This is a genomic window from Paraburkholderia heleia NBRC 101817 (assembly GCF_000739775.1).
GTDB classification, from domain to species: Bacteria; Pseudomonadota; Gammaproteobacteria; order Burkholderiales; family Burkholderiaceae; genus Paraburkholderia; species Paraburkholderia heleia.
Genome location: NZ_BBJH01000056.1, coordinates 1 through 54,102 on the forward strand (window position 1 = coordinate 1; position 54,102 = coordinate 54,102).

A 54,102-nucleotide genomic window follows, 5' to 3' on the forward strand; every position below is an offset into this window, starting at 1 on the left:
TCACGAAGTCGGGCTGAACACGGCTCGCCTGCCCCATATAGCAATCGCCATAGTGCTTCCGGCCGATGCCTTCCGGCTTCCCCCGCAACGGCGATACCGCATCGCGCACGGCCCCATCCGGCGCGCTCCTGCTGCCCAATCCGATGGCGCGCACGGAACCGACTAGAATATGGGGTTCTCTGCACCCCAACTCACAGATTTATGCGCTCGCGAATCGCCAAACGCCTTCCTCCTGACGCCGACAAGCTCGTCGGCCTCTCGCTCGCCCTGTTCGCCTCGGGCAGCCGCACCGAAGACCGCTTCTGGGAGGCGAAGCTCGACACGCTGCTAGCGAAGGTCGTGCGCAACGGCAATCAGACTACGCTCGACGCCGCGCTCGATCATCTGCAGCAGAATCATCCGGACGCCTACGGCGCGCTCGCCGACATGGCGGAGACGCACAGCGAGTCGTTCATCGTCGAGCACGAGGGCGCGCAATACGAGGCGCTGCTCGTCGCCGCGCCAGTGCTGGCCTGGACGCGCTATGTCATCCCTTCGGGCCCGCTGAAGACCGACGGGGCCGACGCCCTGCGCACCCATCTTCAGGCCCATGTGCTGGCGAACGGCACGCGTGTGGCGATGGCCCCCTATCTCTATAGCATCGACCAGTTGCCGCGCCACCATGTTGAAACCTGGCGCCTCGCACAACAGCTTACGCAGGCGGCGCTGAGCGGCGCGCAGGCGAAAATCAGCGCGGGCGAACTGCCGGAAACGTCGCCGATCCTGGCCGATCCGCGTTTCCTGCTCGCCGTCGTCGCAGCGCCCGTTGGCGCCCCGCTCTTCCGCTGGCAGGAAGAGGAGCATGGCTCGCGCATCGAGCGCGGTCAGTGCCTGGAGCAATGGGCCACCCAGGGCGGCGCCAACCTTGCCGTCGTCATGCCGGGCTGCGAGTTCGAATGCCTGCTGCCGGACGCCTACTACTCCGCGTGCCGCGATGCCGACGAGCGCGTGCGCCCGCACACGATCCGCACCGCCGTGCGCTATCTGCTCGACACGATCGGCGCGGGCGCTCAGGACTTGCGCGCCGTCGTCGCTGGCTTCGGCGAGCGCCGTATCGACGAATATCGCATCGGCTTCACGAAGCGCGGCAGCAATGACGTGCTGTATGGCGTGGTCTGGCCGCTCTATGGCCGCGAGAACGGCGACGCCGACATCGACGAAGAACCAACCGAAGAGAGTGTCAGCAGCGGCCCGCTCGAAGAGATCGTTGCGCTGCTGAAAGAATCGGGCATCACCGACATCCGTCGTCACGCTGGCCGCTTCGAGCCGGAATATTGCGATGACTGCGGCGTGCCGCTCTATGCGGATCCGCTCGGCGAGATCGTTCACGCCGAAATGCCAGAAGATGCTGAGCCCGTACAGCCACACTTCCACTAGGACAACGCCCAAATTCCTACCCGGTCCCGCCTGTGTGCGGGACTTTTTTTTGCCCTATGTCTTATGCCCTTTGGACAGGCCGCCAGCGCTCAACCTTTTTGTCATCATGGTGCCGTTGGTCTGGTTCAACGCCGCTCAGAAGCGGCGCGCGTTTCACAACATTTCGAGAGGCCGTCAACGAGAGGAGGGCATATCCATGCGGTTCGTTGTACTCAATCCGGACGCCGAAAGGCGCGAAGGGCTCAAGGCGCTGTTAAGACAAATCGAGCGCCGCGCACGCTTCAACGATGCGCCGGACTGGCGCAGCGCTGAGCGCGCCTTGCAGCGTTTCACCCCCAACCTCATTGTGATCGACTGGCACGACGGCATCCACGCCGGCGAACTGCGCCACTTCGTCATGCGGCACCGCAGCCTGCCTGTCGCCGTACTGGTTGACAGCGCCGAGACACCCACTTCCGTACGCGCGCTCCTCAACGAAGGCGCCCGCGGCATCATCCGTCGCACCACGGACTCCATCCTGATCGTAAAGTTTCTGGAACTCATCATGCTCGGCGGCGATCATCTGCCGGCCGACGTGCTCGGTCCGTGCACGCCGTGGCCCCTGCCGCCCCGGCGCGACGCCAAGGCCGCCGCACAGGCTCGCAAGGCGCGTCCCAAGGTCAACCTGTCGCCACGACAGGAGCAGATCCTGCGCTGCGTCCATATGGGCAATACAAACAAGATGATCGCGAGAGCGCTTGGCATCAGCGAGGGCACGGTGAAAGTCCATCTGACAAGCATCTTTCAGCAACTCGGCGCACCCAATCGCGCGGCGGCCGTCGCGATCTACAACGGATTGCTCGCGAACCAGCTGCAGGTGCTGCGCGCGCAATGCGAGCGGGCGGCGAAGCCGAGGCACGGCGAGCACGGCCCGGTGCCATTACGCGCGCGCGACGGTATGGCGCATCGCTATCCGTTGCTGTCAGGCGACAGTGCGGCTCCGGTGTCCCTCGCCGCGGAGCCGGTAACGCCTTATGGCGACGCCGCCGCGGCGCAGCAGATACGCCCCGTCGAAGTCGGCGAGGCCAGCGAGAGCGCGGACGAGGAAGCCCAGGTGCTCGCCCGCGCACACGGCTTGCCTTCCAACGAGTAATATGAAGCACATGGGGTTCCTATTTACGCCGCTTCCGCTCTGGGTTGCAGTCGGTGCCTGGGTTGTCACCGTGGGGCTGCTCGCGCTCGCGCTATGGAAGAATCCCTTCAGGCGTCTGCAGGACGCGACGCTCCAGCACGTGTGGCTTGCGATCGTCGTCGCGATCTCCGTGCTGTGGGCAAGCAACGCGTGGCTCGAAGACGGCACCGTGCTGCACCTGCTCGGCGCCACGCTCGTGGTCACGCTATTCGACTGGGGGCTCGCGCTCGTCGCCATGGGCGTCGTCGTCGGGCTCGCTGCGCTTGTCTTCGACGCCCCCTGGGAAGGCGTCGCCCTCACCTTCCTCATATTCGGCGCCTTCCCTGTCGCGATTTCGGCGCTGTTGCAGCGCGCCTGCACCGCGTGGCTGCCGCGCAACCTCTTCATGTTCATCGTCGGCCAGGGTTTCGTGTCGCCGGCCATCGCGGTTTCGGCGGCGGCCTATCTCGCGCTCGGCGCTCATGTCGCCCTCAACGGCGGATCGGCGATCACCGTGCCCGCAGGTTATGCATTCAGCGTATTTCTGCTAGCTTCGGGCGAAGCCTGGTTCACAGGCATGGCAACGGCGCTGATCGCCGTCTACCGGCCGGCCTGGGTCACCACCTACGACGTGCGTCGCTATCGCCTGGGCGGCCCGCGAACCTGAGCGCTGCCCCATACACCGCCAGCAACGTGACGACGGGCGCGACGACACGTCGCGAGCGGCCTTCGGCGCACACGCAGCAGCGCTTGCGCCGATTCCAGCGCTCAGGCAGAAGAAAATAATTGTTTCCGGATTGAACTCGACCCGGCTGTGCAGCATCTTACGGTGCCTGACGTCTCACCCCTCATCCCTAGCAAGCAGATGGACTGCAACCATGCATCCCGCCGGCTGTTGTTCGTAGCCGGTCAACTGGCGGCGTGCGCCGCGAGCCTCATGCTCATCGCCGCGCCAGCCGCGCAGGCAGATCAACTCGATCAACACAACAATCTCGTCAATCAGTTCGTCACGCAGATGCACGCGGACCCGCTGGTCGCGGACTGCGCGGCGCATGGCGACTTCGTCGCAAGCACGTCTGCGGCGCTCGATCACGTCGAGTTCCCGCCCAGTTCGTTCGACAGCGCGCACGCGAGCGTGACGCCCTGGAACGACTCGTTCGACGAAGGCAAGCAGCGCGTGAAGGTCGATACGATCGTGACAGTCGACGGCATCGGCATTCCCAAAGAGAGCGGCAACTCGCCCTACGATCTGAAGTTTCGCTGCGGCTATGTCGGGCAGCAGATGCTCGCGTTCAGCTGGAACGACCCGGTCCCGCCGGCGCACGCACGCAGCGAGCGCGGCACGGCGTCGGGCAGCGCCCATGCAAAGGGCAAGCATTCGACCAGGAAGGCCACGGGCAAGGGCTCGAAGAAAGCGCCCGCGAGCAAGTCGAGCCACAAGTCGTCGACGAGCAGCACGAAGTCGTCCAGCAAATCGACGACGAAATCCACTGCGAAGAAAACGACTTCAAAAAAGAAAACAACGGCCAACTAAACCCGGCGGTATTCCCGATGTGAAAAAGGGGCAAACGGCTTGGCCGTTCCCCCCTTTTTCATGTCCGCATGGCGAAGGCGCGTGTTACGCAAACGCCTCCACGTGATGCAGGATGGCCTGCAGCATCGCAGCCCCGAGCGCGGCGCTACGCTCGCCGTTCCAGCCGACGCGTTCGTCCGGCAGATTGGCGTTGTCCTTGAACGGCATCTCGAGCGTGAGCGACAGGCAGCCATACCGATGGCCGATGTACTTTGATGCGAGCTTGAGCGCGTCTTCGCGGTAGCGGCTCGCCTCGTAGCCGTGCTGATCCTGGAAGTCGGGGCTCGCCACCTTGAACGCCTCGATGAACGCCTTCTGCTCCGCGCGTTGCTGATCGGTGAAGCCCGGCAGCATTTCCGAGCCGGCCACGAACACATAGGGCAGCGTCTCGTCGCCGTGGATGTCGAAGAAGAGATCGACGCCCGTGGCTTCGATCGCATCGCGCACGACCAGCACTTCGGGGCTGCGCTGCGCGTCGGGCCCCATCCACTCGCGGTTCAGGTTCGCGCCCACGGCGTTGGTGCGCAAATTTCCGTGCACGCTGCCGTCCGGATTCATGTTCGGCACGATATGGAACACGGCGCGCTCGTACAGCTTGCGCGCGACCGGATCGCCCGCCCAGTCGCCCCACCCGGCGAGCCGCTTGACCAGCCCCTCGACGAACCACTCGGCCATGCTCTCGCCCGGATGCTGGCGCGCGATGATCCAGACCGTCTTCCTGGGCTTGCCGTCAGGCGCAGTGTCGCCCGGCATACCGAGCGAGAGCAGCGACATGGGCCGGCCTTCCACGCTTTGCCCGAGTTCCGTGAGCGTGGCATGCGGCAGTTGCTGAAGCGCGCCAAGGAACTCAGCGTGACGCTCTTCGCTATACGGCTCGAAGTACGCGTAGTAGATGCTGTCGAAGTCGGGCGTGTGGTCGATGACGAGTTCCTTCCCGTCATAGGAGGTCGGCACGCGGAACCAGTTCACGCGATCGTAGCTCGCCGCGGCCTGGTAGTCGCGCCAGCCCTCGGGAAACGCGCAGGCCGACGCGTTCTCGAACGTCATCACGCAACGCTCGCCGCGCACGCCCGAGACGCGGAAGTAGAACCATTGCGCAAATTCGGACTGGTTGTCCGCTCGCACGCGCAGACGGATGTCGTCGGCGCGCTCGCACGACAGAACCTCGATCGCGCCCGCATCGAACTGGCTGGAGATGGCAATCGTCATGGTGTTTTCCTTCCCGCTGGCTTGTTCACTTATTCGGCGATGCGCCGACGAAATACATAGGTCGAATCGTTCGATGCATCCGCATCGAACGCGTAGCCTTCCACGTCGAACGCCTTGAGCACTTCGGGCTCGGCAACGCGGTTCTCGACGGCGTAACGCGCCATCAAGCCGCGCGCGCGCTTCGCGTGGAAGCTGATGATCTTGTAGCGCCCGCCCTTCCAGTCTTCGAATACCGGCGTGATCACAGGCGCGGCGAGCTTCTTCGGCTTCACGGCCTTGAAGTACTCGTTCGACGCGCAGTTCACCACCACGCGCGCGCCCTTCGCCGCTTTTGCGTGGTTGTGCTCGATCTGCGCATTGATCGCGTGCGTGATGCGCTCGCCCCAAAACGCGTAGAGATCCTTGCCGCGCGCGTTTTCGAAACGCGTGCCCATTTCGAGGCGATAAGGCTGCAGCAGGTCGAGCGGACGCAGCAGGCCATATAGCCCGGAGAGCACACGCACATGCTGTTGCGCAAAGTCGAGATCCGCCGACGAGAGCGACTTGGCGTCGAAGCCTTCGTAGACATCGCCGTTGAACGCGAGCACAGCCTGCTTCGCGTTGGCCTCGCTGAACTGCTTCGACCAGTTGGCATAGCGCTGGAAATTCAGACGCGCGAGCGGGTCGGAAATGCTCATGAGCGAACCGATCTGCTGCGGCGAGAGGCGGCGCAGGCCCGCGATCAGCTCGGCTGCGTCGTCGACGAAATCGGGGATGGTGTGGGTTTCGATGTGCGCCGGCGTGTCATAGTCGAGCGATTTGGCCGGCGACAGAACGATTATCATAGAGGCTTGCAGGCACGATGTGCCGATGTTCAAAGGCGAAAGCCCGATTGTAGCGAATTCACGAATGACCGGCCTCACGCCCCCGACCGCAGCTTCCCTCTCGCCCGCCGCCGCTCGCGCGCTCCCCGTCGTTCTCGACTCGAACGTCTGGCTCGATATCCTCGTGTTCGACGACCCGCACACGCGCCCCATTCGCGAGGCGCTCGAGCGCGGCACGATCCAGGCGCTGATCGACGCACGCTGCCAGGCCGAGTTGGCTTACGTGCTCGACTATCCTCAGTTCGCTGGCCGCGGCGTTGCGAAAGCCCATGCGCTCGCCGCGCACGTCGGGCTCGTCGAACTGATCGAGCTACCCGAGCTTGCCCCCGACGCGCGGCCCCTGCCCCAATGCCGCGACCGCGATGACCAGAAGTTTCTGGAACTGGCGCGCGCGAGCGGTGCACAGTGGCTCGTCTCGAAGGACCGCGCTGTGCTCAGGCTCGCGAAGCGCGTGGCGCGCGACTTCGGCTTTCGCATCGCAACGCCCGATGCCTTCGTCGCCGAATGTGTGCAAAACGCTGCTCAAGCAACGCAGGCCTGATGTCCTTGCGTCACGGCGCTCGCGCCCGGCCCGGCAACCGCACCCGCGCCGATTTGCCTACAATCAACCTTTGCCGTCCCAACGTCCGACTTCCGCCCGCGACATGAATGCACCGCATCCCACGCAGAATTCGCAAGACACCCTGCTCACGCCCTCTTTTCCTTCGCGTCTGCCGAACGTGGGCACGACGATCTTCACCGTGATGAGCGCGCTCGCCGCCGAAAAGGGTGCGGTCAACCTGGGCCAGGGCTTTCCCGACTTCGATTGCGACCCGCGCGTCGTCGACGCCGTCGCACAAGCCATGCGAGAGGGCCACAACCAGTACCCGCCGATGGCGGGCATCGCCGCGCTGCGCGAGGCGATCGCAGACAAGATCGAGCACGTGTACGGCCGCCGCTACGACGCCAATAGCGAGATCACGGTGACGGCCGGGGCCACGCAGGCGCTCCTCACGGCGATTCTCGCGACCGTGCACGCGGGCGACGAAGTGATCGTGGTCGAGCCGACCTACGACAGCTATTTACCGTCGATCGAACTGGCGGGCGGCAAGCCCGTGTTCGTGACGCTCGAAGCGCCCGACTACGCGATCCCGTTCGACCGCCTCGCCGCGGCCATCACGCCGAAAACGCGCCTCATCCTCATCAACACGCCGCACAACCCCACGGGTACGGTGTGGCGCGCCGAGGACATGCAGAAACTCGAGGAGATCGTGCGCGGCACCAACGTGCTGATCCTCTCCGACGAGGTCTACGAGCACATGGTCTACGACGGCCAGCCGCACGAGAGCGTGGCGCGCTATCCAGAACTCGCCGCGCGCAGCTTCATCGTGTCGAGCTTCGGCAAGACCTATCACGTGACGGGCTGGAAGGTGGGCTATGTCGCCGCGCCCGCGCCGCTCACGGCAGAATTCCGCAAGGTGCACCAGTTCAACGTGTTCACCGTGAACACGCCGATGCAGTTCGGCCTCGCGCACTATCTGCGCGATCCGAAGCCTTATCTGGAACTGCCCGCGTTCTACCAGAACAAGCGCGACTTCTTCCGCGCAGGACTCGCCAACACGCGCTTCAAGCTGCTGCCGTGCGAAGGCACCTACTTCCAGTGCGTGGACTATTCGGCGATCAGCGATCTGCCCGAAGCGGAATTCTCGAAGTGGCTCACAACCGAGATCGGCGTAGCCGCCATTCCGGTGTCGGCGTTCTATCACGAGGCGCACGAATCGGGCGTCGTCCGCTTTTGCTTTGCCAAGCAGGAAAGCACGCTCGCGACCGCGCTCGAGCGGCTCGCGCGGCTCTGACGTCGTGCGCGCGCGATGAATCCGCGAACGGCAGCGCGTTCCCGATCATCGCGCGCCAGGCTGTGCAAAACGCCGCAGCGCTTACGCGTTCGCCTCGATATACGCCTTGCGGTCGGCGTTGACGCGCTGGGCTGTCGGGCGTTCACCGATCAGCTTGATATACGACTTCCAGTCGATGCCCGCTTCAGCGAGAAAATCGCTGCCGTAGACCGCCTGCGTCGCGCGGCCCACGAGCGGCAGGCTCACGAACGCCGCCGCATCGGCCACGCCGAACTGCGCGCCCGCTACATAAGGCGCGAACTTCGCGATCCGCCTGAAGGCCGCCACGTAGCGGCGCAGCCGCTTTTCCATGGTCGCCTTGACCTCGTCGGTCGCCTTGCCGCCGAAGAACGCTTCGCCGTAAAGCTCGCGCGCGTTCAACTCCAGATGCGTTTCGATGAAGACGATGAGCTCGCGCTCCTTCGCTGCCTGCCACGGATCCGCCGCGAAAATGCGCTTCTCCGGAAAGCGCGCCGCCAGATACTCGACGATCACTTCCGATTCGCACAATGCGCCCTGCTCCGTTTCGATGAACGGCACCTTGCCGCCCGGCGACTGCGCGAGCACCGCCTCTTCGAGCGGCAGCCTGTTCGGCACCTCCTCGAACGCGATGCCGTGCTCGAGCAGCAGAAGCTTGACCTTGTTGTAGTAATTCGAAAGCGCGAAACCGTGCAGCTTGATCATCCTCGTTGCCTCCTTGAGAGCGGCAGCTCCCTTATCGGAACCGCCGAACCATTTTCATGAAATTGTACGACCGTGCTATTCTAGGCCAATCATGGAACCAAGCTTCCAATGAGTTCACATCATTTCAATATTGAGACAATCGGCGTGGTCGGCGTGAGTGCAATGGACCGCGGTATCGCCCGGATGGCGGCGCAGGCTGGCCTCGCGGCGCACCTCTTCGACACGAATCCGCACGCGCTCGCCGCCGCGCGCGACTATCTCGCCGACACCTTCCCGAAACTCGCGGCAAAAGGCAAGCTCGGCGAGCCTGCCGCCATCGCCGCGCTCGAACGCGTGAGCGGCGCGCGCACGATCCTCACGATCGTGCGCAATATCCGCACTGTGCCCGGCGACGCGCGCTATCGCCCGTCGTCGTGGCTCGCGCGCCGTGTGCAGCCCGGCCTTTCACCGACGCAAACAGACACCGCAGACATCAACGCATCGAACGAGGCACCGCAATGAGCGCCGAACTCCGCAGCACCCGCCCGCAAGGCCACGAATCGACACTCGTCCTCACGCTGTCGAACCCCGGCGCACGCAACGCGCTGCATCCCGACATGTACGCCGCCGCCATCGAAGCCTTCGACGCCGCCGAGCGCGACCCTTCGTTGCGCGCGATCGTCCTCACGGGCGCCGACCATTTCTTCTGCGCAGGCGGCAACCTCAACCGCCTGCTCGAAAACCGCGCGAAGGACCCATCGGTACAGGCCGCCAGCATCGATATGCTCGCCGCCTGGGTCACCGCGATGCGCCAGTCGAGCAAGCCGATCATCGCCGCCGTGGAAGGCGCGGCCGCCGGCGCGGGCTTCTCGCTCGCGCTCGCCGCCGACCTGCTCGTCGCCGCCGACGATGCGAAGTTCGTCATGGCCTATTCGCGCGTGGGTCTGACGCCCGACGGCGGCGGCTCGTGGTTCCTCGCGCGCGCGCTGCCGCGCTCGCTCGCGTTCGAGTTGATGGTGGAAGGCAAGCCGATCGGCGCGGCGCGGCTCGCGGAACTGGGCGTCGTGAACCGGCTCGCGAAGCCGCAGACGGCACTCGATACGGCGCTTGCCTGGGTCGACGAACTCGCGAAGATCTCGCCGAATTCGGTCGCACGCATCAAGGGTTTGACGAACGTCGCGGACACCCAACCGCTCGAAGCCCAGCTCACTGCGGAACGCGACAGTTTCGTCGCGTCGCTGCATCACCGCGACGGCCTCGAAGGCATTACCGCGTTCCTCGAAAAACGCGCCCCTGTCTACAAGTAACGCGGCTGAGACGCGGCGGCCCGCAGGAGAATCAGGAGAAGGGAGACGAATATGGCGCAAGCCACCCCGGATGGAGACACTAAAAACCGCGCGCAAACGCGCCCCGACTACTCGGCGTTCGAAGGCACGCGTCCGGTTGCCGAGCGCCAGCGCTTCGACACCGAGGCGCTGAGTGCCTGGCTCACCGTTCACGTGAAAGGCTTCAAAGGTCCCCTCACGCTCGAGCAGTTCGCCGGCGGCCAGTCGAACCCGACGTTCAAGCTCGTCACGCCCGGCCGCGCCTATGTGATGCGTGCGAAGCCGGGGCCCAAGGCGAAGCTGCTGCCGTCCGCGCACGCGATCGAGCGCGAATACCGCGTGATGGACGCGCTCGCCGCAACCGACGTCCCGGTCGCGAAAATGCTCGCGCTCTGCGACGACGAAGCGGTGATCGGCCGCGCGTTCTACGTGATGGAGTTCGTCGAGGGGCGTGTGCTCTGGGACCAGTCGCTGCCCGGCATGACGCGCGAGCAACGCGGCGCGACATACGACGAGATGAACCGTGTGATCGCCGCGCTCCACAACGTGAAGCCCGACGCCGTGGGCCTCGCCGGCTACGGCAAGCCAGGCAATTATTTCGCACGCCAGATCGATCGCTGGAGCCGCCAGTATCAGGCTTCGGAAACGGAGCGCATCGACGCCATGCATCGCCTGATCGAATGGCTGCCGCAACACATGCCCGACGATGCGGGCTCGCGCGTATCGGTCGTGCATGGCGACTACCGCCTCGACAACCTGATTTTTCACCCGAGCGAGCCGCGCGTGCTGGCCGTGCTCGACTGGGAGCTCTCCACGCTCGGCGACCCGCTCGCCGACTTCTCGTATCACTGCATGGCCTGGCACGTCGATCCCGCGCAGTTTCGCGGCATTGCCGGGCTCGACTGGCAGACGCTCGGCATTCCCGACGAGGCGCAGTACATCGCGCGCTATTGCGAGCGCACCGGCCTCGAGATTCGCGGCGACTGGAACTTCTATCTCGCGTACAACATGTTCCGGATCGCTGCGATCCTGCAGGGCATCATGAAACGCGTGGTGGACGGTACAGCCGCGAGCGCGCAGGCCACCGACGCAGGCCGCCGCGCGAAGCCCATGGCGGAGCTCGCCTGGCGCTACGCGCAGAAGGTGCGCTGAAACGCGTTTGGGAACGACTTACTTTTCACTGTCACTGCATCGCATTGCGAGGTCACCGATGAATTTCGATTACTCCCCGAAAGTACAGGCGCTGCGCGAGAAGCTGCTCGCATTCTTCGACGAACACATTTACCCGAACGAAGCTGTCTTTCACGAGGAAGTCGAGCGCAATCGTGCGAATGGCAACGCGTGGGTCCCCACGGAGATCGTCGAGCAGTTGAAGGAGAAGGCGCGCGCGGCCGGGCTGTGGAACCTGTTCCTGCCCGCCTCCGAACGCGGCGCGGGCCTCACGAATCTCGAATACGCGCCGCTGTGCGAAATCATGGGCCGCGTGCACTGGGCGCCTGAAGTGTTCAACTGCAGCGCGCCCGACACCGGCAACATGGAAACCATCGAGCGCTACGGCAGCGAGGCGCACAAGCAGCAATGGCTCGCGCCGCTGCTGGCAGGCCAGATCCGCTCCGCCTTCCTGATGACCGAGCCCGATGTGGCCTCGTCGGACGCGACGAACATCCAGACGCGCATCGAGCGCGACGGCGACGACTACGTGATCAACGGCACGAAATGGTGGTCGTCGGGCGCGGGCGACCCGCGCTGCGCGATCTACATCCTGATGGGCAAGACCGACCCCGATGCGCCGCGCCATGCTCAGCAGTCGATGATCCTCGTGCCCCCGGATACGGCCGGCATCACCGTGCGCCGCCCGCTCACCGTGTTCGGCTACGACGACGCGCCGCACGGCCATATGGAGATCACGCTCGAAAATGTGCGCGTGCCCGCTTCGAACATTTTGCTTGGCGAAGGCCGCGGGTTCGAGCTCGCGCAAGGGCGGCTCGGGCCGGGGCGCATCCATCACTGCATGCGTCTGATTGGCCTCGCGGAACGCGCGCTCGAATGCATGGCGAAGCGCGCCCTCTCGCGGGTGGCGTTCGGCAAGGCGCTCGCCCAGCAAACCGTCACGCAGGAGCGCATTGCCGAAGCGCGCTGCATGATCGAACAGGCCCGCCTGCTCACGCTCAAGACCGCGTACATGATGGACACGGTCGGCAACAAGGGCGCGCGCGGCGAAATCGCCATGATCAAGGTGGTGGCGCCGAACATGGCCTGCCAGGTGATCGACTGGGCCATGCAGGTGCACGGCGCGGCGGGCGTGAGCGGCGACTTCCCGCTGGCGTACTCGTACGCTTCGGCACGCACGCTGCGCTTCGCGGACGGCCCCGACGAGGTGCACCGCAACGCCATCGCCAAGCTCGAACTCGCGCGTTATCTGGACGCGGACGCGGCCTCGCGCGTGGAGATGCCGGTCACGCGCTCGTAGGTCCGCGTAAGTCCACAAGCGGAGCAGGGGCGCTCTTGCGCCCTCTGCGAGCGGCGCCGATCTATGCTAATTTGCGCCAGATCGGGCGTCGCGGAAGATTATCCAGACTTTCGCGGCGCTTTCTTTCAGGGTGCCAAGGAGCCACGATGATCGACGTCTACAGCTGGGCCACGCCGAACGGTCACAAAGTCCATATCATGCTCGAGGAAACCGGCCTCGAATACCGGGTGCATCCGGTCGATATCGGTGCGGGCGACCAGTTCAAGCCCGAATTCCTCGCCATCAGCCCGAACAACAAGATTCCCGCCATTACCGATTCCGAAGGCCCGCGCCGCGCCGACGGCCGGCCGTTCTCGCTGTTCGAATCGGGCGCGATCCTGATCTATCTCGCCGCGAAAACCGGCCGCTTCATGCCTGAGGACCTCGCGGCGCGCTACGACGTGCTGCAATGGGTGATGTTCCAGATGGGCGGCCTCGGCCCCATGCTCGGCCAGGCGCACCACTTCCGCATCTACGCGCCCGAGAAGATCGAGTATGCGGTCAACCGCTACACGAACGAAGCGAAACGGCTCTACAACGTGATGGAAACGCAGTTGGACAAGACCGAGTATCTGGCCGGCGACGAGTACACCATCGCGGATATCGCGGCCTTCCCGTGGACGCGCTCCTGGCAAAACCAGGGCATCGATCTCGATTCGCTGCCCAATGTGAAACGCTGGCACGAAACGATCGCCGCACGGCCGGCGGTCAAGCGCGGCGTGGAGGTACTCGCCAATGTGCGCAAGCCGCTCATGGACGACAAGGCGAAAGAGATGTTGTTCGGCGCGACGCAGTACGCGAGGCACTAACCCGCCGCGCTGAAGCCCGCGCGAAACCAAAGGGGCGCCCGCCTTGCAGCGGGGCGCCCCTTTTCGCTGATCACTCAACAACTTTAGAAATAATGCCGGGTGATGAACTCGGCCACGCACGCGGGCCGCTCGCCGCCCTCACGCTCGATGCTCACATCCCACACGACCTGCACGCCGCCGCCTTCCACGTCGCTCACTTCTTTCACGGCGATACGCGCGCGCACCTTCGCGCCCACGGGTACGGGCTGCGTGAAGCGCACGCGGTTGAGCCCGTAGTTCACGCCCATGCGCTGACGCATGTGCAGCGTTGTCCCGAGCAGCACGGGAATCAGCGAAAGCGTAAGAAAGCCGTGCGCAATCGGGCCGCCGAACGGCGACTCGCGGCGCGCACGTTCGGTATCGATGTGGATCCACTGGTGGTCGCCCGTGGCATCGGCAAAACCGTGCACGTCCGCCTCGCTCACCTCGCGCCAGCCGCTCACGAGCGGCCCCGCGCCGATCAGCGCACGCAACGCCGCCGCGTCGGCAATCTGCATGACGTCGCCTTCACTCACGATGCGCTCCCTGGATGGCGAAGGCCGAAGAGCGCCTTCGAACGCACGACCACGATCAGTTCGCCGTGCTGGTTGTGTCCTTCCCACTGCGTTTCGACGATGCCGCGATCTGGCCTGCTCGCAGAGACGCGCTTGCTCAGGACGACGTTTGTCATCGTCAGCGTATCGCCCACGCGCGTGGGCTTGAGCCAGCGGATTTCGTCGACGCCGGGCGAGCCCATCGAGGTCGAGTCCTCGAGAAAGTTGCGCACCAGCATGCCCATCATGACCGAGCAGGTATGCCAGCCGCTCGCGACGAGCCCGCCGAACATCGACGCCTCGCCGCCCGCCTCGCTCATGTGAAACGGCTGCGGATCGAACTGCTCTGCAAAATGCACCACTTCGTCGCGCTTGAACGTGTGGGAACCGATCACATAGCGCTTGCCCACTTCGAGGTCTTCGTAACTCACGCCCATCCGTATTCTCCGCCGCTGTTGCCCTGCTGTTACCTTGCTGTTACCTTGTTATTGCCTGCTGCCGCCAGTTACGCGGCCTGCGCGAAACCGGGCAGCGAAGCGAAGCGTTCGAGGTGATGATCGACATCGCCGAGCGTCGTTTCGATGATCGCAAGACGCTTGAACAGATGCGCGGCCGCCACTTCGTTGGTGACGCCCATGCCGCCGTGCAACTGCACGGCCTGCTGGCCGATGAAACGCGCCGCCTGTCCCACGCGCACCTTCGCTGCCGAGATCGCGCGGCGCCGCGCTTCGGCCGACTCGCTACTGTAACGCGCGGCGGCGAGGTAAGTGAGCGAGCGGGCCTGCTCGGCGTGGATCAGCATCTCTGCCATGCGGTGCTGCAGCGCCTGAAAGCGCGCGATCGGCACGCCGAACTGTTGACGCGTCTTCGCGTATTCGACCGTGGCGTGGTTCAGCGCGTCCATGGCGCCCACGGCTTCCGCGCACAGCAGGAACGTCGCGTAGTCGGCAATCTTCTCCCACGTTGCCGCGCCGGCGTGCGCGTCGCCAAGACGGCGCGCGTGCGCTTCCTTGAAGGTCAGCGTCGCAGCGCGCTGGCCATCGATCGTGCGGTAATCGCTCACTTCGACACCCTTCGCATCGCGCGCGACGACGAAGAGCGCGACCTCGCCCCCGAAGCGCGCCGGCACGATCCAGTAGCCGGCCTGGGCGCCATGCTGCACGACCGATTTCGTGCCGGTGAGCGCAAAGCCGTCGCCCGTTTCCTTCGCCTGCGTTTCCAGCGAAAACAGATCGTAGCGCGATTGCGGCTCGTGGAACGCGGCAGCGAGCTTGATCTCGCCCGAGGCCACGCGTTCGAGCAGCGCCGCGTTTTCCGGTTCGGCCGCACCGCCCGCGAGCTTGAGCGCCTCGACGCCTACCGCGGTCGACCAATACGGCTCGACCACCAGCGCGCGTCCCAGCTCCTGCATGACGACGAGCATGTCGAATGGCGCGCCGTCGAAGCCGCCTTGCTCCGACGGCACCGGCAGCGCGGTCAGTCCCAGCTCGACGAAAGCGTTCCAGTGCTGATCCGAAACGCCAGCGGGCGTCTTCACGATCGCCTGGCGCGCTTCGAAGCCGTAGTTCCTGTCGAGATAACGACGCAGCGCGTCGGCGAGTTGCTGTTGCTCTTCGGTGAAATTGAAGTTCATTGCGCCGCTCCTCAAATCCCCAGAATCATCTGCGAGATGATGTTCTTCTGAATTTCGTTCGACCCGCCGTAGATCGACGTCTTGCGATAGTTGAAGTAGTACGCCGCGAGCGGGGCCGCGTCGTCGTCACCGCCTGCCGCGTGGTCGTGCTCGCCCTCGAGGAAGGCCGGATCGAACGGCGCCGCGAGCGGGCCGACCGCGTCGACCATCAGCTCGGTCAGCGCCTGCTGGATCTCCGTACCCTTGATCTTGAGCATCGATGCTTCGGGACCGGGGCCGCGTCCGTTGGACGCGCTCGCGATCACGCGCTCGGCGGTCACTTCGAGCGCCATGAGCTCGATTTCGACGGCCGCCACGCGTGCCGCGAAGACGGGATCTTCGAGCAGCGGCCTGCCGTGCTTCTTCTGCCTGAGCGCAACGCCCTTGAGGAAGGCGAGTTCGCGGTTCGACGCGCCCACGCGCGCGATGCCCGTACGCTCGTGGCCGAGCAGATACTTCGCGTAAGTCCAGCCACGGTTCTCGTCGCCGACGAGATTTTCGACCGGCACCTTCACGTCTTCGAAAAATACTTCGTTGACCTCATGGTCTTCATCGAGCGTGATGATCGGACGCACGGTGATGCCGGGCGTCTTCATGTCGATGAGGAGAAACGAGATGCCTTCCTGTTTCTTCGCCGCGGGATCGGTGCGCACGAGGCAGAACATCATGTCGGCGTGCTGGCCGAGCGTGGTCCAGGTCTTCTGGCCGTTCACGACGTAATGATCGCCTTCCCGAACTGCGCGCGTGCGCAACGACGCGAGGTCGGATCCCGAGCCCGGCTCGGAATAGCCCTGGCACCACCAGTCTTCACCGGAAAGAATGCGCGGGAGATAGCGGCGCTTCTGCGCCTCGTTGCCGTACTTCATGAGCACGGGCGCGACCATCGACACGCCGAACGGCAGTACCGGCGGCGCGCCGATGCGGCCGCATTCGGCGTCCCAGATATGGCGCTGCGCTTCGGTCCAGCCCGGGCCGCCCCACTCCGCGGGCCACGCAGGCGCCGACCAGCCCTTCTTGCCCAGCAGCTTGTGCCAGTTGGCGATGTCGTCGCGCGAGAGACGTTTGTGGTTGAGAACCTTGTCGCGCATCGCTTGAGGCAGATTGGCCTCGAGCCAGGCGCGGATTTCGGCGCGAAATGCGTCGTCAGCGGGGGTGTAGTCCAGATCCATGCACTATGTCTCCTGGCCGCGGCCGGTGCGGAGCGTTCCCCGCGCCGCGGCGAAGACCCGCATGGCGTTACTGCAGCGGACCCTTCAACGCGGCCGGAACCGGCAGCGGCATCACATCGATGCCTTCTTCGACGAGAGCTTGCGCATCGTCCGCAGAAGCCACTCCGCGGATGTTGCGCGACGGCGCTTCGTTGTAGTGAATGCGCCGCGCCTCCTCGGCGAAACGGTCGCCTACGTTCTCCGTCTTCTCGAGGACCTCGCGGATTACACGCATCGCATGGGCTTGCCATTGGGCCGCCTGCTCGTGCGACGACGCTTTCGGCGTCTCGCTCGCGCCGGACAGGTTCAACCGGGGCGCGGACGGCAAGCGGGTCACATGGGTGGCGCCGCACATCGGACATTCGACCAGCTTGCGAGACAGTTGCGACTCGAAGTCGTCAACCGATGCGAACCAGCCTTCAAACCGATGGCCGTCTGGACACTGTAAATCGAGGACCTTCATGGGGAATCGAGGCTTACAATGAGTTTAGCGCAAATCGTAAATTTGTGAACGACCGTTCGAAAAAATTCCTGCGGCCAGCCACCGGGGACTTTCCCGGGGGTTCGATTGTAGCGCCGCTCGGGAGGGCGCGCTGAAGGCGCTTCGAGGCATGTTTGCGTCGGGCGCACCTGGACGCGACAACGGCGGCCACAGGGGCCGCCGTTGTTCGGGAGCTGCTACTGCGCGGTGTATCAGCTCTGCTCTGCCTTCGCGAGCGGCCACGCGCCCGATAACGCCTTTTCGAGCCAGAACGTGCCGATGATCGTCTTCACGTCGGTGATCTTGGCCGTGCGCACCCATTCGAGCAGTTCGGGAACCGTCGCCGTGAAGGTTTCGAGAAATTCGCCGTCGTCGAGTTGTGCCGCACCCGCGGTCAGGCCACGTGCGAGGTAAATATCGATGAACTCAGTCGAGTACGAAATCACGGGATGGATCTGCGCAAGGTAGACATACTCGCGCGCCGTATAGCCCGTCTCCTCCTTCAGTTCGCGAATTGCGCAGGCGAGCGCGCCCTCCTGTGGATCGAGCTTGCCTGCGGGGAATTCCGTCATCACGCGCGAGAGCGGATAGCGGTACTGGCGCTCCATCAGCACGCGGCCGTCGTCGAACAGCGGGATCACCATCACCGCGCCGGGATGCTGAACGAATTCGCGCGTGGCGTGCTTGCCGTCCGGCAGCGCAACGGTATCGCGCTTCAGGGTAAGGAAATTGCCCGCGTAGAGCGTCGTGCTTTCCACACACGTCTCGGCGAGCGCCGGGTCGTGTCGATGATGTTCAGCCATAGTCAGCCTCGTGGGTGCTCAGGAAAATCGGGAAGCCGCGGGCGCGCCGCAGATAGTGAGATCGCACGGCGCGTGCCGCCCGCAGGCCGGCACGCGCGTCACGCCGGGCGGCGTTTGACGAGATATTGCCAGGTGAAGCCGGGAAACGCGAACACGACAAAAAGGCTGAAGGTGATCGCGTAGAACTGCCAGCCCTGGTCAAAGCGGTTGCCGGCGCGCGCCTCCAGCAGGAAGCCGAACGCACCGACCACAAAATACAGCACGATCATTTCAGCGATGCGAATCCACGCACTCTTCTTCGGTGCGCGAAGCGGCACGACGCCGAACAATCGCTGGTTGAGGAACGGCAGGTTGGCGCCCGCGAGCGCCAACAGCACGATGAACCAGCCCGCTGCCGACATTAGAGCGGCAGCGTATGCGTGACAGCCTGCAGGCAGATCGACATCAGCGGGCCAGGAATGATGCCCAGCACGAGCACCGCCACGCCGTTGAGCGTGAGCAGCGCGCGGTTGCAGGCGTGGCCCTCGATCGGGGCGTCGTCCTGCGGTGCGTCGAAGTACATCAGCTTGACGATACGCAGGTAGTAGAACGCGCCGAACAGCGACGTGATCACGGCGAGCACGGCAAGCCACGTGAGGCCCGCGTTCATGGTCGCTTCGAGCACGGCGAGCTTCGCGTAGAAGCCGACGGTCGGCGGAATGCCCGCGAGCGAGAACATCATGAGCATCATGACGAACGCGAACACCGGATTGCGCTGGTTCAGGCCCTTGAAGTCGTCGATCGTTTCCGCTTCGAAATCGCGGCGGGACAGCAGCATGACGATGCCGAACGCGCCGAGCGTCGTGATCAGATAGACGATGCTGTAGAACATGGCCGAGCTGTATGCGCTGGCCGCGCCCGTCGCCTTGTTGTCGACGATACCGGCAAGCAGGCCGAGCAGCACGAAGCCCATGTTCGAAATGGCCGAGTACGCGAGCATGCGCTTGATGTTGCGCTGGACGATACCGGTGATGTTGCCGACGATCATCGAGAGTGCCGCGAGGATGATCAGCATCTCCTGCCAGTCCACTGCCAGCGGCAGCAGGCCCATCACGAGAAAGCGCACGGCCCACGCGAATGCCGCGACCTTCGGGCCGCCGCCGGTCAGCAGCGTCATGGCCGTAGGCGCGCCCTGGTAGACGTCGGGCACCCACATGTGGAACGGCACCGCGCCCATCTTGAACGCCACGCCGGCGACGATGAACACCACGCCGAACAGCAGGACGATATCGTTGATATGGCCCGAAGCCACGGCCTTGAACACTTCGTTCAGCTCGAGCGAGCCGGTCGCGCCGTACAGCATCGAGATACCGTAGAGCAGGAAGCCCGAAGCGAGCGCACCCAGCACGTAGTACTTCATGGCCGCTTCATTCGACTGCGTCGCGTTACGACGCAGCGCGATCACCGCGTAGAGCGAGAGCGACATCAGCTCGAGGCCGAGGTACAGCGTGAGGAAGTTGTTGCCCGAGATCATCGTGATCTGGCCGAGCAGCGAGAACAGGCCAAGCAGGAAGAACTCGCCCCGGAACATGTCGCGGTCTTCGAGATACTTGCGCGAGTACACGATCGACACGGCGTAGCCGAGCGTGACCACCGCCTTCATGGCGCTCGCGAACGGATCGATCACGTACATGCGCGTGAAGTAGTAGTACACGTGCGGATCGAACGCGTCCACCGCGAACCAGATACCGGCTATGACGGTGGTCAGCAGCGCGATGAAGTAGGTCGTGCGCCGGCCTTCAGGACCGGTGAACGTGTCGTTGAGCCACGCGACGACGAGGCCGGTCATCACCAGGCCGTCGGGCAGCAGAGCGTACATAGGGGCGTTTGGCATGATCTTTTGTTCCTCCGCTCGGGTATTACTGTGACAGCGGCAGTTTCGACACTGCGACGTGGGAGAGGAGGTTTTCCACGGAAACGTGCATCACATCGGTAAAGGGCTTCGGGTAGACGCCCATGAAAAGCGTAAACAGCGCGAGCACCCCGAGAATGAAGTATTCGCGACAGTTGATGTCCTTCAGCTCGCGAACGTGGTCGTTCGCGACGGCGCCGAAGTACACCCGCTTGTACATCCACAACGTATAGGCCGCGCCCAGGATCAGCGTGAACGCCGCCCCGAAAGCGATCCAGAAGTTGAACTTCACAGCCGCCAGAATCACCATGAATTCGCCGACGAATCCCGAGGTGCCCGGCAGACCGCAGTTGGCCATCGCGAACAGCATGACCAGCGCCGCGAACTTCGGCATGGTGTTGACCACACCGCCGTAATCCGCGATATCGCGGGTGTGCATGCGGTCATACAGCACGCCGATGCACAGGAACATGGCGCCCGAGACGAAACCGTGCGAGATCATCTGGACGATCCCGCCTTCCATTGCGAGCTGGCTCGACGGGCCGAACATAAAGAAGCCGAGCGTGACGAAGCCCATGTGGGCGATCGACGAGTACGCGACCAGCTTTTTCATGTCCGACTGCACCATCGCCACGAGGCCGATGTAGATCACGGCGATCAGCGACAGCGTGATGATGACGGGCGCCAGGTAGTGACTCGCGTCCGGCGTGACCGGCAGCGAGAAGCGCAGGAAACCGTACGCGCCGAGCTTGAGCATGATCGCGGCCAGCACGACCGAGCCGCCCGTGGGCGCTTCGACGTGTGCGTCCGGCAACCACGTGTGGACCGGCCACATCGGCACCTTGACGGCGAACGCGAAGAAGAACGCGATGAACAGCAGGATTTGCGGCGTCATGGCGATCTTTGCGGCCTGCCAGGAGGCGAGGTCGAAGGTCCCGGTAATGCGGTACAGATACAGCAACGCGACCAGCATGAGCAGCGAGCCGGCCAGCGTATAGAGAAAGAACTTGAACGCTGCGTACACGCGGTTCGGGCCGCCCCACACGCCGATGATGATGTACATCGGAATGAGCGTGGCCTCGAAGAACACGTAGAACAGCAGGCCGTCGGCGGCGCAGAAAACGCCGATCATGATGCCCGACAGGATGAGGAACGACGCGTAATACTGCGCGACGTTCTTCGTGATGACCTGCCAGCCCGCGATCACGACGATCACGGTGATGAGCGCCGTCAGCACGACGAACCACATCGCGATGCCGTCGACGCCCAGGTGATACGCAATATTGAACCGCTCGATCCAGACCGACTTCTCCTCGAACTGCAGGGAAGCCGTGCTCGTATCGAAGCCCGCAACGAGCGGAAGGGTGACGAGGAAACTAAGCACCGAACCGATGAGTGCGAGCCAGCGGTCCGCACTCGGGTTCCGACGGGAACCCACTACAAGAACGATGATGCCGAATACGATCGGCATCCATATCGCAATACTGAGAATCGGAGTTGCGTGCATGCGTTTCCTCGCCTTATTTGCCGCTGAGCGTTACAAACAGGGTAAGGAGGCCAAGCATGCCAATGATCATGGCAAATGCGTAGTGGTAGATATAGCCGGATTGCAGGAAACGAATGACAGTTGCAAACCAGCCGATAAACTTGGCGCTCCCGTTTACGACGCCGTCGATCACGACGACATCGCCCTCCTTCCACAGACCGCGACCGATCGCGACTGCTCCGCGAGCGAAGACGATTTCGTTGATCTTGTCGAGGTAATACGCGTTTGCCAGCAGCTTGTAGACCGGCGAGAAAGTGCGCGACACAACGGCGGGCAGTTCCGGGCGCTTCATGTAGAAGAACCACGCCACCACCACGCCCGCGAGTGCGAGCCACACCGGCAGACCCGAGAACGCATGCGCGCCCATCGCGGCCCAGCCCTGGAATTCCTTGCCCATCTCCACGAGCGCTTCGTGGTTCTCGCCAACGAAGATGACGTTCTGGAACGCCACGCCATGCGAGAAGAAGTCACCGAAGAGCAGCGGCTGGATCGCGATCGCACCGGCGATCACCGAGGGAATGGCGAGCAGAACGAGCGGCACCCAGATGACCCACGGCGACTCGTGCGGCACGTGCACGTGGTGTTCGTCGTGACCGTGGCCATGATCGCCGTGAGCGGCTTCGATCGCCATCGGCGACTCGGGGTGCTTCGGACCGCGGAAGCGCTCTTCGCCGTGGAACACGAGGAAGTACATACGGAACGAGTACAGCGCCGTGACGAACACGCTGGCAACCACCGCGAAGTACGCGAAACCCGAACCCGGCAGGTGCGAGAGCTTCACGGCGTCGATGATCGAGTCCTTCGAGTAGAAGCCCGAGAAGAACGGCGTGCCGATCAACGCGAGCGAACCGACGAGCGAGGTGATCCACGTGATGGGCATGTACTTGCGCAGGCCGCCCATGTTGCGCATGTCCTGATCGTGGTGCATGCCGATGATGACCGAACCCGCGCCGAGGAACAGCAGCGCCTTGAAGAACGCGTGCGTCATCAGGTGGAAGATCGCGACCGGGTAAGCCGAGACGCCGAGCGCCACGGTCATGTAGCCGAGCTGTGAGAGCGTGGAGTAAGCCACCACACGCTTGATGTCGTTCTGGACCACGCCGAGGAAGCCCATGAAGAGCGCGGTAATGGCGCCGATCACGACGATGAACGAAAGCGCGGCTTCCGAGAGTTCGAACAGCGGCGACATGCGCGCGACCATGAAGATACCGGCCGTCACCATGGTTGCCGCGTGAATCAGTGCGGAGATCGGCGTCGGGCCTTCCATCGAGTCGGGCAGCCACACGTGCAGCGGGAACTGTGCCGACTTGCCCATCGCGCCGATGAAGAGGCAAATACACGCAACGGTGAGCAGGTTCCACGAGGTGCCCGGGAACGTCAGCGCGGCGATTTCATGACCCTTCGCGAAGATGTCGTTGTAGTTCAGCGAACCGCCGAACGCGAGCAACAGGCCAATACCGAGCAGGAAGCCGAAGTCGCCCACGCGGTTCACGAGGAACGCCTTCATGTTCGCGTAGATGGCGCTTTCACGCTTGAAGTAGAAGCCGATCAGCAGGTACGAGACGAGACCCACCGCTTCCCAGCCGAAGAACAGTTGCAGGAAGTTGTTGCTCATCACGAGCATCAGCATCGAGAACGTGAAGAGCGCGATGTACGAGAAGAAGCGCTGGTAGCCCTCTTCTTCCGCCATGTAGCCGATCGTGTAGATGTGCACCATCAGGGACACGAAGGTCACGACGACCATCATGAGCGCAGTCAGCGAGTCGATGAGGAAACCGACTTCGAACTTCAGGTTGCCGACCGACATCCATTCGTACACGGTCGCGTTGAAGCTCGCGCCGTTCATCACGTCGAAGAGCGTGATGCACGAAAGCACGAACGCAATCGCGACGCCGAGAATGGTCACCGTATGCGCGCCCGCGCGCCCGACCGTTTTGCCAAAGAGACCGGCGATGAGCGAACCGGCGAGAGGAGCCAGCGGGATCGCCAGCAGCAGAGTTTCGTTGAGAGTCGTTGCCATAAAGTCAGCCTGCCTTAGCCTTTGAGCTGATCGAGATCCTCGACATTGATCGTGTCGAGGCTGCGGAACAGGGTCACAAGAATAGCCAGACCAATTGCAGCTTCCGCCGCCGCAACTGTAAGCACGAAGAACACGAAAATCTGTCCGTGAACGTCACCGAGGTAATGCGAGAACGCGACAAAGTTCGTGTTCACCGCTAACAGCATCAGCTCAATCGCCATCAGGATGATGATGACGTTGCGCCGATTCAAAAAGATTCCGACGATCGAGATCGCAAACAGGATCGCGCCGAGGACGAGGTAATGGGCCAGTGTCAGCATGGTTCGCTCCTTCGCGCTTAGCTCTTGGTTGCCGGTGCGGCACCCGCCGCGGGCGCAGCCCCGGCTTCGGCTTGCGCCGGTTCCGGCGGCTGTGGCACTTCCACGACGGCCGGCATCTTCACGAGGCGCACGCGGTCCTGGCGACGCACGCTGACCTGCTTCGACACGTTCTGGCGCTTCGAGTCCTTCGGCTCGCGCACCGTGAGCGCGATGGCCGCGACGATCGCCACCAGCAGCACGAGGCCGGCGACTTCGAAGGCGAAGATGTAGTCGGTGTAGATGATCTTGCCGATCAGGTGTGCGTTCGAGATCGCGGCGGCGGCGGCCGGCGTGGTGTCGGGCACCGGCGTGCTCGTCGCGCCGTAGCCGTGCCACAGGATCAGCGCGGTTTCGACCACGATGATCGCGCCCACGATGGTCGCCACCGGGATGAAGCGCTTGAAGTCGCGGCTCAGCACGTCGATGTTGATGTCCAGCATCATCACCACGAACAGGAACAGCACCATCACCGCGCCCACGTAGACGAGCACCAGCAGGATCGCGAGGAATTCGGCCTCGAGCAGCATCCAGATCGCGGCCGCGTTGAAGAACGCGAGCACGAGGAAGAGCGCAGACGCGACAGGATTGCGCGAAGTGATCACCTTCAGCCCTGACAGCGTGAGCAGCAGCGCGAAGATGTAGAACAGGACGGTCGTGAATTCCATGATTACTGGTTCATCGTTGAGGCCTTCGTGAGGCGGATTGCGCGGCGCAGACTGGCGGCCAGACCAGGGAGCGTCGCGCCGCGGCGGTCAGGCTGCGGTATGGCGCGTGCGTCCGGCACACGCGCTCCCCACAGCCGGCCCGGACCGCGGGCCGATGCAGCGTCAAACTGAAAGATCAACGGTACGGTGCATCCGCTGCCTTGTTCGCCGCGATCTGGGCTTCATAGCGATCGCCGACGGCCAGCAGCATATCCTTCGTGAAATACAGGTCGCCGCGCTTCTCGCCGTGATACTCGAGAATGTGCGTTTCGACGATCGAGTCGACCGGGCAGCTCTCTTCGCAGAAACCGCAGAAGATGCACTTGGTCAGGTCGATGTCGTAACGCGTCGTACGGCGCGTGTTGTCCTCGCGCACTTCCGATTCGATCGTGATCGCGAGCGCGGGGCACACGGCCTCGCACAGCTTGCACGCGATGCAGCGCTCTTCGCCATTTTCATAGCGGCGCAGCGCGTGCAAACCCCGAAAACGCGGGGACATAGGCGTCTTTTCTTCCGGGAACTGCACCGTGAACTTGCGCTTGAAGGTGTAACGCCCCGTCAGCGCGAGCCCCTTGAGCAGCTCGGTCAGGAAAAACGTCTTGAAGAAGTTTTGGATAGCGTTCATGGTTGTGTTCGCCCCTTATTTCCAGATGCTCAACGGCGACATGTACCAGAAGCCGACCACGATCAGCCACACAATGCACACCGGAATGAACACCTTCCAGCCGAGACGCATGATCTGGTCATAGCGATAGCGCGGGAACGTCGCGCGGGCCCAGATGAAGACCGACAGCAGGCAGAAGACCTTCAGCACCAGCCAGAACACGCCCGGGATGAAGTCGAGGAACGCGAACGGGGCGCTCCAGCCGCCAAGGAACAGCACCGAGGCGAGCGCCGAGATCACGATCATGTTGATGTACTCGGCGAGGAAGAACAGCGCGAATGCCATCCCCGAGTAATCGATCATGTGACCCGCAACGATTTCCGACTCCCCTTCCACCACGTCGAACGGATGGCGGTTCGTTTCGGCAATGCCCGAGATGAAGTAGACGACGAACATCGGCAGCAGCGGCAGCCAGTTCCAGGAGAGGAACGTGATGCCCCAGTTCGCGAACATGCCGCGCATCTGGCCTTCGACGATCACCGAAAGGTTCAGGCTGCCCGACACCATCAGCACGACGACGAGCGCGAAGCCCATCGAAATTTCGTACGAGACCATCTGCGCCGCGGCGCGCATGGCGCCGAGGAACGCGTACTTCGAGTTCGAGGCCCAGCCCGCGAGAATCACGCCGTAGACGCCAATCGACGAGATCGCCATCGCGTAGAGCAGGCCCGCGTTGATGTCGCCGAGCACCGCGCCCGCCTGGAACGGAATCACCGCCCAGACCGCGAAGGCCGGCACCACCACCATGATCGGCGCGACCATGTAGATCCAGCGGCTCGCCTGCGCAGGCTGAATCACTTCCTTGAGCAGCAGCTTCAGCACGTCGGCGATAGGCTGCAGCAGACCTGCCGGGCCCACGCGGTTCGGGCCGAGACGCACGTGCATCCAGCCGATCAGCTTGCGCTCCCAGAGGATCAGGTAGGCCACGCACAGCAGGATCACCACCGCGACGACGAGAATGCGCACCAGCGCCCAGACGGTGGGCCATGCCACGCCGAGCAGCTGGCTGCCGCCTGCATTGATCGTATCGAACAAGCTCATTTACGCCTTCTCCACCAGCAGTTCACCGAACAGGCTGCCGAGTTGCGCACCGGCCGGCGTCGCCGCCGACACGCGCACCACCGTCGCCGCAAGATTCGCATCGCGCGTTGCGGGCGCCGTCACCGACAGATCGCCCTGGCGCACGCGCACGGCGTCGCCTTCCTTCAGGCCGAGCTGGTCGAAGTATGCCGCCGGCAGGCCGATCGCGTTCGCCACGCGGGCAGCCATGGTGAGCTGCAGCGCTTCGCCCCGGCGCACGATTGGATCGGCGTGGTAGATCGGCACGTCGGCGACACGCTCGAAGCGGCCTTCCGCGGCCTTCGCGAGGCTGCCGCGCGCAACCGCTGCGGCGGCCTTGTTCGACAGACGGCCTTCGAAGCTGCCGTCGCCGAGCGCCTTGCGGCGCACTTCCTCGGCTGTGTCGTATTCGAAACCCTTCGCGCCCAGCAGCGTGCCGAGCACGCGCAGGACCTTCCAGGCCGGACGCGTGTCGCCGAGCGGGCGCACGACGCCGTTGAAGGTTTGAGCCGTGCCTTCGGCGTTGATGAACGTACCCGAGGTTTCCGTGTACGGTGCGATGGGCAGCAGCACGTCCGCGTAGTCGAGCCCTGTCTTGTACGGCGAGAACACGGCGACCATTTCGGCCTGCGCGAGCGCGGCGCGCGCGGCGGCCGGGTTGGCCGTATCGAATTCCGGCTCGACGTTCAGGAGCAGATAGCCCTTGCGCGGCTGCTCGAACGCTTCGCGAGCGTTCAGGCCGTCGCGGCCCGGCAGTGCGCCGGCGATATGCGCGCCGACCGTGTTGGCCGCTTCCGTGAGGAAGCCCAGCGTCGCGCCCGTCGTTTCGGCGATGAACTGCGCGGCTGCGTGCAGGCGCGAGAATTCCGGATGCTGGACCGCGGCGTTGCCGAGCAGCACATAGCGGCGCTCGCCATTCGCAAGCGATGCGGCAACCTGCTTTGCGGCTTCGGTAGCCTGTGCGCCCGCGAAGCCTTCCGGCACCGCAACGCCCTTCGCCTCGGCAACCGCCGCTGCGATCGAAGCGAGTTCGTCGAGCCACGCCGAGGGCGCGGCAACGATGCGCTGTGCGTTCGGGATCAGCGAGCCGTCTGCGGTGGCCTGCAGGAAGCTGACTTGCGCACCGCCCTTCGCGGCCTGGCGCAGACGCGCGGCGAACAGCGCATGGTCGCGGCGCAGGAACGAACCGATCACGAACGCCGAGTCGGCGTACGAAAGTTCGGCGATCTTCGTGCCGAGCCACGGCGCGCCTTCGAGCGGCGCCGAGAAGTCGCTCTGGCGCAGACGGAAGTCGACGTTCGGCGTGCCGATCGCGTCCGCGAACTGCTTCGCGAGATACAGTTCTTCGAGCGTGCTGTGCGGGCTCGCGAGCAGCGCGAGCTGGTTCTCGCCGTGCTCGTCGCAAATGCCCTTGATGCCCTTCACGACGTATTCGAGCGCGGTCTGCCAGTCGGTCTCGATCCACTCGCCGCCCTGCTTGATCATCGGGCGCGTGAGACGGTCTTCGCTGTTCAGGCCTTCGTAGGAGAAGCGGTCCTTGTCCGAGATCCAGCACTCGTTGATGGATTCGTTCTCGAACGGCAGCACGCGCATCACGCGGTTGTTCTTCACCTGCACGACGAGGTTCGCACCCGTTGCGTCGTGCGGGCTCACCGACTTGCGGCGCGACAGTTCCCACGTACGCGCCGAGAAGCGGAACGGCTTGCTCGTGAGCGCGCCGACCGGGCACAGGTCGATCATGTTGCCCGAGAGTTCCGAGTCGACCGTCTTGCCGACGAACGAGGTGATTTCCGAGTGCTCGCCGCGGCCGAGCATGCCGAGCTCCATCACGCCGGCAATTTCGTCGCCGAAGCGCACGCAGCGCGTGCAGTGGATGCAGCGCGACATCTCTTCCATCGAGATGAGCGGACCGACATTCTTGTGGAACACCACGCGCTTTTCTTCGCTGTAGCGCGAGGCGGATTTGCCGTAACCGACGGCCAGATCCTGAAGCTGGCATTCGCCGCCCTGATCGCAGATCGGGCAGTCGAGCGGGTGGTTGATCAGCAGGAATTCCATCACGGCTTGCTGACCCTGCACGGCCTTGTCCGACATGGTGCGCACGACCATGCCTTGCGACACCGGCGTCGCGCATGCGGGCACGGCCTTCGGCATCTTCTCGACATCGACGAGACACATCCGGCAGTTGGCCGCGATGGAGAGCTTCTTGTGATAGCAGAAGTGCGGGATGTACGTGTCCACGCGCTGAGCAGCCTGGATCACCATGCTGCCCTCGGGCACCTGCACCTTCTTGCCGTCTATTTCAAGTTCAACCATGATGGTTAATCGTCCCTAACCTGTTACCGCTCAATTTCACAGCGGCATTCCCCGTCACTGCGCCCTTGCGTCGTGCCACGCGGTGGTGTGCGCAACCCGGCACAACATGCCGTCTCTTCGCCTGTCAGGCGGCCACCGTTTCCGAGGCCGCGTGCGAGCCGGCATGACCGCCGACGAGACAACGCTTGTTGTGCACGTGATATTCGAATTCGTCCCAGTAATGCTTGAGCATGCCGCGCACCGGCATGGCCGCCGCGTCGCCGAGCGCGCAGATCGTGCGGCCCATGATGTTGCCCGCCACCGAGTTCAGCAGGTCCAGGTCTTCCTGGCGGCCCTCGCCGTGCTCGATGCGGTTCACGACGCGATACAGCCAGCCCGTGCCTTCGCGGCACGGCGTGCACTGGCCGCACGACTCTTCGTAATAGAAGTACGACAGGCGCAGAAGCGAGCGCACCATGCAGCGCGTTTCGTCCATGACGATGACCGCGCCGGAGCCGAGCATCGAACCCTGCTTGGCGATGGAGTCATAGTCCATGTCCGTCTGCATCATCAGGTCGCCCGGAATGACCGGCGCCGACGAACCGCCCGGAATCACGGCCTTGAGCTTCTTGCCGCCGCGCACGCCGCCGGCCAGTTCCATGAGCCTGGCGAACGGGGTGCCGAGCGGGATCTCGTAGTTGCCCGGACGCTCGACGTCGCCCGACACCGAGAAGATCTTCGTGCCGCCGTTGTTCGGCTTGCCGAGTTCCATGTACGTCTGCGGACCGACGCTCAGCAGGAACGGCACCGCGGCGAAAGTCTCGGTGTTGTTGATCGTCGTAGGCTTGCCGTACACCCCGAAACTCGCCGGGAAAGGCGGCTTGAAGCGCGGCTGGCCCTTCTTGCCTTCGAGCGACTCGAGCAGCGCGGTTTCCTCGCCGCAGATGTACGCGCCATAGCCGTGGTGCGCGTGCAGCTGGAACGAGAAGTCCGTGCCGAGAATGTTGTCGCCGAGATAGCCCGCCTGGCGCGCTTCTTCCAGCGCGGCCTCGAAGCGGCGGTACACCTCGAAAATCTCGCCGTGGATGTAGTTGTAGCCCACGGTGATGCCCATCGCGTACGCGCCGATGGCCATGCCTTCGATCACGCTATGCGGATTCCAGCGCAGGATGTCGCGGTCCTTGAACGTGCCCGGTTCGCCCTCGTCCGAGTTGCAGACGAGATACTTCTGCCCCGGGAACTGACGCGGCATGAAGCTCCACTTCAGGCCGGTCGGGAAGCCCGCGCCGCCGCGGCCGCGCAGACCGCTCGCCTTCACGTCGGCGATCACCTGCTCGGGCGGAATCTTTTCTTCGAGAATACGGCGCAGCTGCTTGTAGCCGCCGCGCGCCACGTAGTCTTCGAGATGCCAGTTCTCGCCGTTGAGGCCCGCGAGAATCAGCGGCTTGATGTGACGGTCGTGCAACGAAGTCATTTCGAAAGCTCCTCGAGCAGCTGGTCGATCTTCTCGCGGCTCATGAAGCTGCACATGCGGTGATTGTTCACGAGCATCACCGGCGCATCGCCGCACGCGCCCATGCACTCACCTTCCTTCAAGGTGAACTTGCCGTCGGGCGTGGTTTCGCCGAAGTCGATTCCGAGCTTCTGCTTCAGGTATTCGGCGGCGCTTTCCGAGCCGCCGTCCGGGCCGAGCTGGCACGGCAGATTCGTGCAGAGCGTGATCTTGTGCTTGCCGACCGGCTTCGTCTCGAACATCGTGTAGAACGTGGCGACTTCCTGCACCGCGACGGGCGGCATGCCGATGTAGTCGGCCACGAACTGCATGATTTCGGGAGACAGCCAGCCATGCTCTTCCTGAGCAACGGCCAAGGCCGCCATCACGGCGGACTGTCGCTGATCGGCGGGGTACTTCGTCAACGCGCGATCGATTTCTTTCAGGCCTTCAGCTGAGATCATTTTCAGACACGACTCTTTCAATTCCTACCGAACGAAAACCTGCCGCGCGTTCTCCTGCATTCGCTGCGACAGACGTGGCGTTCCATGCTGCGTGCGCCCGGGACCGGGCGCACCTTGCTGCGCGCCGCCCTAGCGGTCGATTTCACCGAACACGATGTCCTGCGTGCCGATGATCGTGACCGCGTCGGCAATCATGTGGCCGCGCGCCATTTCATCGAGCGCGGACAGGTGGGCATAACCCGGCGCACGGATCTTCAGACGATAAGGCTTGTTCGCGCCATCTGACACCAGGTAGATGCCGAATTCACCCTTCGGATGTTCGACGGCAGCGTACGCCTCGCCTTCGGGCACGTGGAAGCCTTCCGTGAAGAGCTTGAAGTGGTGAATCAGCTCTTCCATGTTCGACTTCATGTTCACGCGCGAGGGCGGCGCAACCTTGTGATTGTCGATCATCACGGGGCCGGGATTCTTGCGCAGCCACTCAATGCACTGTTTCGCGATGCGAGTGGACTGGCGCATTTCTTCGACGCGCACCAGATAGCGGTCGTAGCAGTCGCCGTTCACGCCCACCGGAATGTCGAAGTCCATCTGGTCGTAGACTTCGTACGGCTGCTTCTTGCGCAGGTCCCACTCGATGCCCGACCCGCGCAGCATCGCGCCCGTCAGGCCAAGCTGCATGGCGCGCTCGGGGCTCACCACGCCGATGCCGACGAGACGCTGCTTCCAGATGCGGTTGTCGGTGAGGAGCGTTTCGTACTCGTCGACGCAACCGGGGAAGCGCGTAAAGAAGTCGTCGATGAAGTCCAGTACCGAACCCTGGCGCGCCTCGTTCATGCGCGCGAGCGCCTTCTCGTTGTGAATCTTCGACGCCTTGTATTGCGGCATTGCGTCGGGCAGATCGCGGTACACGCCGCCCGGGCGGTAGTAAGCCGCGTGCATGCGCGCACCCGAGACCGCCTCGTAGACGTCCATCAGGTCTTCGCGCTCGCGGAATGCGTAGAGGAACACCGCCATCGCGCCGACGTCGAGCGCGTGCGAGCCGATCCACATGAGGTGGTTCAGCACGCGCGTGATTTCGTCGAACAGCACGCGGATGTACTTCGCGCGCACCGGCACGTCGATGCCGAGCAGCTTCTCGATGGCGAGCACATAGCCGTGCTCGTTGACCATCATCGACACATAGTCGAGACGGTCCATGTACGGCACCGACTGGATGAACGTCTTGCTTTCAGCGAGCTTTTCCGTCGCGCGATGCAGCAGGCCGATGTGCGGATCGGCGCGCTGGATCACTTCGCCGTCGAGCTCGAGCACGAGGCGCAGCACACCGTGCGCTGCCGGGTGCTGCGGGCCGAAGTTGAGCGTGTAGTTCTTGATCTCTGACATGCGACCCTCTTAGTGTTTCTTCAGACCGCCGTAGCGATCCTCGCGGATCACGCGCGGCGTGATCTCGCGCGGCTCGATCGTGACGGGCTGGTAGACCACGCGCTTCTGCTCCGGGTCGTAACGCATTTCGACATAGCCCGAAACCGGGAAGTCCTTGCGGAACGGGTGGCCGATGAAACCGTAGTCGGTCAGGATGCGGCGCAGGTCGGGGTGGCCTTCGAAGACGATGCCGTACAGGTCGAACGCCTCGCGCTCGTACCAGTTGGCCGAATTCCAGATCTCGACGAGCGAGGGCACGATCGGCACTTCGTCGTCCGGCGCGAACACGCGCAGACGCACGCGCCAGTTGTTCGCGAGCGAGAGCAGATGCGACACCGCGGCGAAGCGCGGGCCTTCCCAGGCGCCGTCACCGAAGGTCTGGTAGTCCACGCCGCACAGGTCGATCAGTTGCTCGAAGCGCAGCGAGGGATTGTCGCGCAGCTCCTTGGCCACCGCGAGGGACTCACCCGCCTTGACGACCAGCGTCAGTTCGCCGAGCGCCTCGGTGAGGCTGACGATACGCGCGCCAAGGGCCGCTTCGAGGTTCGCTTTCAGGGTCTCGAGTTTGCTTGCCATATTGTGGGGAGGCACGCGGCCTTTATTGACGGGCGATGGTGCTGGTGCGGCGAATCTTCGCCTGCAACTGGATCACCCCGTAGACCAGGGCTTCCGCTGTCGGCGGGCATCCCGGCACATAAACGTCGACCGGCACGATGCGATCACAACCGCGCACGACCGAATACGAATAGTGGTAGTAGCCGCCGCCGTTGGCGCACGACCCCATCGAAATGACCCAGCGCGGCTCGGCCATCTGGTCATAGACCTTGCGCAGCGCAGGCGCCATCTTGTTGCAGAGCGTGCCGGCGACGATCATGACGTCCGACTGGCGCGGGCTCGGACGGAACACCACGCCGAAACGGTCAAGGTCGTAACGGGCCGCGCCCGCGTGCATCATCTCGACCGCGCAACACGCCAGACCGAACGTCATCGGCCACAACGAGCCGGTGCGCGTCCAGTTGATCAGCTTGTCAGCCGTGGTGGTGACAAACCCTTCCTTCAAGACCCCTTCGATACTCATGTGCTTTCCACTCCAGACGGACAGCCCACAGTTTCCCCGCAGTGCCGCCCATGCAATCCGGCGATTAACCCATTATTCCCAGTCGAGACCACCCTTCTTCCAGATGTAGGCAAAGCCCAGCAGGAATTCGAGCAGAAACAGCATCATCGACAGAAAGCCCGGCCAGCCGATGTCGCGCAGGGCCACACCCCACGGAAACAGGAACGCCGTTTCGAGGTCGAAGATGATGAAAAGGATGGCGACCAGGTAGTAGCGTACGTCGAACTTCATTCGGGCGTCTTCGAACGCTTCGAAGCCGCACTCGTACGGCGAATTCTTTTCGCTGTCTGGCCGGTTGGGACCGAGGACCTTGCCGATTGTCACTAGCGCTATGCCCAGACCAACACCCACGAGGAGGAACAGAAGGACGGGGAAATAGGCAGCGAGGTTCAAGGCTATCCTCTATATCGGTTGGTTCTGAGGTTCCGCTGGAACTTGCATCGCTCCGCGGGAATCACTTCACGTACTTCGCGCTGCGAACAGAAAACGAACACGACGTAAGAAGCAAAAATGCCAGCCGAAGCTGAAGCAAGCGGCTGGCATTTTTTAGATAACATTGGTGCCGACGGCGAGACTCGAACTCGCACAGCTTTCGCCACTACCCCCTCAAGATAGCGTGTCTACCAATTTCACCACGTCGGCACTACATGCAATCCGGGACAACAATTATTGCAACCCGCGAATCGCTTCAAGACTTAAATTCTAACTTGTTTCCGTTCTTTGTTCAACGCACAAAACAAGTTTTTCAAATTTATTTCGGCACGTCGTTGCCCGGTTGCGAGGCTGCTGCAGCCGGCGAAGCCGCCGCCGCGGCGGTTGCGCCAGGAGCCGATGCAACCGGCGCCGAAGCCGCCGGCGCCGAGGCCGAATTCACCTGCGCCGGGGCTGGAATCGAAGCGCCAAGCACGCCCGCCGAAGGCTTCGCATGATACGACCCCAGGTAAGTTAACGCAAGGGTGGAGCAGAAAAACACCGTTGCGAGAACCGCGGTAGTGCGCGAAAGGAAGTTGGCGGAACCGCTCGCGCCGAACAGGCTGCCCGACGCGCCGCTGCCGAATGCGGCGCCCATGTCCGCGCCTTTGCCGTGCTGCAGCAAGACGAGGCCGATCACCCCGAGCGCCGACAGGAGCTGGACGACGATAATCAACGTTTTCAAATACAGCATCACACTCACCTGAGTCCTGGTTGAACGTCCGCCCCTCCCGGAGCGCACGCGTAAGCAGCCCGCACGACGCGCCTTGATCCGAACGCTTCGCGCGCAAGCCTTTAGTTCGCGACGCTGGCGCCCGCCGCAGCGGCCACGCAGATCGCGAGGAAATCACCCTCTTTCAGCGATGCACCGCCGATCAGCCCGCCGTCGATGTCGGCCTGACGGAAGAGCTCCGCCGCATTATCCGGCTTCACACTGCCGCCGTAGAGCAGCGGCACGTCCGCCACTTGCGCGCCCTTGGCCGCGAGGCGCGCGCGCAGGAACGCATGCACCTGCTGGGCCTGCCCGGAGCTCGCGCTTTTGCCCGTGCCGATCGCCCAGACGGGCTCATAAGCGACGACGATACGCGCCGCCTCTTCGACCGACAGCGCGGCCAGCACGGCATCGATCTGGGCGCCAACCACACGCTCGGTCGCGCCCGACTCGCGTTCTTCGAGCGTCTCACCCACGCAAACGATAGGCGTGAGGCCCGCCGCAAGCGCGCGCTGCGCCTTCACGGCGACGAGCCCGGAGCTTTCGCCGTGGTAAGCGCGGCGCTCCGAGTGACCAACGATCGCAAACGTGGCGTCGAAGTCGGCAAGCATGCCTGCCGCGACTTCGCCCGTATAGGCACCCTGTTCGTGCGCCGAGATGTCCTGCGCGCCCCACTGAACCCGGCTGCCGCCGAGCAGCGTCTGCGCCTGCGCGAGATACGGGAACGGCACGCATACGCCGACGTGCACCTCCGGGGGCAGCGCCTGCGCGCCGCGCACAACGCCTTCCAGCAGTGCCGCATTGGCCGCGAGGCGGCCATGCATCTTCCAGTTACCGACTACGAGCTTCGATCGTTGTTTCGTCATTGTTCCGGTTGCTGTTAAAAGCGGACGCAAAACACACAATTTTACTGCGTGAAATCCAGGCGGGTCAAACCGGGCGGCCCGCGACGCACAAAAAATCCCGGAAAATCAAGCATGAGCGGCGCGCTCGCACCGATGCGCCGTCAGACCGCGCCGCTCCAGTCGAGCACGATCTTGCCGATATGCTCGCTGCTTTCCATCAAGGCGTGGGCCTCGGCGGCCTGCGCGGCGGGAAACACGCGGAACAGGACGGGTTTGATGCGTCCCTCTTCGATGAGGGGCCAGACCTTCGCCTTGAGTTCCTGGGCGATCTGGGCCTTGAACTCCACGGAGCGCGCGCGCAGCGTCGAACCGGTCACCGTAAGCCGGCGGCGCAGGATCTCGCCCATGTTGAGTTCGGCCTTGGAGCCGCCGAGCGTCGCGATGAGCACGATGCGGCCACCGGTCGCGAGCGCGGAAAGCTCGCGCGCCACGTAGCCGCCGGCCACCATGTCGAGAATCACGTCCACGCCGCGGTCGTTCGTGAGCGCCTTCACGACTTCCACGAAATCGCTCGTGCGGTAGTTGATGGCGCGCTCGGCGCCAAGCGCTTCGCACGCGCGGCACTTGTCGTCCGAGCCCGCGGTCGCGAACACGCGAAAGCCAAGGGCATGCGCGATCTGGATCGCCGTCACGCCGATGCCGCTCGAGCCGCCTTGGACAAGCAGTGTCTCGTTTTCGCCGCCCTCGCCCTGGCCGAGGTACGCGCGCTGGAAGACGTTGCTCCAGACCGTGAAGAACGTTTCGGGCAGCGAGGCCGCCTCGACATCGGTAAGCCCTTTCGGCACCGGCAGGCATTGCCCGAGCGGCGCGACCGCGTATTCGGCATAACCGCCGCCCGCAATCAGCGCGCACACGCGATCGCCGATCTTCAGCCCGAACGGATTATTCTTCTCGTCGATCGCGCCGCCGACGATCTCGCCCGCCACCTCGAGCCCCGGCAGGTCGGAAATGCCCGGCGGCGGCGCGTACGAGCCCTTGCGCTGGAACACGTCGGGACGGTTCACGCCCGAGGCGCTCACCTTGATCAGCACTTCGCCGGCCTTCGGCTCGGGCGTTGGCCGTTCAGCCAGCTTGAGCACTTCCGGCGCACCGAATTCCGTAATCTCGACTGCCTTCATCTCGCCTCTCCTCGGCGCTTCGCGCCCCATCTGGATGGCGCTGCGCACGCGACACGATTGACGCATGCGCACTGCCATTCACCCTCATTGTCATGAAAAACGGCCGGCGCGTTTTGCACGCTGCCGGCCGTTGGAGCTTACCGCTTTACTGCTGCGGCTCGCCCTGCGGTGCGCCGCCAGTGGCCTGCTCGTTGAGCAGCGCCTTGGCGGACAGGCGCACGCGGCCCTTCTCGTCCGTCTGGATGACCTTGACCTTCACGACCTGGCCTTCCTTCAGATAGTCGTTGATGTCCTTGATGCGCTCGTTGGCGATCTCGGAGATGTGCAGCAGACCATCCTTGCCCGGCAGCAGGTTCACGATCGCGCCGAAGTCCAGCAGCTTGAGGACCGCGCCTTCGTACACCTGGCCCACTTCGATTTCGGCCGTGATGTTCTCGATGCGCTTCTTCGCTTCGGCCATGCCTTCGCTCGACGTCGACGCGATCGTCACGACACCGTCGTCGGAGATGTCGATCGTCGTGCCGGTTTCTTCCGTCAGCGCGCGGATCACCGAACCGCCCTTGCCGATCACGTCGCGGATCTTTTCCGGATTGATCTTGATGGTGATCATGCGCGGAGCGTACGCCGACAGCTCGGTGTTCACGCCCGACACGGCCGAGGTCATCTTGCCGAGGATATGCATGCGGCCTTCCTTCGCCTGCGCGAGCGCGACCTGCATGATTTCCTTCGTGATGCCCTGGATCTTGATGTCCATCTGCAGCGCCGTCACGCCGGCTTCCGTACCCGCCACCTTGAAGTCCATGTCGCCGAGGTGATCTTCGTCGCCGAGGATGTCGGTCAGCACGGCGAACTTGTTGCCTTCGAGGATCAGGCCCATCGCGATACCGGCGACGTGCGCCTTCATCGGCACGCCGGCATCCATCAGCGCGAGGCAGCCGCCGCAGACCGAAGCCATCGACGACGAACCGTTCGACTCGGTGATTTCCGAGACCACGCGGATCGAGTAGCCGAACTCTTCGGCGCTCGGCAGGCACGCGACGAGCGCGCGCTTGGCAAGACGGCCGTGGCCGATTTCACGGCGCTTGGGCGAGCCGACGCGGCCCGTTTCGCCGGTCGCGAACGGGGGCATGTTGTAGTGGAGCATGAAGCGGTCGCGGTACTCGCCTTCGAGCGCGTCGATGATCTGCTCGTCGCCCTTGGTGCCGAGCGTCGCGACGACCAGCGCCTGGGTTTCGCCGCGCGTGAAGAGCGCCGAACCGTGGGTGCGCGGCAGCACGCCCGTGCGGATCTCGATCGGGCGCACCGTGCGTGTGTCGCGGCCGTCGATACGCGGCTCGCCGTTCAGGATCTGCGAGCGGACGATCTTCGCTTCGAGGTCGAACACGATGTTGCCGACCGTGGCCTTGTCGGCCGCCGTCGTGCCGGCCGCGGCCGCTTCTTCTTCGAGCCTGGCCGACGTCGCTGCGTAGACTTCCTTCAGCTTGGCCGAACGCTGCTGCTTGTCGCGCAGCTGGTATGCGGCGAGCAAGCTGTCGTTGGCGATAGCCGTGACGCGCGCGATGAGCGCTTCGTCCTTCGGCGCCGGCTGCCAGTCCCACTCGGGCTTGCCGCCGTCACGCACCAGTTCGTGGATCGCGTCGATGGCCGTTTGCATCTGCTCGTGACCGAACACGACCGCGCCGAGCATCACGTCTTCCGGCAGCTGGTCGGCTTCCGATTCCACCATCAGCACGGCGCGCTCGGTGCCGGCCACGACGAGGTCGAGGCGCGAATCCTTGATCTGCGCGCGCGTCGGGTTGAGCACGTACTCGTTGTTGATGTAGGCCACGCGGGCGGCGCCCACCGGGCCGTTGAACGGCAGACCCGAGATCGCGAGCGCGGCCGACGCGCCGATCAGCGCGGGGATGTCAGCCGGAATTTCCGGGTTGATCGACAGGACGTGGATCACGACCTGGACTTCGTTGTAGAAGCCTTCCGGGAAGAGCGGACGCAGGGGGCGGTCGATCAGGCGCGAGATCAGCGTCTCGCCTTCCGACGGACGGCCTTCGCGGCGGAAGAAGCCGCCCGGGATCTTGCCGGCCGAATAGGTCTTTTCGATGTAGTCGACGGTGAGCGGGAAGAAGTCCTGACCCGGCTTGGCGGTCTTCGCGCCGACGACGGTCGCGAGCACGACGGTGTCTTCGACGTCGACGATGACAGCACCGCTGGCCTGACGGGCGATCTCACCCGTTTCGAGGCGCACGTTGTGCTGGCCCCATTTGAATTCCTTCACGACTTTATTGAACATGGTCATGGTCACTCACTCCTTACTCATTTGTTATGCGCCGCCCGCACACGCGGACGACGCGGCAAGACAGGTTCCGGCACCGCGCAGGAAGAGGAGTGTTATGCCATTCCAGCGGATCGCGACGTTGCGACACAGCGGCGCACGATCTGCTGGAATGACACAAAGCTCTGCCCCGAGGCCCGGCCCTGCTGCTTGTACTGCTGGGTGCTACGTGGTGTTGCCTGTGTTTCGAACGGCTTTTTGCCCGTGAAAGACGGGATAAAGCGCACCGTTCAAAAACAAAATGCCTGCATCAGTCGAACTGACACAGGCATCTTTGCGGAAGACCTTCCGATTACTTACGCAGACCCAGCTTCTCGATCAGCGCGCGATAGCGGTCAGCGTCCTTGCCCTTCAGGTAGTCGAGCAGCTTGCGGCGGCGGCTCACCATGCGCAGCAGACCGCGGCGGCTGTGGTGATCCTTCGCGTGCGACTTGAAGTGCGAGGTCAGTTCGTTGATACGCGACGTCAGGAGCGCAACCTGCACTTCGGGCGAACCCGTGTCATTGGTGCCGCGCGCGAATTGCGCGACGACGTCGGACTTCTTGATATCTGCTACGGACATTTTGCTTTTCCTTTAAAACAAACGAGCGGTCACGGAAGAAAGGCCGTGCCGTGGCTTGGTTCCAACTTCTGATTGTCTTGCCGCAGGTTCGCGACAAGCGGCGTATTGTAGCACAGCCCCGGTTTGCCGCGAAACCGCTTGTAAGGGACGCCGTCAAGGCCGCTTCATCTCGCAGACGGTGGCGGGCGCGGTACGCTCCGCAGGGACCGCCAGCACCGTGCGAAAGCCATAGCCGGAACCCTCGTTGTCGCTGCGCACGCCGGGCGTGCCCTGCTTGTCCATCTCCATGACATAAAGGGGCTGGATCACCTGGTGGTCGTCGGCGCGCATCCACATGGGATGGAAGCCACTTTCGTCACCGTCGAACCGCATGCCCTCCAGCGCCTTCGCGACCGCGGCGGGGTCTGCCGTGCCCGCCTTCGTCATGGCCTGCGCGAGCATCTCCACCATCATCGACATGCGCAGCACCGGGTAGTCGTCCCTGGCCGCCGGATAGCGCGCCCGGAAGGCCTTGTACCACGCGTCGGATGCCGCGCCGCCCACGTTCGGGTGCCAGTCGGCCACGGCGATCACCCGCTTCACGCCGGCGTCGCCCAGCGCCGCCGGAGCGCCCAGGCTGTTGCCGTAGAAGGTATAGAACTTCGTGTCGAGGCCCTGCTCGCGCGCGGCCTTCACGAGCAGCGTGAGGTCGTTGCCCCAGTTCCCCGTGATGACGGCGTCAGCGCCCGCGGCGCGAATCCTGGCGACGTAAGGCGCGAAGTCCTTCACGCGGCCGATGGGGTGAAACTCGTCGCCGACGATGGCGATGTCCGGACGGTCCTTCGCGAGCGCCGCGCGCGCGAGCGTGCTCACGTCGTGGCCGAAGCTGTAGTCCTGGTTGAGCAGATACACCTTCTTCACCGACTTGTCCGCGGCGATCACGTCCGCGAGCGCGTCCATGCGCATGCCCGCGTGCGCGTCGAAGCGGAAATGCCAGAAGCTGCAATTCGCGTTGGTGAGCGCGGGGTCGTCGGCGGAATAGTTGAGGAAGATCTCGCGGTTTTCCGGATCGCGCGCGGCCTGGCGATCGACCGCCGACTCGAGCGCCGCCGCCACCGCCGAGCTGTTGCCCTGCAAGACATAGCCGATGTGCCGGTCCTGCGCCATGCGCAGCTGCACAAGTGCCGCCTCGGGGCTGCCCTTGCTGTCGAGCGTGACCAGTTCGAGCGGATGCCGCCCGTCACGCAGCGCGACGCCGCCGCGCGCGTTGACGCGCTCCACGCCGAAGCGCAGGTTGCGCGCGACGGCCGCGCCCGCGTCCGCGAACGGGCCGGACATGCCTTCGATGAGGGCGAGCTGGATCGGCTTGCCGGCCGGCGTCTCATCGGCCTGTGCGCCGGATGCGGCCGCGAGTCCGGCCGCCAGCGCCGCTGCGGCGAACATGGCCGCCGACGCACGCGCCATGCGTGCCGTTATGCACTTCTCTTTCATTTTCGCTGCGAACCGGATTGTCATTCGAAGCGCGGATCATAGGCCGCGAGGCGGGGCGGCGGCAAGGCCGCGATCCTCCGCGTGCCCGGACAGGCCCTCGCCCGCTAGCGCCTCATGCCGTGTCAAAATAAGGGTTCCACAGTCACGGCGGTCATTGAAACCTTGCCATCGGGGGACATCATGTTCACGCGCCTATTCACCTCGCTCGCCATGCCCGTGCGCCTCGTCTCGCGCCGCCTGCGTCCCGGACTCCTCGCGGGCGTGGGCGCGCTCGCCCTCGCCGGCTGTGCGCAGCCGTGGCAGCAATTCCACGCAGGCGACGACGCGCAGGCCGTAATCGCCCGCTTCGGGCCGCCGGCTGAAACCTACGACCTGCCCGACGGCGGCAAGCGCCTGATGTGGCCAACCCAGCCGATGGGCGAAACCACCACCGCCGCCGACATCGACGCGAGCGGCCGCGTCGTGAACGTGCGCCAGGTGCTGCAGCCCAACGAGTTCTATCGCGCGGAAATCGGCAAATGGACGCGCGCCGACGTGCTGGTGAATTTCGGCCGCCCGGTCGAGACCGCCTACTTCCCGCTGATGAAGAAGCAAGCGTGGACCTATCGCTACCTCGAAGACAACGTCTGGTACATGCTCTACAGCTTCTACTTCGACGACCAGGGCATTCTGCGGCTCACGCAAAAGACACCCGATCCGCTGCACGACCCGGATCGCCGCAGCCTGTTCTGATCGCCCCCGTCCCGGCACAGCAAGAACAAAACCCCCGCGCTCTCGCGAGCCCGGGGGTTTTTGATTGCCTGGCGACGCGAGCGAGGCCACACGCCTCGCTGCCGCTTACACCGCTTCGGAGCGCTGCGGATTGACCTTGTCGCCCGAGTAGAGCTTGTTGAGCGCCGAGATATACGCCTTCGCCGAAGCGGCAACGATATCCGGATCGGTACCCACGCCATTGACGATGCGGCCGGCCTTCGAGAGACGCACCGTCACTTCGCCCTGCGCCTGGGTGCCCGTCGTGATCGCGTTCACCGAGTACAGCAGCAGCTCCGAGCCGCTGCCCACTTCGGTTTCGATGGCGTTGAGCGTGGCGTCCACCGGGCCGTTGCCCGCGGCTTCGCCGGTCACTTCCTTGCCGTCGGCCGAGAACACGACGCGCGCGTGCGGACGCTCACCCGTCTCCGAGTGCTGCGCGAGCGAGATGAATTTGAAATGCTCGTGATCCTGCGCCTGCGCCGATTCTTCCGTGACGATGGCGATGATGTCTTCGTCGAAGATTTCGGCCTTGCGGTCGGCCAGCTCCTTGAAGCGCGCGAACGCGTTGTTCAGTTCGGCTTCGCTGTCGAGCTGGATTCCCAGTTCCTGCAGGCGCTGCTTGAATGCGTTGCGGCCCGAGAGCTTGCCGAGCACGATCTTGTTCGCGCTCCAGCCCACGTCTTCCGCGCGCATGATCTCGTAGGTGTCGCGCGCCTTGAGCACGCCGTCCTGGTGGATGCCCGAAGCGTGCGCAAAGGCGTTGGCGCCGACCACGGCCTTGTTCGGCTGCACCACGAAACCGGTGATCTGCGAAACGAGCTTCGAAGCCGGCACGATCTGCGTGGTGTCGATGCCGAGCTCGAGGCCGAAGTAGTCCTTGCGGGTCTTCACGGCCATCACGATCTCTTCGAGCGAGGTGTTGCCCGCGCGCTCGCCGAGACCGTTGATCGTGCACTCCACCTGGCGCGCGCCGCCGATCTGCACGCCGGCCAGCGAGTTCGCCACGGCCATGCCGAGGTCGTTGTGGCAGTGCACCGAGAACACGGCCTTGTCCGAGTTCGGAATGCGCTCGCGCAGCGTCTTCACGAGGTTGCCGTACAGCTCGGGAATGCCGTAGCCGACCGTATCGGCGATATTGATCGTGGTCGCGCCTTCCTTGATCACGGCTTCGAGCACGCGGCACAGGAAGTCCATGTCCGAGCGGCTGCCGTCTTCGGGCGAGAACTCCACGTCGTTCGTGAACTTGCGCGCGAAGCGCACCGCCAGCTTCGCCTGCTCGAGCACCTGCTCGGGCGACATGCGCAGCTTCTTCTCCATGTGCAGCGCCGAGGTGGCGATGAACGTGTGGATGCGGAAGTGGTCGGCGGGCTTGAGCGCGTCGGCGGCGCGCTGGATGTCCTTGTCGTTGGCGCGGGCGAGCGAGCAGAGCGTGCTGTCCTTGATCATGCCGGCGATCGTGTGGATCGCGTCGAAGTCGCCGTTCGAGCTGGCAGCGAAGCCCGCTTCGATCACGTCGACCTTCATGCGCTCGAGCTGCTTCGCGATACGGATTTTCTCTTCCTTCGTCATCGACGCACCGGGCGACTGCTCGCCGTCACGCAACGTCGTATCGAAGATGATGAGCTTGTCTGCTGCCATTTCGGGTCTCCAGGGGGACTTGTTCAGTGTCTGAAACGGATTTCGGGTGTTCGCGCCACCGATGGCGACGCTGACAATGAACGAGGCTTACGGAGGGCGAGCGAGATCAGCGCGGCAGGCGCGCTAGCGCTAGCGTGCCTGGTAGCGCGCCGGCTTGAAGGGAGAAGAGGGGAAACTGGATGGTGTCCATGCCGCCGACTATAGCCGGAATCCGCCGATAGCGCAATTGGAGACGGCCTGTACAGGCAGACCTGCGTGGGCGAGCGCAAAAAGAAAAAAGGCCGCGCCCGCGCGCAGCCCTCTTCGTGGCACTCCCCCACCCGCGCCCTACCGCTCGCGCGGCGACGAACGCGCCGGATTCGAGCGTCCGCGCACGGCCTGGTATGCCCAGAACACATAGCCCGAAAGGCCATAGAGCACGAACAGGCCGAACAGCATCAGCGGCGGATCGGACGACACCAGCACGAACGCCACCACCACGAGCAGCGTGGCCGCGAACGGCACGCGATGGCGCACGTCGAGCGCCTTGCCGCTGTAGAACGGCGCGTTGGACACCATCGTCACGCCCGCGTAGATCGTCAGCACGAAGGCCACCCAGGGCAGCCACGAAAGCTTCACGGGCACGCGGTTGTCGGTGGCGAGCCAGACGAAGCCGGCAATGAGCGCGGCCGCCGCCGGGCTCGGCAGGCCCTGGAAAAAGCGCTTGTCCACCACGCCGATGTTCGTGTTGAAGCGCGCGAGACGCAGCGCCGCGCCCGAACAGTAGACGAAAGCCGCGAGCCAGCCCCAGCGCCCGAGGTCCTTGAGCACCCACTCGTACATCACGAGCGCGGGCGCCACGCCGAACGACACCATGTCCGAGAGGCTGTCGAACTGCTCGCCGAACGCGCTTTGCGAGTGCGTCATGCGCGCCACGCGCCCGTCCATGCCGTCGAGCACCATCGCCACGAAAATGGCGATGGCCGCCACCTCGAAGCGCACGTTCATGGCCTGCACGACCGCGAAGAAGCCGCAGAAGAGCGCCGCCGTGGTGAACGCGTTCGGCAGCAGGTAGATGCCGCGCTTCTTCAGGAATTCCTGGCGCGCCGCGCGCCGGTTCGCGGCGACGCCCATCGGCTCCTGCACGGCCTTGTTGCGCCGGAACGGCCGCGGCAGCGGCGCGCCAGCAGGGTTACGGGGTCGACGCTGTTTGAATCCGGCCATCGCAGCCCTCCTTTATGCCGATTGGGTCGGCAGTTCGGCGAGGATCGTCGACGAGGCGGACACCTTCTCGCCGATCGACACGCGCGGGCGGCTGCCCACGGGCAGGTAGACGTCGACGCGCGAGCCGAAGCGGATGAAGCCGTAGCGCTGGCCGCGCGAAAGCGGCTCGCCGGCGCGCACGTAGCAGAGAATGCGGCGCGCGATGAGGCCCGCGATCTGCACCGAGGTGACGGTCGTGCCGTCGGCCATCGTCAGGACCACGGCATTGCGCTCGTTCTCGGTCGAAGCCTTGTCGATGGCGGCGTTCAGGTACGCGCCCGGGAAGTACTCGACCTTGGCGACGGCGCCGTCCACGGGCGAGCGTTGCGAGTGCACGTTGAAGACGTTCATGAACACGCTGATCTTGAGCGCTTCACGGTTGGCATACGGGTCGTGCGCGGTTTCCACGGCGACGATGCGGCCGTCCGCCGGGCACAGCACGGCGTTGGCCTGGCTCGGGATCGGGCGCGGCGGATCGCGGAAAAACTGCACGACGAAGATCAGGATCAGCCAGAAGGGCCATGCGAGTCCGAAGCCTGCGACCGCATGGATCAAGAGCGCCACGACGGCCGCAATGGCGATGAACGGCCAGCCTTCGCGCGCGATGATCGGATGGGGGTAATTCATGATGGCTTCGCTGTTATTCTAAAAAACCGTAGGATAGCAAAAGCCGCCCAGGGTTCATCCCACCTGGGCGGCTTTTTCGGGTCCGACTCAGCATCAAGCTGACGCGCGCCTGCACAAAGACACGCGCACCATCCGCCTGAGACCGCCAGATTAGTTCTTCGACTGGTCGACCAGCTTGTTCGCGGCGATCCACGGCATCATCGCGCGCAGCTTCGCACCGACCACTTCGATCTGGTGCTCGGCGCCGAGGCGGCGGCGCGATTGCAGCGTCGGTGCGCCGGCCTTGTTTTCCAGGATGAAGCTCTTGGCATATTCGCCGGTCTGGATGTCCTTCAGGACTTCCTTCATGACCTTCTTCGTCTCGGCCGTGATGACGCGCGGGCCCGTCACGTACTCGCCGTACTCGGCGTTGTTCGAGATCGAGTAGTTCATGTTGGCGATGCCGCCTTCATAGATCAGGTCGACGATCAGCTTCAGTTCGTGCAGGCACTCGAAGTAAGCCATTTCCGGCGCGTAGCCCGCTTCGACCAGCGTTTCGAAGCCGGCCTTGATCAGGTCGACCGTACCGCCGCACAGCACGGCTTGTTCGCCGAACAGGTCGGTTTCGGTTTCTTCGCGGAAGTTCGTTTCGATGATGCCGGCACGGCCGCCGCCGTTCGCGGCTGCGTACGAGAGGGCGATGTCACGCGCTGCGCCCGACTTGTCCTGGTGGACAGCGATCAGGTGGGGCACGCCGCCGCCTTGCGAGTACGTGCCGCGAACCGTGTGGCCCGGCGCCTTCGGGGCGATCATGATGACGTCCAGATCCGCGCGCGGGATCACCTGGCCGTAGTGCACGTTGAAGCCATGGGCGAACGCGAGCGCGGCGCCGTTCTTGATGTTCGCGTGGACTTCCTTCGCGTAGACATCGGCGATCTGCTCGTCGGGCAGGAGCATCATGACGACGTCGGCGTTCTTCACCGCTTCGGCCACTTCCTTGACCTGCAGGCCGGCGTTCTCAGCCTTGCTCCACGATGCGCCGTTCTTGCGCAGACCGACCGTGACGTTCACGCCGCTGTCCTTCAGATTCAGCGCGTGCGCGTGGCCTTGCGAGCCGTAACCGATGATCGTGACCTGCTTGCCCTTGATGAGGGAGAGATCGGCGTCCTTGTCGTAGAAAACTTTCATGTTGGTTCCTTGGCGAGAGTCTGGTGAATTTCGGTACTGCTATTCGCTTTTGCTGCACCGGATGCGTTCTCTAAGGATACGCATCCGGCCAGGTTCCGGTGCAAGATCGACTGTGGTCGGGTCACACCTTCAGAATGCGCTCTCCGCGCCCAATGCCCGAGCCACCCGTACGGACGGTTTCGAGAATCGCGGCCGCATCGATCGCTTCGATGAACGCGTCGAGCTTGTCGCTCGCGCCCGTCAGTTCGATCGTGTAGGTCTTTTCGGTGACGTCGATGATGCGGCCGCGGAAAATATCCGCCATCCGCTTCATCTCCTCACGTTCCTTGCCGACCGCCCTTACCTTGATCAGCATCAGCTCGCGCTCGATATGGGCGCCCTCGGTAAGGTCGACCACTTTCACCACCTCGATCAGGCGGTTCAGATGCTTCGTGATCTGTTCGATCACGTCGTCCGAGCCAATGGAAACGATGGTCATGCGCGACAGCGAACGGTCTTCGGTCGGCGCCACCGTCAAGGTTTCAATGTTGTAGCCGCGTGCGGAGAAGAGGCCGACCACGCGCGAAAGCGCGCCCGGCTCGTTTTCCAGCAGAACGGAAATAATGTGTCTCATGATGTGATCCGCGATTTGTCCAGCGACGTTTGTCAGATGCCGGTGGCTGCCGCCCTTCCCCGCGAACCCGCGCGTCCTTTTTGTGGACGCGCGCCGCGCGAGGTCGAAGCGGCGCCGTGCCAATACCGTTACAGGTCTTCCGAGCCGAGCAGCATCTCGGTGATGCCCTTGCCGGCCTGTACCATCGGCCAGACGTTTTCGGAAGGGTCGGTCTGGAAATCGAGGAACACCGTGCGGTCCTTCAGACGCAGCGCTTCCTTGAGCGCCGGCTCGACGTCCGCGGTCTTTTCGATCCGCATGCCGACGTGGCCGTACGCTTCGGCGAGCTTCACGAAGTCGGGCAGCGCATCCATATAGGAATGCGAATAGCGCTTGCTGTATTCGATCTGCTGCCACTGGCGGACCATGCCGAGGTAGCGGTTATTGAGCGAGATGATCTTCACGGGCGTGTCGTACTGCTTGCAGGTCGACAGCTCCTGAATGCACATCTGGATCGAGCCTTCGCCCGTGATGCACAGCACGTCGTCGTCGGGGTGCGCCATCTTCACGCCCATCGCCGCCGGCAGGCCGAAGCCCATGGTGCCGAGGCCTCCGGAGTTGATCCAGCGGCGCGGCTGGTTGAAGCGGTAGAACTGCGCGGCCCACATCTGGTGCTGGCCCACGTCCGAGCACACGAACGCATTGCCGCCCGTGAGCTCCCACGCCTTCTCCACCACGTACTGCGGCTTGATGATCTCGCTCGAGCGGTCGAACTTCAGGCAGTTCTTCTCGCGCCAGCCTTCGATGTCCTTCCACCAGTCGGCGAGCGCGGCCGTATCCGGGCCGTGTTCGGCATGCTGAAGCTGCTCGATGAGCTCCTTGAGCACTTCCTTCACGTCGCCGACGATGGGGATATCGACCTTCACGCGCTTCGAAATCGACGACGGGTCGATGTCGATGTGAATGATCTTGCGCGGGCGCGAGGCGAAGTGCGCGGGGTCGCCGATCACACGGTCGTCGAAGCGCGCGCCGATCGCGATCAGCACGTCGCAGTGCTGCATCGCCATGTTGGCTTCGTAGGTGCCGTGCATGCCGAGCATGCCGAGGAACTTGCGGTCGCTCGCGCGGTAGCCGCCCAGACCCATCAGCGTGTTCGTGACCGGGTAGCCGAGCAGGTCCGCAAACTGGTTCAGTTCGCGCGACGCATCCGCGAGGATGATGCCGCCGCCGGTATAGATATACGGACGCTTCGCCGAGAGGAGCAGCGACACCGCCTTGCGGATCTGCCCCGAGTGGCCCTTGGTGACCGGGTTGTACGAACGCAGCGCGACGTTCCTGATCGGTTCATACGCGCACGGCGTCTTCGACACGTCCTTCGGAATGTCGATCAGCACAGGGCCGGGACGGCCGGTGCGCGCAATGTAGAAAGCTTTTTTGACGGTGGCGGCGAGATCGCGCACGTCCTTCACGAGGAAGTTGTGTTTCACGCAGGGACGCGTGATGCCGACCGTATCGCACTCCTGGAAGGCGTCCTGACCAATCGCGGCGGTAGGCACCTGGCCGCTGATGATCACCATCGGGATCGAATCCATATAGGCCGTCGCGATGCCCGTCACCGCATTGGTGACGCCAGGTCCCGAGGTCACGAGGCACACGCCGACGTTGCCGGTCGAACGCGCATAGGCGTCCGCCGCATGCACGGCGGCCTGTTCGTGACGCACGAGAACGTGCTGGATCTTGTCCTGCTTGTACAGCTCGTCGTAGATGTAAAGCACCGAGCCGCCGGGATAGCCCCAGATGAATTCGACCTGTTCGTCGGCGAGCGCCTTCATCAGCACAGTTCCGCCAATGGACGTAGCAGCTTGAGGGTCAGATTCTTGCGAGGGGGGAACCGACGTGGAGAATTCCGCGCTGGGCATGTTCATCATTCACCTTTCGAATTTTCGGCAAAAAATTGATCGGGTGCTCTCTGCCGGGCTTGTGGCTCGGGTTCAAGCGGCGCGTCCAGTTGACAGATGAGCTTCATGGGCCGCATCTGAATTGAGACAGGTCACTTATGTTGCGAACCGTCGAAGATAGCGGCTCGATGCCTTTCGGTCAAGCAAATATTGAGAAAGCGGGCACGGGCGTTGCGCCAGCGCGCACGCCTCGCGGCACCGGCCACGGGCCGGCAGGACAGCCACCAGGGTCGGCGCATTCATGATGCGAAGCATTCTCACGGCCTTCCCGCTACCCTGCCGGCGCAAAAATTTGCTAGCATCCGCGAGTTTTACGACATTTTTCGAACGATTACGCGTACGCTGGCGGCGGCGCCCTGCAACGGATGGCATCAGACAAGGAACTCGCCGACTTTCTGGCGGGCGTCGAAAGACGCGCGTTCAAGCAGACGGTCTACGCCGTAAGGGACGACGACGCCTCGCTCGACATCGTGCAGGACGCGATGATCAAGCTCGCGGAAAAATACGGAGACCGCCCGGCCGCAGAACTTCCCCTGCTCTTCCAGCGTATTTTGCAAAATACGATGCACGACTATTTTCGTCGGCAGAAAGTACGCAATACGTGGGTGAGCCTGTTTTCGTCACTCGGCAACGCCGAAGACGAGGATTTCGACCCCCTCGAGACCTTCGAGGCCGAGCAGGGCACGGCCGGCGCCGAGAGCAGCGAGCAGCAGATCGAGCGAGCCCAGGTGCTCCAGATGATCGACGACGAGATCCAGAAATTACCGGCACGTCAACGGGAGGCGTTTCTGATGCGTTACTGGGAGGATATGGATGTCGCCGAGACTGCCGCCGCAATGGGCTGCTCCGAAGGCAGCGTGAAAACGCACTGCTCGCGGGCCACCCACACGCTGGCTCAAGCGCTCAAGGCCAAAGGAATCACCCTATGAGCTCCGCCCTCGAAAATAAAGAACTAGCGTTCGTGCGGGAAATGCGTCGTGCGCTCGACGAGAGCGCCGCCAACCTTCCCACTGCCACCACCGCCCGACTCGCCGCCGCACGCAAGACCGCACTCGCCCACAAAAAGGCCGAAGTCGTGCTCGTGCGCGCCCCGGCGCTCGCCGCAGCCGGTGTCGGCAGTCTGTCCGGCGTGCCCACGCACCCGCCCGCGCGGCGCCGTTCGGCGCTCGCGCGCTTCGCGCTCGCCTGGCCGCTCGCGGCCCTCGTGGCGGGCCTCTTTGCCATCGCGTATTTCGAAGATCAGCAACGCACCGCTGAACTCGCCGATATCGACGCGGCCATGCTGAGCGACGACCTGCCGCTCACGGCCTATCTCGATCACGGGTTCAACGCGTATCTGACGCGCGCGCACTAAGGAAAATCTGAGCAGGAGACTGACGGGGTGAGTTACAAGCGCGGCTTGGCCGTTGTCATTGGATCTGTGGTCGCGGCAGTCGTGTCGTATGTGGCGACCTACCCGCGCTTTCATCCCGAGCCCACCGGCGAAAACACCGCCGGCGCGCCCGCCCAGGCGAAAGCGCCGGCAGTCGATAATCCGGTCACGACCCCGTTCGCGCCGCTGCCCGGTCGGTCCAACCCGCTCGCCTGGGCGCATTTGAGCGACGCGCAGCACGCCGCGCTCGCGCCGTTCGCCGGCGAATGGGATCGCTTCAGCGACGAGCGCAAGCGAAAATGGCTGAAGATCGCCGCACGTTACCCCAAAATGTCGCCCGAAGCACAAAAGCGCCTGCATGAACGCATGGCGGAATGGGTCGGTATGACGCCGGAGCAACGGCGTGTCGCACGCGAAAACTACCAGGTTTCCAAGGATTTGCCGGCACAGGCGCGCCAGCGCGCCTGGAAGGCTTACCAGCAGCTCCCCGAAGAGCAGAAAGAACGCCTTGCCGCAAGCGAGCACAAGCGCCGGCCCACCGTCGTGAGCGCCCCGCCGAGCGGCAACAAGAGCGAGATTCGCGATATCCAGCGCCTCGTCAACGAGCGCGATCGCCACGGCCTGCCGCACGCGCCCGCGGGCGTCACCGGAGCGTCGGGCGCGGCCGGCGCGAGCAGCACGGGCTCGGGTCTCGCGCCCGCAGCGCCCGGCGCTCCGGGCGAGCCGGCGGTGGCTTCGTCGTTTGCGGCGGGCATTCCCGCCGCCGGCAGCTTCGTGCCGGCCACGCCCATCCCCGTCTCGCCCGCCGAAGCACCTGCGGCGTTCAAGGGCTCCTGAAGCCTCCGCGAGGCACGCGCGGCATTCTCATCGCGGCGCCGCCGCACCCGCGTGAGCCCCGCCGCGGCGTTGCGGTTATTTCGCCGCGCGCGTATTCGAGGTTATGCTTTGGACGTCTCGTCCCCGAACTGACGCCATCGTGTCCGAAAGCGCCCAAGCCTTGCCGTCCGCCGCCTGCTTCCCGGTTGAACCCGCGCCCGTTTCGATTCGCCGCCGCCTCGCGGCGTTCGTCTACGAGAGCGTGCTGCTTTTCGGCGTCGTCTTCGCCGCGGGGCTCGCGTTCAGCCTCGTCCTGCAGCAGCGCAATGGCTACACGCATCACAACGCGATGGCGGCCTGGATCATCTTCGTGGCAGGCGCGTACTTCGTCGGCTTCTGGCACAAGGGCGGGCAAACGCTGCCGCTGAAGACCTGGCGCCTGCGTGTCGTCGGGCCGGACGGCGAGCCGCCCACGCTCGCGCGAGCGACACTGCGCTACCTCGCCGCGTGGCTCTGGTTCCTGCCGCCGCTCGTGCTGCATCCACTGCTCGATCTTTCGATTCCGCACACGCTTGCGCTCGTTGCCTTCTGGTTCGTGATCTGGGCCGCCAGCGCCCGCTTCGCCCACGGCAGGCAGTTCCTTCACGACCGCATTGCGGGCACGCGCATTGTCGCAATCGCACGACAGAGCACGACGGCCTAGCAGCCGCACTGCATCCGCCGCCGCACCGGAAAGCCGTTTGCGCGGCACAACCTGGGACTGCGTAACGAGACCTTCTCGTGACTGTCATGTTGCCGTCACGCCGGCATGGCGCAATGCGCGTATTACAACCTGCCGCGCGCGCCATGGCCCAAAAGACGTCAGCGACCACCCTGTTCCGGCAGACCACCGGACGAGGCACCGACTCCGCCACGTTCCACCCGTCCCCCGGCGAGGCCGCCTTTCCCGTCCCGCCCCTGCCGCCCTCGCCGATCGACGACGCCCCCACCCGCGGCTCCCACGACGACGATCACCCCGACCCCATCCGCTACCGCACGATCTGGCTCTCCGATATCCATCTCGGCACGGGCGGCTGCCAGGCCTCGTATCTGCTCGATTTTCTGCGCCACAACGAGTCGGAGTATCTGTATCTCGTGGGCGACATCATCGACGGCTGGCAGCTGAAGAAGGGCTGGTACTGGCCGCAGGCGCACAACGACGTCGTGCAAAAAGTGATGCGCAAGGCGCGCAAGGGCACCCAGGTCGTCTACATTCCGGGCAACCACGACGAGAGCGCGCGACAGTTCTGCAATCTCGCGTTCGGTGACATCCACGTGCGCGAGGAAGCCTTTCACACGACGCTCACCGGCAAACGCCTGTGGGTCGTGCACGGCGACCTGTTCGACGGCGTGATCCAGCACGCCAGGTGGCTCGCCTATCTCGGCGATTCGGCCTACACACTGATCCTCCTGCTCAACCGGTGGTTCAACCGCGTGCGCGCGAAGCTCGGCTTCCAGTACTGGTCGCTCTCGCAGTACCTCAAGCATCAGGTCAAGAATGCGGTGAACTTCATCTCCTCGTTCGAGCGCGTGATGACTGACGAAGCGCGCCGCCGCGGCTGCGACGGCGTGGTCTGCGGCCACATCCACAAGGCCGAGATCCGCGACATCGACGGCATCCTGTACTGCAACGACGGCGACTGGGTGGAGAGCCTTTCCGCGCTCGTCGAGACCTTCGAGGGCGAGTTGCGCATCGTCTACTGGACCGTGAAGCGCGCGCCGCAAACGCAGGTCTCGACGCGCAAAGCGCGTGTGAGCGCCGCCTGAGTGCCAACCCATACCGCCACGCAGCAGCCATAACCGCCGCAATAACCGCACTACGGAACGACAAGAGGGCCGACGACCGATGAAAGTAATGATCGTGACCGATGCATGGGAGCCGCAGGTGAACGGCGTGGTTCGAACGCTGAAGAACACGACGCGCGAACTCATCGCGCTCGGGCATCAGGTCGAACTGCTCACGCCGCTGGAGTTCCGCACGATACCGTGCCCCACGTACCCGGAAATCAAGCTCTCGCTGTTTCCGAAGCGCCATCTGCAGGAACGCATCCGCGCGTTCGGGCCCGATGCGATCCACATCGCAACCGAAGGTCCGCTCGGACTCGCCGCGCGCCGCTATGCGATCGACCACGACCTGCCGTTCACGACCGCTTATCACACGCGCTTTCCCGAGTACGTGCAGGCGCGCTTCGGCATTCCGCTGTCGGCGACGTACCGCTTCCTGCGCTGGTTCCACAAGCCTTCGCTCGCGGTGATGGCGCCCACGCCCGTCGTCAAGACCGACCTCGAGAAGTTCGGCTTCACGAACGTCGTGCTGTGGACGCGCGGCGTAGACCTCGACATCTTCCGGCCGATGCAATCCAAGGCACTCAACACGGCGCGTCCCATCTTCCTGTATGTGGGCCGCGTGGCCGTGGAGAAGAACGTCGAGGCCTTTCTCAAGCTCGATCTGCCCGGCTCGAAATGGGTCTGCGGCGAAGGCCCGGCACTCGCCGAGTTGAAGTCGCGCTATCCCCTGGCGAATTACCTGGGTGTCCTGAGCCAACCCGAGCTCGCGAAGGTCTACGCCGCCGCCGACGTATTCGTGTTCCCGAGCCGCACCGACACCTTCGGTCTCGTGCTGCTCGAAGCGCTCGCATGCGGCACGCCGGTGGCCGCCTACCCGGTGACGGGCCCGATCGACGTGCTGGGCACGGGCGGCGCGGGCTCGATGAACGAAGACCTGCGCGAGGCGTGCCTCGAAGCGTTGAAGATCGACCGTGCCGAGGCGCGCGCCTGGGCCGAGCGTTTCTCGTGGCGCGCTGCCTCCGAGCAATTCGCGGCGCATCTGAAGCCGCGCTCGCGCGCGACGATGGAGCCTTCCAGCGCCGCCGCCTGAGTGCGAGGCCGGCCATGGCGCGCGCTTCGATTATCCGCGAGCGCGCCGGGAACACGGACGGCCCCGGCGCAACCGCCTCGCACGCGTGCGATACTGGGGCACTACCTGGCACCACCATGACGCCACGTCCACCGTTACCGCCGCATAGCGCCCAGGGCGCACGCAGTCCCACTGCGCCAGCCGGCCAGCGTGCCGGCGGCTCCACGCGCGCCGCACGCGCCGCCGAAGCGCTCGATCCGCGCGCGCCCGCTTCCGCCGCAGCCGCAGCTGGCGTTGCGCCGCCGGCCGCACCC

54 protein-coding genes and 1 tRNA gene are annotated in these 54,102 nt (G+C 64.2%); 18 read left to right on the forward strand and 37 right to left on the reverse strand.

Translation table 11 applies throughout. From position 1 onward, the window contains the following. Positions 1 to 201: 201 nt before the first annotated feature. The 4 genes from BHE01S_RS32660 to BHE01S_RS32675 all read left to right on the forward strand — a co-directional run bounded on the left by BHE01S_RS32660 (position 202) and on the right by BHE01S_RS32675 (position 4,100). Complete coding sequence (locus BHE01S_RS32660) at positions 202 to 1,416, forward strand: DUF2863 family protein (protein WP_042271677.1); 1,215 nt, start codon at positions 202 to 204, stop codon at positions 1,414 to 1,416. A gap of 196 nt (positions 1,417 to 1,612) precedes the next feature. Beyond that, positions 1,613 to 2,548: a helix-turn-helix transcriptional regulator gene (locus BHE01S_RS32665; RefSeq protein WP_063769118.1), complete on the forward strand. Its 936-nt coding sequence runs from the start codon at positions 1,613 to 1,615 to the stop codon at positions 2,546 to 2,548. A gap of 10 nt (positions 2,549 to 2,558) precedes the next feature. Next, positions 2,559 to 3,233, forward strand: coding sequence for an energy-coupling factor ABC transporter permease (locus BHE01S_RS32670; protein WP_042271799.1), 675 nt, complete (start codon positions 2,559 to 2,561; stop codon positions 3,231 to 3,233). A 198-nt stretch (positions 3,234 to 3,431) separates the two neighbouring features. After that, complete coding sequence (locus BHE01S_RS32675; protein ID WP_042271680.1) at positions 3,432 to 4,100, forward strand: BspC domain-containing protein; 669 nt, start codon at positions 3,432 to 3,434, stop codon at positions 4,098 to 4,100. Between the two features lie 84 nt (positions 4,101 to 4,184). On the opposite strand, the gene BHE01S_RS32680 is transcribed toward BHE01S_RS32675, so the two are convergent. Both BHE01S_RS32680 and yaaA read right to left on the reverse strand, forming a co-directional pair. After that, the gene (locus tag BHE01S_RS32680; RefSeq protein WP_042271683.1) at positions 4,185 to 5,348 is read right to left on the reverse strand and encodes a M14 family metallopeptidase; all 1,164 of its coding nucleotides are present in this window, start codon (positions 5,346 to 5,348) and stop codon (positions 4,185 to 4,187) included. 29 nt (positions 5,349 to 5,377) lie between these two features. Further along, on the reverse strand, positions 5,378 to 6,172 hold the full coding sequence (gene yaaA, locus BHE01S_RS32685) for a peroxide stress protein YaaA (protein WP_042271686.1): 795 nt from the start codon (positions 6,170 to 6,172) through the stop codon (positions 5,378 to 5,380). 64 nt (positions 6,173 to 6,236) lie between these two features. On the opposite strand from yaaA, the gene BHE01S_RS32690 reads away from it, so the two are divergent. Together BHE01S_RS32690 and BHE01S_RS32695 are read left to right on the forward strand one after the other, a co-directional pair. Beyond that, entirely contained in the window at positions 6,237 to 6,752 is a 516-nt protein-coding gene (locus tag BHE01S_RS32690; RefSeq protein ID WP_042271688.1) for a putative toxin-antitoxin system toxin component, PIN family, read from the forward strand. Between the two features lie 103 nt (positions 6,753 to 6,855). After that, on the forward strand, positions 6,856 to 8,046 hold the full coding sequence (locus BHE01S_RS32695) for a pyridoxal phosphate-dependent aminotransferase (protein WP_042271690.1): 1,191 nt from the start codon (positions 6,856 to 6,858) through the stop codon (positions 8,044 to 8,046). A gap of 81 nt (positions 8,047 to 8,127) precedes the next feature. Here BHE01S_RS32695 and BHE01S_RS32700 read toward each other — a convergent pair whose 3' ends face one another. After that, positions 8,128 to 8,769, reverse strand: a complete 642-nt coding sequence (locus tag BHE01S_RS32700) for a glutathione S-transferase family protein (RefSeq protein ID WP_042271692.1) — start codon at positions 8,767 to 8,769, stop codon at positions 8,128 to 8,130. Positions 8,770 to 8,877: 108 nt separating this feature from the next. Between BHE01S_RS32700 and BHE01S_RS39955 the strand changes: the two genes are divergently transcribed. From BHE01S_RS39955 to BHE01S_RS32725, 5 genes are all read left to right on the forward strand, one after another. After that, the gene (locus BHE01S_RS39955; RefSeq protein ID WP_084069513.1) at positions 8,878 to 9,270 is read left to right on the forward strand and encodes a 3-hydroxyacyl-CoA dehydrogenase NAD-binding domain-containing protein; all 393 of its coding nucleotides are present in this window, start codon (positions 8,878 to 8,880) and stop codon (positions 9,268 to 9,270) included. Then, the gene (locus tag BHE01S_RS32710) at positions 9,267 to 10,055 is read left to right on the forward strand and encodes an oxepin-CoA hydrolase, alternative type (protein WP_042271697.1); all 789 of its coding nucleotides are present in this window, start codon (positions 9,267 to 9,269) and stop codon (positions 10,053 to 10,055) included. Before BHE01S_RS39955 ends, BHE01S_RS32710 begins: the two co-directional genes overlap by 4 nt. Before the next feature lie 51 nt (positions 10,056 to 10,106). Further along, positions 10,107 to 11,225, forward strand: a complete 1,119-nt coding sequence (locus tag BHE01S_RS32715) for a phosphotransferase (RefSeq protein ID WP_042271701.1) — start codon at positions 10,107 to 10,109, stop codon at positions 11,223 to 11,225. 58 nt (positions 11,226 to 11,283) lie between these two features. Beyond that, entirely contained in the window at positions 11,284 to 12,543 is a 1,260-nt protein-coding gene (locus tag BHE01S_RS32720; RefSeq protein ID WP_042271703.1) for an acyl-CoA dehydrogenase family protein, read from the forward strand. Positions 12,544 to 12,689: 146 nt separating this feature from the next. Further along, on the forward strand, positions 12,690 to 13,391 hold the full coding sequence (locus BHE01S_RS32725) for a glutathione binding-like protein (protein ID WP_042271707.1): 702 nt from the start codon (positions 12,690 to 12,692) through the stop codon (positions 13,389 to 13,391). A gap of 83 nt (positions 13,392 to 13,474) precedes the next feature. Here BHE01S_RS32725 and BHE01S_RS32730 read toward each other — a convergent pair whose 3' ends face one another. The 28 genes from BHE01S_RS32730 to BHE01S_RS32865 form a co-directional block, all read right to left on the reverse strand. Next, on the reverse strand, positions 13,475 to 13,927 hold the full coding sequence (locus tag BHE01S_RS32730) for a MaoC family dehydratase (protein WP_042271802.1): 453 nt from the start codon (positions 13,925 to 13,927) through the stop codon (positions 13,475 to 13,477). A 14-nt stretch (positions 13,928 to 13,941) separates the two neighbouring features. Further along, positions 13,942 to 14,400: a MaoC family dehydratase gene (locus BHE01S_RS32735; RefSeq protein WP_042271710.1), complete on the reverse strand. Its 459-nt coding sequence runs from the start codon at positions 14,398 to 14,400 to the stop codon at positions 13,942 to 13,944. Positions 14,401 to 14,468: 68 nt separating this feature from the next. Further along, complete coding sequence (locus BHE01S_RS32740; RefSeq protein ID WP_042271713.1) at positions 14,469 to 15,596, reverse strand: acyl-CoA dehydrogenase family protein; 1,128 nt, start codon at positions 15,594 to 15,596, stop codon at positions 14,469 to 14,471. A gap of 11 nt (positions 15,597 to 15,607) precedes the next feature. After that, positions 15,608 to 16,804 (reverse strand): acyl-CoA dehydrogenase family protein, encoded by a 1,197-nt coding sequence (locus BHE01S_RS32745; protein ID WP_042271716.1) that lies wholly within the window; start codon positions 16,802 to 16,804, stop codon positions 15,608 to 15,610. 67 nt (positions 16,805 to 16,871) lie between these two features. Continuing rightward, positions 16,872 to 17,306: a DUF1178 family protein gene (locus tag BHE01S_RS32750; RefSeq protein WP_042271719.1), complete on the reverse strand. Its 435-nt coding sequence runs from the start codon at positions 17,304 to 17,306 to the stop codon at positions 16,872 to 16,874. A 230-nt stretch (positions 17,307 to 17,536) separates the two neighbouring features. Next, the gene (locus BHE01S_RS32755) at positions 17,537 to 18,127 is read right to left on the reverse strand and encodes an NUDIX domain-containing protein (protein WP_042271722.1); all 591 of its coding nucleotides are present in this window, start codon (positions 18,125 to 18,127) and stop codon (positions 17,537 to 17,539) included. A gap of 98 nt (positions 18,128 to 18,225) precedes the next feature. Continuing rightward, positions 18,226 to 18,528: a DUF2818 family protein gene (locus BHE01S_RS32760; protein ID WP_042271725.1), complete on the reverse strand. Its 303-nt coding sequence runs from the start codon at positions 18,526 to 18,528 to the stop codon at positions 18,226 to 18,228. Further along, positions 18,528 to 20,000, reverse strand: a complete 1,473-nt coding sequence (gene nuoN, locus BHE01S_RS32765) for an NADH-quinone oxidoreductase subunit NuoN (RefSeq protein ID WP_042271727.1) — start codon at positions 19,998 to 20,000, stop codon at positions 18,528 to 18,530. Before nuoN ends, BHE01S_RS32760 begins: the two co-directional genes overlap by 1 nt. Before the next feature lie 25 nt (positions 20,001 to 20,025). Further along, positions 20,026 to 21,525 (reverse strand): NADH-quinone oxidoreductase subunit M, encoded by a 1,500-nt coding sequence (locus BHE01S_RS32770; RefSeq protein WP_042271730.1) that lies wholly within the window; start codon positions 21,523 to 21,525, stop codon positions 20,026 to 20,028. 13 nt (positions 21,526 to 21,538) lie between these two features. Then, positions 21,539 to 23,584 (reverse strand): NADH-quinone oxidoreductase subunit L, encoded by a 2,046-nt coding sequence (nuoL, locus tag BHE01S_RS32775; RefSeq protein WP_042271733.1) that lies wholly within the window; start codon positions 23,582 to 23,584, stop codon positions 21,539 to 21,541. Between the two features lie 14 nt (positions 23,585 to 23,598). Next, positions 23,599 to 23,904, reverse strand: a complete 306-nt coding sequence (gene nuoK, locus BHE01S_RS32780) for an NADH-quinone oxidoreductase subunit NuoK (protein WP_006052894.1) — start codon at positions 23,902 to 23,904, stop codon at positions 23,599 to 23,601. A gap of 17 nt (positions 23,905 to 23,921) precedes the next feature. Further along, positions 23,922 to 24,608: an NADH-quinone oxidoreductase subunit J gene (locus BHE01S_RS32785; RefSeq protein ID WP_042271740.1), complete on the reverse strand. Its 687-nt coding sequence runs from the start codon at positions 24,606 to 24,608 to the stop codon at positions 23,922 to 23,924. 175 nt (positions 24,609 to 24,783) lie between these two features. Further along, positions 24,784 to 25,272: an NADH-quinone oxidoreductase subunit NuoI gene (nuoI, locus tag BHE01S_RS32790; protein ID WP_028210402.1), complete on the reverse strand. Its 489-nt coding sequence runs from the start codon at positions 25,270 to 25,272 to the stop codon at positions 24,784 to 24,786. A gap of 15 nt (positions 25,273 to 25,287) precedes the next feature. Then, on the reverse strand, positions 25,288 to 26,352 hold the full coding sequence (gene nuoH / locus BHE01S_RS32795) for an NADH-quinone oxidoreductase subunit NuoH (protein ID WP_042271744.1): 1,065 nt from the start codon (positions 26,350 to 26,352) through the stop codon (positions 25,288 to 25,290). Then, positions 26,353 to 28,686, reverse strand: a complete 2,334-nt coding sequence (gene nuoG / locus BHE01S_RS32800; protein ID WP_042271747.1) for an NADH-quinone oxidoreductase subunit NuoG — start codon at positions 28,684 to 28,686, stop codon at positions 26,353 to 26,355. It abuts the gene before it with no gap. A gap of 124 nt (positions 28,687 to 28,810) precedes the next feature. Then, positions 28,811 to 30,139, reverse strand: coding sequence for an NADH-quinone oxidoreductase subunit NuoF (gene nuoF, locus BHE01S_RS32805; protein WP_042271750.1), 1,329 nt, complete (start codon positions 30,137 to 30,139; stop codon positions 28,811 to 28,813). After that, positions 30,136 to 30,621, reverse strand: coding sequence for an NADH-quinone oxidoreductase subunit NuoE (gene nuoE, locus BHE01S_RS32810; protein WP_042271753.1), 486 nt, complete (start codon positions 30,619 to 30,621; stop codon positions 30,136 to 30,138). Before nuoE ends, nuoF begins: the two co-directional genes overlap by 4 nt. 129 nt (positions 30,622 to 30,750) lie before the next feature. Continuing rightward, positions 30,751 to 32,004, reverse strand: coding sequence for an NADH-quinone oxidoreductase subunit D (locus tag BHE01S_RS32815; RefSeq protein ID WP_042271756.1), 1,254 nt, complete (start codon positions 32,002 to 32,004; stop codon positions 30,751 to 30,753). 9 nt (positions 32,005 to 32,013) lie between these two features. Continuing rightward, positions 32,014 to 32,619 carry an NADH-quinone oxidoreductase subunit C gene (locus BHE01S_RS32820; RefSeq protein WP_042271759.1) on the reverse strand — a complete coding sequence of 202 codons (606 nt, stop codon included), beginning with the start codon at positions 32,617 to 32,619 and terminating at the stop codon, positions 32,014 to 32,016. 22 nt (positions 32,620 to 32,641) lie between these two features. After that, a complete protein-coding gene (locus tag BHE01S_RS32825) occupies positions 32,642 to 33,121 on the reverse strand; it encodes a NuoB/complex I 20 kDa subunit family protein (protein ID WP_027819582.1) in 480 nt (159 codons plus the stop codon). Between the two features lie 72 nt (positions 33,122 to 33,193). Further along, entirely contained in the window at positions 33,194 to 33,553 is a 360-nt protein-coding gene (locus BHE01S_RS32830) for an NADH-quinone oxidoreductase subunit A (protein WP_028205678.1), read from the reverse strand. 164 nt (positions 33,554 to 33,717) lie between these two features. Then, positions 33,718 to 33,802, reverse strand: a tRNA-Leu gene (locus BHE01S_RS32835). A gap of 109 nt (positions 33,803 to 33,911) precedes the next feature. Beyond that, entirely contained in the window at positions 33,912 to 34,325 is a 414-nt protein-coding gene (gene secG, locus BHE01S_RS32840) for a preprotein translocase subunit SecG (RefSeq protein WP_042271762.1), read from the reverse strand. Positions 34,326 to 34,426: 101 nt separating this feature from the next. Continuing rightward, positions 34,427 to 35,209 carry a triose-phosphate isomerase gene (gene tpiA, locus BHE01S_RS32845; RefSeq protein WP_042271764.1) on the reverse strand — a complete coding sequence of 261 codons (783 nt, stop codon included), beginning with the start codon at positions 35,207 to 35,209 and terminating at the stop codon, positions 34,427 to 34,429. 140 nt (positions 35,210 to 35,349) lie between these two features. Next, positions 35,350 to 36,366 (reverse strand): NAD(P)H-quinone oxidoreductase, encoded by a 1,017-nt coding sequence (locus BHE01S_RS32850; protein WP_042271805.1) that lies wholly within the window; start codon positions 36,364 to 36,366, stop codon positions 35,350 to 35,352. A gap of 145 nt (positions 36,367 to 36,511) precedes the next feature. Next, complete coding sequence (gene pnp, locus BHE01S_RS32855) at positions 36,512 to 38,659, reverse strand: polyribonucleotide nucleotidyltransferase (protein ID WP_042271767.1); 2,148 nt, start codon at positions 38,657 to 38,659, stop codon at positions 36,512 to 36,514. Between the two features lie 328 nt (positions 38,660 to 38,987). Next, positions 38,988 to 39,257, reverse strand: a complete 270-nt coding sequence (gene rpsO, locus BHE01S_RS32860; protein ID WP_042271770.1) for a 30S ribosomal protein S15 — start codon at positions 39,255 to 39,257, stop codon at positions 38,988 to 38,990. A 153-nt stretch (positions 39,258 to 39,410) separates the two neighbouring features. Next, complete coding sequence (locus BHE01S_RS32865) at positions 39,411 to 40,700, reverse strand: branched-chain amino acid ABC transporter substrate-binding protein (protein ID WP_042271808.1); 1,290 nt, start codon at positions 40,698 to 40,700, stop codon at positions 39,411 to 39,413. Between the two features lie 237 nt (positions 40,701 to 40,937). Here BHE01S_RS32865 and BHE01S_RS32870 point away from each other — a divergent pair, with 237 nt between their 5' ends. Further along, the gene (locus BHE01S_RS32870; RefSeq protein ID WP_042271811.1) at positions 40,938 to 41,459 is read left to right on the forward strand and encodes a hypothetical protein; all 522 of its coding nucleotides are present in this window, start codon (positions 40,938 to 40,940) and stop codon (positions 41,457 to 41,459) included. A 105-nt stretch (positions 41,460 to 41,564) separates the two neighbouring features. Here BHE01S_RS32870 and BHE01S_RS32875 read toward each other — a convergent pair whose 3' ends face one another. The 6 genes from BHE01S_RS32875 to BHE01S_RS32900 form a co-directional block, all read right to left on the reverse strand. Beyond that, positions 41,565 to 43,118: a 2-isopropylmalate synthase gene (locus BHE01S_RS32875; protein WP_042271772.1), complete on the reverse strand. Its 1,554-nt coding sequence runs from the start codon at positions 43,116 to 43,118 to the stop codon at positions 41,565 to 41,567. Between the two features lie 327 nt (positions 43,119 to 43,445). Next, positions 43,446 to 44,321, reverse strand: coding sequence for a CDP-diacylglycerol--serine O-phosphatidyltransferase (pssA, locus tag BHE01S_RS32880; protein WP_042271776.1), 876 nt, complete (start codon positions 44,319 to 44,321; stop codon positions 43,446 to 43,448). Positions 44,322 to 44,333: 12 nt separating this feature from the next. Beyond that, positions 44,334 to 44,987, reverse strand: a complete 654-nt coding sequence (locus tag BHE01S_RS32885; RefSeq protein ID WP_028205688.1) for a phosphatidylserine decarboxylase — start codon at positions 44,985 to 44,987, stop codon at positions 44,334 to 44,336. 150 nt (positions 44,988 to 45,137) lie between these two features. Then, the gene (gene ilvC, locus BHE01S_RS32890; protein ID WP_028205689.1) at positions 45,138 to 46,154 is read right to left on the reverse strand and encodes a ketol-acid reductoisomerase; all 1,017 of its coding nucleotides are present in this window, start codon (positions 46,152 to 46,154) and stop codon (positions 45,138 to 45,140) included. A gap of 121 nt (positions 46,155 to 46,275) precedes the next feature. Beyond that, positions 46,276 to 46,767: an acetolactate synthase small subunit gene (gene ilvN / locus BHE01S_RS32895; RefSeq protein ID WP_028226244.1), complete on the reverse strand. Its 492-nt coding sequence runs from the start codon at positions 46,765 to 46,767 to the stop codon at positions 46,276 to 46,278. 128 nt (positions 46,768 to 46,895) lie between these two features. Continuing rightward, positions 46,896 to 48,671, reverse strand: a complete 1,776-nt coding sequence (locus BHE01S_RS32900; RefSeq protein ID WP_042271815.1) for an acetolactate synthase 3 catalytic subunit — start codon at positions 48,669 to 48,671, stop codon at positions 46,896 to 46,898. Positions 48,672 to 49,069: 398 nt separating this feature from the next. Here BHE01S_RS32900 and BHE01S_RS32905 point away from each other — a divergent pair, with 398 nt between their 5' ends. The 6 genes from BHE01S_RS32905 to BHE01S_RS32930 all read left to right on the forward strand — a co-directional run bounded on the left by BHE01S_RS32905 (position 49,070) and on the right by BHE01S_RS32930 (position 53,809). Beyond that, positions 49,070 to 49,633, forward strand: a complete 564-nt coding sequence (locus tag BHE01S_RS32905; protein WP_042271779.1) for an RNA polymerase sigma factor — start codon at positions 49,070 to 49,072, stop codon at positions 49,631 to 49,633. Next, the gene (locus tag BHE01S_RS32910) at positions 49,630 to 50,058 is read left to right on the forward strand and encodes a DUF3619 family protein (RefSeq protein WP_042271782.1); all 429 of its coding nucleotides are present in this window, start codon (positions 49,630 to 49,632) and stop codon (positions 50,056 to 50,058) included. The genes BHE01S_RS32905 and BHE01S_RS32910 overlap by 4 nt, the downstream gene beginning before the upstream one ends. A 27-nt stretch (positions 50,059 to 50,085) precedes the next feature. Beyond that, entirely contained in the window at positions 50,086 to 50,913 is an 828-nt protein-coding gene (locus tag BHE01S_RS32915) for a DUF3106 domain-containing protein (RefSeq protein ID WP_042271785.1), read from the forward strand. 103 nt (positions 50,914 to 51,016) lie between these two features. After that, positions 51,017 to 51,595, forward strand: a complete 579-nt coding sequence (locus BHE01S_RS32920; protein ID WP_084069515.1) for an RDD family protein — start codon at positions 51,017 to 51,019, stop codon at positions 51,593 to 51,595. A gap of 143 nt (positions 51,596 to 51,738) precedes the next feature. Continuing rightward, positions 51,739 to 52,698, forward strand: a complete 960-nt coding sequence (locus BHE01S_RS32925; protein WP_042271791.1) for a UDP-2,3-diacylglucosamine diphosphatase — start codon at positions 51,739 to 51,741, stop codon at positions 52,696 to 52,698. A 79-nt stretch (positions 52,699 to 52,777) separates the two neighbouring features. Then, complete coding sequence (locus tag BHE01S_RS32930) at positions 52,778 to 53,809, forward strand: glycosyltransferase family 4 protein (protein WP_042271794.1); 1,032 nt, start codon at positions 52,778 to 52,780, stop codon at positions 53,807 to 53,809. Positions 53,810 to 54,102 lie beyond the last annotated feature (293 nt).

Coding starts and splice junctions, on each gene's coding strand:
- tpiA (WP_042271764.1), bottom strand. CDS start 35,209: ATGACGAAACAACGATCGAAGCTCGTAGTCGGTAACTGGAAGATGCAT.
- BHE01S_RS32850 (WP_042271805.1), bottom strand. CDS start 36,366: ATGAAGGCAGTCGAGATTACGGAATTCGGTGCGCCGGAAGTGCTCAAG.
- BHE01S_RS32925 (WP_042271791.1), top strand. CDS start 51,739: ATGGCCCAAAAGACGTCAGCGACCACCCTGTTCCGGCAGACCACCGGA.
- BHE01S_RS32690 (WP_042271688.1), top strand. CDS start 6,237: ATGACCGGCCTCACGCCCCCGACCGCAGCTTCCCTCTCGCCCGCCGCC.
- BHE01S_RS32700 (WP_042271692.1), bottom strand. CDS start 8,769: ATGATCAAGCTGCACGGTTTCGCGCTTTCGAATTACTACAACAAGGTC.
- secG (WP_042271762.1), bottom strand. CDS start 34,325: ATGCTGTATTTGAAAACGTTGATTATCGTCGTCCAGCTCCTGTCGGCG.
- BHE01S_RS32870 (WP_042271811.1), top strand. CDS start 40,938: ATGCCCGTGCGCCTCGTCTCGCGCCGCCTGCGTCCCGGACTCCTCGCG.
- BHE01S_RS32740 (WP_042271713.1), bottom strand. CDS start 15,596: ATGAACTTCAATTTCACCGAAGAGCAACAGCAACTCGCCGACGCGCTG.
- ilvC (WP_028205689.1), bottom strand. CDS start 46,154: ATGAAAGTTTTCTACGACAAGGACGCCGATCTCTCCCTCATCAAGGGC.
- BHE01S_RS32725 (WP_042271707.1), top strand. CDS start 12,690: ATGATCGACGTCTACAGCTGGGCCACGCCGAACGGTCACAAAGTCCAT.
- BHE01S_RS39955 (WP_084069513.1), top strand. CDS start 8,878: ATGAGTTCACATCATTTCAATATTGAGACAATCGGCGTGGTCGGCGTG.
- BHE01S_RS32710 (WP_042271697.1), top strand. CDS start 9,267: ATGAGCGCCGAACTCCGCAGCACCCGCCCGCAAGGCCACGAATCGACA.
- rpsO (WP_042271770.1), bottom strand. CDS start 39,257: ATGTCCGTAGCAGATATCAAGAAGTCCGACGTCGTCGCGCAATTCGCG.
- BHE01S_RS32865 (WP_042271808.1), bottom strand. CDS start 40,700: ATGGCGCGTGCGTCGGCGGCCATGTTCGCCGCAGCGGCGCTGGCGGCC.
- BHE01S_RS32750 (WP_042271719.1), bottom strand. CDS start 17,306: ATGAAGGTCCTCGATTTACAGTGTCCAGACGGCCATCGGTTTGAAGGC.
- nuoK (WP_006052894.1), bottom strand. CDS start 23,904: ATGCTGACACTGGCCCATTACCTCGTCCTCGGCGCGATCCTGTTTGCG.
- ilvN (WP_028226244.1), bottom strand. CDS start 46,767: ATGAGACACATTATTTCCGTTCTGCTGGAAAACGAGCCGGGCGCGCTT.
- BHE01S_RS32930 (WP_042271794.1), top strand. CDS start 52,778: ATGAAAGTAATGATCGTGACCGATGCATGGGAGCCGCAGGTGAACGGC.
- BHE01S_RS32910 (WP_042271782.1), top strand. CDS start 49,630: ATGAGCTCCGCCCTCGAAAATAAAGAACTAGCGTTCGTGCGGGAAATG.
- BHE01S_RS32825 (WP_027819582.1), bottom strand. CDS start 33,121: ATGAGTATCGAAGGGGTCTTGAAGGAAGGGTTTGTCACCACCACGGCT.
- nuoH (WP_042271744.1), bottom strand. CDS start 26,352: ATGAGCTTGTTCGATACGATCAATGCAGGCGGCAGCCAGCTGCTCGGC.
- BHE01S_RS32905 (WP_042271779.1), top strand. CDS start 49,070: ATGGCATCAGACAAGGAACTCGCCGACTTTCTGGCGGGCGTCGAAAGA.
- BHE01S_RS32815 (WP_042271756.1), bottom strand. CDS start 32,004: ATGTCAGAGATCAAGAACTACACGCTCAACTTCGGCCCGCAGCACCCG.
- nuoG (WP_042271747.1), bottom strand. CDS start 28,686: ATGGTTGAACTTGAAATAGACGGCAAGAAGGTGCAGGTGCCCGAGGGC.
- BHE01S_RS32900 (WP_042271815.1), bottom strand. CDS start 48,671: ATGAACATGCCCAGCGCGGAATTCTCCACGTCGGTTCCCCCCTCGCAA.
- BHE01S_RS32920 (WP_084069515.1), top strand. CDS start 51,017: ATGCTTTGGACGTCTCGTCCCCGAACTGACGCCATCGTGTCCGAAAGC.
- BHE01S_RS32760 (WP_042271725.1), bottom strand. CDS start 18,528: ATGTCGGCAGCGGGCTGGTTCATCGTGCTGTTGGCGCTCGCGGGCGCC.
- BHE01S_RS32885 (WP_028205688.1), bottom strand. CDS start 44,987: ATGAATTACCCCCATCCGATCATCGCGCGCGAAGGCTGGCCGTTCATC.
- BHE01S_RS32755 (WP_042271722.1), bottom strand. CDS start 18,127: ATGGCTGAACATCATCGACACGACCCGGCGCTCGCCGAGACGTGTGTG.
- BHE01S_RS32820 (WP_042271759.1), bottom strand. CDS start 32,619: ATGGCAAGCAAACTCGAGACCCTGAAAGCGAACCTCGAAGCGGCCCTT.
- BHE01S_RS32670 (WP_042271799.1), top strand. CDS start 2,559: ATGGGGTTCCTATTTACGCCGCTTCCGCTCTGGGTTGCAGTCGGTGCC.
- nuoL (WP_042271733.1), bottom strand. CDS start 23,584: ATGGCAACGACTCTCAACGAAACTCTGCTGCTGGCGATCCCGCTGGCT.
- pnp (WP_042271767.1), bottom strand. CDS start 38,659: ATGACCATGTTCAATAAAGTCGTGAAGGAATTCAAATGGGGCCAGCAC.
- nuoI (WP_028210402.1), bottom strand. CDS start 25,272: ATGAACGCTATCCAAAACTTCTTCAAGACGTTTTTCCTGACCGAGCTG.
- BHE01S_RS32695 (WP_042271690.1), top strand. CDS start 6,856: ATGAATGCACCGCATCCCACGCAGAATTCGCAAGACACCCTGCTCACG.
- BHE01S_RS32745 (WP_042271716.1), bottom strand. CDS start 16,804: ATGGATCTGGACTACACCCCCGCTGACGACGCATTTCGCGCCGAAATC.
- BHE01S_RS32875 (WP_042271772.1), bottom strand. CDS start 43,118: ATGGCAGCAGACAAGCTCATCATCTTCGATACGACGTTGCGTGACGGC.
- BHE01S_RS32730 (WP_042271802.1), bottom strand. CDS start 13,927: ATGCAGATTGCCGACGCGGCGGCGTTGCGTGCGCTGATCGGCGCGGGG.
- BHE01S_RS32675 (WP_042271680.1), top strand. CDS start 3,432: ATGGACTGCAACCATGCATCCCGCCGGCTGTTGTTCGTAGCCGGTCAA.
- BHE01S_RS32715 (WP_042271701.1), top strand. CDS start 10,107: ATGGCGCAAGCCACCCCGGATGGAGACACTAAAAACCGCGCGCAAACG.
- BHE01S_RS32770 (WP_042271730.1), bottom strand. CDS start 21,525: ATGCACGCAACTCCGATTCTCAGTATTGCGATATGGATGCCGATCGTA.
- BHE01S_RS32665 (WP_063769118.1), top strand. CDS start 1,613: ATGCGGTTCGTTGTACTCAATCCGGACGCCGAAAGGCGCGAAGGGCTC.
- yaaA (WP_042271686.1), bottom strand. CDS start 6,172: ATGATAATCGTTCTGTCGCCGGCCAAATCGCTCGACTATGACACGCCG.
- BHE01S_RS32720 (WP_042271703.1), top strand. CDS start 11,284: ATGAATTTCGATTACTCCCCGAAAGTACAGGCGCTGCGCGAGAAGCTG.
- BHE01S_RS32785 (WP_042271740.1), bottom strand. CDS start 24,608: ATGGAATTCACGACCGTCCTGTTCTACATCTTCGCGCTGCTGCTCACG.
- nuoN (WP_042271727.1), bottom strand. CDS start 20,000: ATGCCAAACGCCCCTATGTACGCTCTGCTGCCCGACGGCCTGGTGATG.
- pssA (WP_042271776.1), bottom strand. CDS start 44,321: ATGGCCGGATTCAAACAGCGTCGACCCCGTAACCCTGCTGGCGCGCCG.
- BHE01S_RS32660 (WP_042271677.1), top strand. CDS start 202: ATGCGCTCGCGAATCGCCAAACGCCTTCCTCCTGACGCCGACAAGCTC.
- nuoF (WP_042271750.1), bottom strand. CDS start 30,139: ATGACTTCGTTGCACGACCGTCACATCAAGCCGCTGATTCTCGCGGGC.
- BHE01S_RS32735 (WP_042271710.1), bottom strand. CDS start 14,400: ATGGGCGTGAGTTACGAAGACCTCGAAGTGGGCAAGCGCTATGTGATC.
- BHE01S_RS32680 (WP_042271683.1), bottom strand. CDS start 5,348: ATGACGATTGCCATCTCCAGCCAGTTCGATGCGGGCGCGATCGAGGTT.
- nuoE (WP_042271753.1), bottom strand. CDS start 30,621: ATGATCTCAGCTGAAGGCCTGAAAGAAATCGATCGCGCGTTGACGAAG.